Source organism: Acinetobacter sp. 22323 (genome assembly GCF_052044895.1).
In the GTDB taxonomy this organism is placed as follows: Bacteria; Pseudomonadota; Gammaproteobacteria; order Pseudomonadales; family Moraxellaceae; genus Acinetobacter; species Acinetobacter schindleri.
Genome location: NZ_JBQEOL010000001.1, coordinates 57,672 through 115,342 on the forward strand (window position 1 = coordinate 57,672; position 57,671 = coordinate 115,342).

The window sequence follows — 57,671 nt, forward strand, 5'->3', positions numbered from 1 at the left end:
ATCTAAACGCATTTCTCTGGAAGCCTTCCCGGCACCCGATATTAAGGGCAAGAAAATTGCTGTTCTAGTGCATGACAAGGTTAATCAGGCGAATGTGGATGCGGTATTGGCTTGGGCCAAGGAGGAAAGTGCCATTGCTGAGGTACTCGCTCCGACACCTGCACCTGTATTGAGCAGCAATGGTGCAGAAGTAATGGCAGATGGTATGCAACGAGGTGAGCCATCAGTACTTTATGATGCCGTTGTTATGGTCGATGGTGATAATTATGACCAGGTGTTGAAAGACGGCACGGCAAAACACTACATCATTGAAGCTTACGTACACTTAAAGCCAATTGTACTCTTGGGTGAAAAAGCTGATCTGATCAATACTTTAGGTTTGGTCGCTGATGAAGGCACGCTTTCACATCAAGATTTCAAATCCGTCGCTATGGAATTAAAGCAACTAATTATGAAACATCGTGTTTGGGCGCGTGAACCAGTATCAGAAATGATTCCAGGTTAAAACAGCCAAGTCAAAAAAACTCCCTCAATTGAGGGAGTTTTTTTAAGTGGTATAATTTAAATCAATCAGCTCGTATCTACATCTGTTTATCCATAAATGCATTCTGTTTAAAGACAATCCAAATGAGCGCCACAAAACCTATCCAGATGAGTAAAATCCTTATAAATTTTTAGGCTTGATAACTGGATTCATTATTTATTTCAGATGAACTGCTTTATTTTTCACTAAGTGGCCAGCGGCGGTTTACGGAGTTACCTGCATTATTATAATGAATCACTTTGGCATAATTTCCCACGGCTGTCGCATTTTCAGGAATGTTTTTAGTGACCACACTACCGGCACCGATCGTGGCATTGTTGCCAATTTTGACATCATCAATAATGCAAACATTCGGCCCAATATAGACATTATCGCCGATATAGGCTGCCTGTTTTCCGCCATTGGCACCAATGGTCGTAAATTGTGACAGATTCACATTGTTGCCAATAATTGTAGTGGGGTTTACCACTACAGGTCCACCATGGCCGATATATAATCCATAACCAATTTGCGTACTGCAATGAATGTCGATGCCGTATTTCTTTTTCTTATAATAAAAAATAGGATAGGCTAATTTCGCAATAAATAAGTTGGAAGAGGCCAGACGCAACCAGAAACTAAAATTAAAACCGCGGTTAAACAGATAGTTTTTAATCAGAGATTTTGCTGAAGTATTGCCGCAATAGCGATACAGATCACTAAGAATAAGTTGCCAGATCATGACTGAGCATCGGATAGAAAAGACAGCGTATTTTGCGCTGAAATGAAAAAATTCGGAAGTCTGCAAGACTAATGGAGTTTATAAAAATCACAATTGAAAAATTGTATGAATCTACTTTTAGAAATGTAATCAGGACTTGTGCCACCATGAAGTGCAGCCTATATTAAGCTTACGGTAGGTCAAAAAACCATGCGACGCTACCAATAAGTTGGACGGATCAATGACAGTTAGTTGAGCTCGAATTTCGATTCAGGCAATAAATCTAGCACTAGCCATCCAACACAGAGCCCGCAGCGATGCGGGCTTTTTAATGTCTGGTTTTTAGTTTTGCCTGTGCGATTAAAGCGAGTAGCAACAAACTATTCATTTGGTTTTGCAATTCATCTTATGCCGGAATAATATCCTGCTAAAAAATCTTACATATTCGTTTGAAAGCCTTTTAAATAAATATGTTATAAGAATTTAGAAGATGAGAATTAATAAATCCAAATTAAAAGGAGGGCACCGCAATGACAAAAGAGATGATTGATGTGCAAGTCAAAAACCAGTATGGAAAAATCCTTGATGTAAAAGCATTATTGCGCGCCGGTGCCCAGCATAGAGATCCTTCCCAACGTTTAGAACAGCAAGTTGAATACATTGTGGTGGACGATGAAATTATCCGGCCAACGATTGAATTGCTATTTGCCAGTGAGCAAACAGACTGTATTTATCGTGTTATGGAACCAAAATAGGAAACTATTTTTTAGTTAAGCCTGGCAATATAGAAGCTATAGCTCATCTAAGGATGGGCTATTTTTTTTAAATCCTATTGTTTCAGATTAACTGATTAAAAATAAATGCCAGCAGATGATAACGAACCAAGGGATGAGGATCGGATACTTCGCTACGGTTTATACGGATTTGTTGGCATACCTGTCCTAAGTCATGTTTCTGTGCAAGGAGATATTCTTGAGACAGAGGATCGGGTTGAAGCCTGAGCTGGTGACTTTGAGACTTCAAATTAAAAGCATTCAGGCATTCTTCTATATTTTGGTGAAGCTGAAATAGGACGAGGGCTTGAGTGTTATGTTGATGAGCATATCGCATAATTTAGATTCTATTCTTATCTATTATTATGCACTTAGCTTAACGCGATTTTTAACTCAATGCCTGAATAGTAGATAGTTCAAGCATTTAGTTAATAACTTGTCAACGAGCTTAAACTTAAAAACTTTTTAGAGTGACATTCACATCATAACGAGTAAATTCTTCCAGAATCTGCTGAAGCGTTTGTTGTCCCAATGCATCTGCAGCTGCAATTTGTACTTCCTGATTGGTCTTGCTGTCAAAGCATTCAATCGTCTGAATCAGCCATTGATGTTCATAGGCAGTTTTCTCAATCAGTATGCGACGTGGTTGCAACGCATCACTGATCTGGCGAGGCAAGACATACGTGATCGCCAACTGAATATGTTCTAGTTCATCGGCAGCACTGACAAAAGTAATGACCCAGTTTCCCACCTTGCTCAGTTGCATGGGATTATCAAAAGCATCGAATTCAAAATAGTTTTGCATAAGCGTGGGAAGAATAAAAAGTAATACATTCTATATGGCTTTAAATCCTTAATATAGCTATGCATCTATAGTCGAAAGTAAATGAATACAACTACTTTTGTACGAATTAAAATTATATTTTTCAATTAAATAGAAAAATTTTTTCGCCGGATTTATTCATCTTTAAACTTAAACTAGACTTAAAAAGACTGAATCTATGGAGAGTTTTAAGCCTGAGCACGCAGCATGGATAAAGCATGGCTAATTTGCTTGAACAGTTGGTTTAACTCTTGTGAAGGCATGCGGCTTTCCTGGAGAAGTGTCAACCATTGTACCTGACAGACTCTTAAGGCATTGATATCTGGTGCTTGAGCAATATTTTGAATGTGTTGTTTGGCCAATAAGCCACAGTATTTTTTTAAACTGTCCAGCATTAAGCTGCGTACCTGTTCTTGGTTGAGTGTTATATAGGGGATGTCAGCAGGTACGTCAGGCACGTGGGGCGTGGCAACTAATGTCGTGGTAATCGGCGCTTCAAGATCAGCAGATGGGGCAGGACGAGTGATTGAAGTCTGAATATTTGATTCAGGAAAGTGTGAAGTTGATGCTTTTGCTGAGTTACTAGCAGGGGCTGAAGTGTGTACTGACTCTGTACCGAATGCTGCATTTGAAGTCTCTAACTCTTGTATTTCAATTAATCCTATATCACATAATTGTTGCAGCAAATCATGTGGTGCAATACGCGCTTTAAACTGAGGTGTGAGTAAATCAAAATCTTCAGTGCCAATTAAAACCAAAAGACGTCTTTGACGTGCATTAAGCTCGACATTGCGATGTTGAAGAACATGTAGACCCTTTGCAGTTTTTGAATAGCGCATCATACCTGAATGCCTTATATACAGAGTTCAAGTAGATGCTAATATGAGAAAATTACACTAATATGAAGATGCTGTTAAATTTGCTTAAAATTAAAGTGTTGTAATTGCAGTATTTTCTAAAGCCTTACGCAGATAAGGATCGAGATCCTCCTGACGAAGCAGCCATTGCACATAGTCAGCAGGCAGTTCAGCAATCGCAGTGCCACGATGCTTACCAAAATTGATGGTACGTGGAATACGCGCATCTTCAGAAGCTTCATATAGTTCTTCAATACTGCTGATTTTCAGGTGATGCACAATATGCATCAGGATATTCGCAGTCAGAATAATATCCATATCAGCACGATGCGCTTTACGGATCATTTCACGGGCACGGTCACTGCCACGGGTGATCATATAAATCAGGGCAGAGATATTGTGGGCCTCAGCATCTGGCCATACGCGACGAGCCAAAGCGAGCGTACAAATCGCTTTAATATTAGATGAATTTACACCGCATTTTTCTAAGGCACGAATATCATAATCAATATTATGACCAATGATATAAGTAGTTTCCTGTGGAAGTTCGAAACTGCTGTAATGTGGCTGTCCTTCCAGATCTGATTCCAGAATATGATGCACAGCCATGGCTGCAAAAGAAATTGGTTCATCACAGCTATAGAGCTGATCAAACAGTCGGCTTTTATCCAGGCTGATTTTATGGTCCAGAATGTCCACAGGCGCATACGCAATTTCAATCGGCTGACCGTTTAGTGTATGGGTTTCAGTGTCGAGAATGATGGCCTGCATGACGAAAATTTGCCTGAAAAAGGTGAGGATTAAAATCTAACATTATTATTTCACTACTGACAATTGGAATGCCTGATTTTTACTTTTAATTGAAGGCTTTTTGACTGATACAGAATATTTTTAAACTGAACTAATAAATAAAGGTTTTTGTAGTTTCTGTAATTATTTCCAAAGCTTAAGTTTATTATGCCGAAATCAATCGAAACTTGGACTGTATTTGTTAGATAAATAACAAAATAATCTCTTGCCATTAAGACAATAACTTGGGAAATTAATCTCTAGTTTTATCATTTGATAAAACTATAAAAATCATAAGAGACAATAATTAAGACAAGGATAAGATCGATGAAACGTCATGTATTGACTGGTTCTCTACTCGCCCTAAGCGTAGCTTTAACTGCGTGTAATGATAGCGATGATGATGGTGATTATGAGTCCAAATCCGCTATTCCGGTAAATAATATTGCCAATCCGGTTGTAGCAACGCCTGTGGCTTATACCGAAACGGACCTGACTGCTGTTGCCGATGAAAGTGTGGTTATGACTTATAAGATGTTAGGTATCAATAATAACGAAACCCAGGCAACGGCACTGGTTTTTACTCCAAAAGGAACACCTCCTGCGAAAGGTTGGCCGATAGTTGCATGGGCACATGGTACGACCGGTGTGGCTGATCAGTGTGCACCAAGTCGCAATGAACTAAATCCTGATATCAAAGATATGATTGCCAGATTCCTTCAAGCTGGATACATGGTCGTTGCACCTGATTATGAAGGCTTAGGAGAGCCGAGTGGCACAGAACTTCATCCTTTCCTTAATCTTAAGAGTGAAGCCTATTCAATTACTGACGCAGTGGTAGCTGCAAAAAAATATTTAGGATTGGAAGCTTCTAATCAATGGATGGCTGTCGGACATTCTCAAGGTGGTCAAGCGGCTTTAGGTGCTGCTCAATATGCAGCACGTGCATCTCAAATGACTTATAAAGGTACGGTAGCTTTAGCACCTGCTTCTAATTTTAGTTTGATTTTGGCAGGTGGTGAGGCTCAAGCTGGACAGGAAACAAATCTGAATAAAAAAATTGAAACTTTAGCCTCTTTAGATACTTTTACTGCACTGATTGTAGCTGGATTGCGTAATCCGAACCCGAATCTGCAATATAGCCAAGTATTTCAAAATCCAACGGACGACATTGCTAAGAATGCTGAATCAGATTGTTATGAAGTATTGGGCGGAAAATTCGGTAATGAAATGGGAATTTATTTTAACGATAAAAAAACCTTAGAAGGATACCCGCGTACTCAAGCTAATTTTATGAGTATCCCAGTGGTCAAAACCTTCCTCGAAAAAGATTCTCAGCCTTTACAGGTAAAAGTGACTACACCAGTAATTATTTATCAGGGAGGGGCAGATAAGACTGTTCCAAAAGCTGCAACAGATGTTTTAGTTAGATCAGCAAATCAGAAACAAACCTCATTAGGATATATTACGAACAATTCATGGGATCACAGCAGTGTCTATACATCGAATATTCCTAATATTATTGAAGATGTAAAATCTCTAATGCCAATTCAATAACTTATTTTTATCTATATAGCTCATATTTTTTTAAGCATGAGCTATTTTTATTGCAAACTGAATAAAGTTCCTAGTCGAAAATAGCAAAGTTCATGCTACAATACGCGCCAATCTTAGCACGGCTTAAAAGCCCTAATTTAATAGGACCTCGCTAATGTTTGCCAATATCTCTATTGCTGAATTTGATCCAGAAATCGCTCAAGCAATCTCTAACGAAGATGCTCGCCAAGAAGCGCACATCGAGTTGATCGCTTCTGAAAACTATTGCTCACCAGCAGTAATGGAAGCTCAAGGATCAAAACTCACTAACAAATATGCAGAAGGCTACCCAGGCAAACGCTACTATGGCGGTTGTGAATATGTAGATGTCATTGAACAATTGGCAATTGACCGTGCTAAAGAATTATTTGGTGCTGATTACGCTAACGTTCAGCCACATGCTGGTTCTCAGGCAAACTCTGCAGTTTACCTAGCGCTTCTTAACCCAGGCGATACAGTATTGGGTATGAGCCTGGCTCACGGTGGTCACTTGACTCACGGTGCGAAAGTAAGCTTCTCTGGTAAAACTTATAACGCAATTCAATACGGTCTAAACCCGGAAACTGGTGAGATCGATTACGAAGAAGTTGAACGTCTGGCAGTTGAACATAAACCACGTATGATCGTGGCTGGTTTCTCTGCGTACAGCCAAATTGTAGATTGGCAACGGTTCCGTGAAATCGCGGACAAAGTAGGCGCTTACCTGTTTGTAGATATGGCTCACGTGGCTGGTCTGGTTGCTGCTGGCGTTTACCCAAGCCCAGTTCAAATTGCTGACGTAACAACGACAACGACTCACAAAACACTTCGTGGTCCACGTTCAGGTTTGATCCTTGCGAAAGCAAACGAAGAAATCGAGAAAAAACTTCAATCAGCTGTATTCCCAGGTAACCAAGGTGGTCCTCTGGTTCACGCGGTTGCTGCTAAAGCGATCTGCTTCAAAGAAGCAATGGCACCTGAATACAAAGCTTACCAGCAACAAGTTGTGAAGAATGCGCAAGCAATGGCTGAAGTTCTGATTGAACGCGGTTATGACGTTGTTTCTGGCGGTACAAAGAACCACCTGTTCTTGTTATCTCTAATCAAACAAGACATTACTGGTAAAGATGCTGATGCTTGGTTAGGTGCTGCTCACATCACTGTGAACAAAAACTCTGTACCAAACGATCCACGTTCTCCATTCGTCACTTCTGGTATCCGTATTGGTACACCTGCAGTAACCACTCGTGGTTTTGGCGAAGCTGAAGTACGTGAACTTGCTGGCTGGATCGCTGACATCCTGGACAGTAAAGGCGAAGAAGCTGTGATCGCTGCGGTTAAAGAAAAAGTTGCAGCTGTATGTGCAAAATTCCCTGTATATGCTAAATAATTGTACTTGAAGCAGAAAAAAGCTCCCGATCTGGGGGCTTTTTTTATTTTTTATTTCAATCAACTAAATAGCTTGTTTACTTAATAATCAATCGCGATCAACAAGCTCAAAAAATCTGCTTTTACAGCTTATGCTTTAAATTCGGAATACAGTAGAGTAATCGTATTGATCTATGGCTTGCGGATGTCGATAATTAAAAATAAAGCTCTGAATATCTGCACTGATACTGGTCTTCATTTCCATACTTGAAAAATGCTTCAAAACATAATCAATCGGAAATACGATCTGCCCATGAAGCTCCAAGCCATAGTAACATTGTGAATTGGCAAACTCGGTACCTGGTATTAACGCCACCATCTGGAGTTCTTCAAGGCTTAGCCAATGTTCAGTACAGTTCAATTCAGAACTGATAAAATAACCGATCTGGCTGGTGATCAAGAGCACAGTATTCAGCTTTTGAATGGTCTTGTTAAAGTCAGCTGTCAAAATTCCTAAATGTTTCTTAAATGCCTGAAAAAATTGATCAAGACGAAGCAGGCTTTCTGGACTATTATCAAAGTTAATGGTCTTTAATGCCTGACTGACATAAAAGGTACGTTCCGAATCCGGATGATGCAGCTGAGCACGCAGACCTTGCATGAAATCCGTGCTACTGTATGTTGAAGTAGATTGTGCAAATGCCATCTTATTCTTCTTTTTATTTCGTTATTTTAGTTTTAAATATATTGCAAATATTTTTTAAATCAAGAATTTAATTTTAATCTGTTTACGAAGATTCATTGAAATGCTCGATCAGGAGAGAGTGCATGCAAAAAACCAAGCTTATTTTGTCGGAACAGGATCTGAACCGTCTGGAGACTATGCTTGAAAATCAACCCAAGCTGACTCCAACCATGCAGCAGCTAGAGGATGAACTGGCACGGGCAGAGGTAGTTAAACCTCAAGATATTCCTGCCAATATCGTTACCATGCATGCACGCGCCTTGGTCACAATTGCTAACCAGACCAAAGAAATTACGCTGGTCTATCCGCATGAGTTCAAAGGTGAGCCGGGACAGCTGAATATTGTAGCGCCTGTCGGTGCCGCGATCCTTGGGCTGGCGGAGGGGGAAACAATTGAATGGCCGCAGCCAGACGGTGAAATGATGAAAGTCAAAATAGAAAAGGTACTGTATCAGCCAGAACGTGAAGGAGACTATTTATAAAGTCGTTCTGATCTCTTACATAATTGAACAGCCCCATATCAATGGGGCTTTTTTATTTAGTTTTGGTGTTTTGTAATTTTATTAAGATAACTAAAGCTTAAATTCAACAATATCTTTAACTTATATAAAAAATTCTATGCCTTAAAGGCTTTCCTTTGCAAAATGCTACATGTTATGTTGAAGGAAACCACGTACTATAAAAATCGGTTCAACTGAGTTTAAAGGGCTATGTCACAGATAGATGTTTTGATCCCGATCCAGGATGTTGCAGCAGATCCGAGTGAGATTTTAAGCATCAAGCGTAATGAGCTTGTCCCTTTACTCAGCGATCAGTACAGGTTGAATCATTATGCCGATCAGCTGATTCAAGCCCAGGCAGTCCTGTTAAATGGGGTTGATCCGCAACTGACCCAACAGCTCAGCCAGACCATTGAAAAAATTATTCAGGCGCTGGCAGATTCCAAAAAATATCTGAAACAGCGCAAGTTTAATGCCTTGCAAAAATGGCTAGGAATTGATCTGGATTATGGCTCCAGTCAGGTTGAGTATTATAAAAATCTGGATCGCTTGCTGGATCAGGCCAGTCATCTCAGCCGTAAACTACAGATTGAAATCCAGAAATCCCAGTCACGATTTCAACAGCTCACAGGTTTACGTGAACAGATGGCTAAACATATTCTGGCTGCAGAAGAATTTCTGCAGGAATATCCACAGTTTGTGAAAAACCAGCATCCGCTGGATAATTTTTCAGAACGTTTATCTAAGAAAATCCATACCTTAAAAACCCTGCAAGCCAGTAATGATATTGCCATTACCCAGATGCAGCTGTCCCAACAGCTTTCCTTTAGTCTGCTGGACCGGTTTAAGGAAGCACAGCAGGTATTGATTCCAGCCTGGCAATATCATGTCAAACAAAGCAACAGTAAACACTCGACAAGTGATCTGGAAAAACTTGATAATAGTCGGGAAAATCTAATTAAAACGTTAAGAAAATCGCTCGAGAAACCCTCGAAAATATAACAAGATAAGGTGAACTATGACCAATCCTGATACTGTGAATCTGCCTGTCAAAAAAGACAATGAAATTGCTGAACAGAAATTTCAGCAAATGGACCTGAAAGAACTGGGTTTACAGCCTGAGGATTTTCAGGAAGTGCTGGCAGTGCGCAAGGAATTGCAGGAAATGAGTCACAATGCTGTTGCAGAATACGGCAAGAATATTGCCAGCAAGACTGCGACCTATACTGATGAACTGCTCAATCTGGTTCAAAACCGGGATCTGGATACAACAGGTCAGAAACTGAATCAGGTGGTTCAGGTGGCACAGAAGCTGAATGCTTCCAGTATTCTGAGCAAAAATAAAACCTCAGGTTTCTTGGGTAATTTACTTAATAAATTCAAAGGTGCCAAACAGAATTTTGATACCCATTTTAATACCACCAAAGAACAGATTGATGTACTGGTCAAAGAAATTGAGACTTCACAATCTGGCTTGAAAGCACGTGTATCGACTTTAGATAAAATGTTCGATGGTGTGCAGGATGAATACAAGCAGCTGGGCATTCATATTGCTGCAGGGCGCATCCGTGAACATGAATTACAGCAGGATATTGCTGCATTGACAGCATTACCACAAGATCAGACCACTACCCAGAAAATTTATGACCTGAATCATCTGGCCAATAATCTGGAAAAACGTATCAGTGATTTGCAGGTATTGCAGCAATCCGCGATGCAGACCTTGCCCATGATTCGCATTATTCAATCTAATAATCTGATGCTGGTCGACAAGTTCTATGCGATTAAAAACATTACCTTACCGGCTTGGAAGAACCAGATCAGCCTGGCGATTTCCCTGCATGAACAAAAGAATAGTGTCCAGCTTGCCAATAGTATTGATGATGCGACCAATGAGCTGTTACGTCGCAATGCTGACCTGCTACATCAGAACTCTGTCGACACGGCTCGTGCCAACCAGCGTTCAGTCATTGACATAGAAACACTTGAACATGTCCAAAATACCCTTATTAATACAGTAAATGATGTGATTCAGATTCAGAAAGAAGGCATGCAGAAACGTACTGAAGCAACAGCACGTTTAAAAGCCTTGCAGGATAATCTGAATTATCTGGTCATTGAATCAAGTACGGACAGGTCGGAATAATATCGAGCACCTGTCCCCGGATTTATTAGAGGAGTCAGGTTTGCCACCATTAGATGAGTATGCTGTAAATCCTCGTGAGATTGAGCAGGGTGTCGTTGCACTGAAAAAGCGTCAGAATCGCCTGACCTTACTTAGTGTCACGACGGCCACCGTCGCTATTGCATCCTTAATTGGCCTGTTTCTGCATCAGGAACTGGTCTATGGGTTTTTCGGACTCAGTACCGAAGTGCAGCAATTGCATCTACCGGTTAGTGTCGATGCCAATTTAGCCAGTATTGGTGACAGCCCAGACTATTTCTTTAGTCTATTAAGCTGGTTTGGCTGGCTGATTCTGAAATTGTTTGCTTCTTTTATTGGTGCATTCTTTGTCGTGCACTTCCTGAAAAAAATCCGTTATTTTTATGTTCGCTTTCAGTCCTTTGTAATGAAATTTGTGGGCTGGTTGATTGCTTTTATCCTGATCTGGGGCGGACTGAGCTACTGGCAGCACGACCTGAATGGTGATCATGATGATACATATCAAAAGGCGGTATATTACGATAGCAATATCAATGACAGTGATATTGCCCATTATTTAGTGGATTCGGAAGATATTAAAGCACCGGTGAAGTCCTATTTGCTTGCCCAGACCGCTTTATTGCATGAACCAGCCGATTTATCAGCCGCCCGACCGCATGTACTGCGACTAATTGAGGCGGAGAAAAGCGACAATCAGTTTGATCAATATGGTTTTAAGGCAGAGCAGCTGTGGACCATGCAACAGCAGGTATACGGCAAGACCCTGACACCGGCAGCTGAATCGGTCAGTACCCAGGTACAACAAGCCAATCAGTTGGCCGATATTGTTCAGGTAGTTATCAGTATTATATTGGCCGTATCTGTAGTGATGAGTTTGATTTTCTTTGCATTGGCCAATGCCATTAAAAAACGTTCATTGCGGATTGAACAACGCTTGAACTAAACGAATAAAGCTCCAGTCATGGAGCTTTTCTTTTTATTGCTTTCTCTTTGTTGGGAGCAGACAAAATATGGTTGTTTAATGAAATAGCCATATGCCAATGTATTGAAATTATGATAAAAATTATTTAATAATCTGAAAAAACGATCATTTGTATAAAAACAAACTGTTTTACCTGTGTTTTGATTTATCCTATTATTCTTTCATCGAATAAATTATTACTCCTTTGGAGACGTTAGCAATGTTAGATCAAAATACAGCAGCCCAATTAAAAACCCTTTTAGAACGCCTTGAAGGACCAATCGAACTGGTAGCCACTTTAGATGCTTCGGATAAATCTGCAAAAATCAAAGAACTTGTAGAAGAAATCGCTGCACTGTCTGATTTAGTGACTGCCCGTTTTGATGGTACCAACAAACGTGCACCAAGCTTTGGTGTGGCTAAAGCCGGTGAACAGCCTCGCGTGTTCTTCGCAGGCCTGCCAATGGGTCATGAGTTCACCTCGCTGATTCTGGCATTGCTGCAAACTTCAGGTTATGCACCAAAAGTCTCTGATGAAGTTTTGGCGAATATTAAGAGCCTGGGTGTTCAATCGAATTTTGATGTATTTGTATCACTTAGCTGTCATAACTGTCCGGATGTGGTTCAGGCGCTCAACCTGATTGCTATCTATAATCCGGGTACAACAGCTACCATGATCGATGGGGCTTTCTTCCAGGAAGAAGTGGAAGAACGTAAAATCATGGCTGTACCTATGGTGTTCCAGGACAATGAACACATCGGTCAGGGTCGTATGACCTTGGAAGAAATCATTGCCAAACTGGATACCAATTCTGCTGCCAAAGATGCGGAAAAACTCAATGCCAAAGAAGCGTTTGATGTTCTTGTAATTGGTGGTGGTCCTGCGGGGAATACCTCTGCAATCTACGCAGCGCGTAAAGGCATTAAAACCGGTATCGTGGCTGAACGTATGGGCGGTCAGGTCATGGATACCATGGACATCGAAAACTTCACTTCAGTGCAAAAGACCCAAGGTCCAAAATTTGCTGCTGAGATGGAAGCACACGTACGTGAATATGGTGTCGACATCATGAACCTGCAACGTGTATCTGACATCAAGGGTGCAGATGAAACTGCCAATGGTCTGGTTGAAGTGACCCTAGAAAACGGTGCTAAACTGGAATCTAAAACTGTAATCCTGTCGACTGGTGCACGCTGGAGAGAGATGAATGTTCCGGGTGAGCAGGAATATAAAACCCGTGGAGTTGCCTACTGTCCACACTGTGATGGTCCATTGTTCAAAGGCAAACGTGTTGCGGTGATTGGTGGTGGTAACTCGGGTGTAGAAGCTGCAATCGACCTTGCTGGTATTGTTGAGCATGTCACCCTGGTTGAGTTTGATACCAAACTACGTGCGGATCAGGTACTTCAGGACAAGTTGAACAGCTTGCCGAACACCACGGTGATCAAGAATGCGCTTTCAACAGAAGTAGTGGGTGATGGTTCACAGGTAACTGCACTGAAATACAAAGACCGTGCCACAGATGAAGAACATACGGTTGAGCTTGCAGGGATCTTCGTTCAGATCGGTTTGTTACCGAATACGGATTTCCTGAAAGAAACCAAAGTTGAGTTAAGCAACCGCGGTGAGATTGTGATTAACGAGCGCAATGAAACCAATGTGAAAGGTGTATTTGCAGCGGGTGACTGTACCACAGTACCTTACAAGCAGATCATTATTGCCACAGGTGAAGGCGCGAAAGCATCACTGTCTGCATTTGATTACATCATCCGTTCAGGTCAGTAATAAAAGAAAGCACCTAGGTTCCCCAAAACCCAGGTGCTAGAACATCAATCGACTCTATTTCTTATTCCCTTTTTACAGGAACTCCGGACGCTAACACCAGAGTTCCTTTTTTTATACTTGCTTTCCTTCGTTTTAGATCAGTCAGAAGCATCCCCAATTGCTTCTGACTGTTCCTTTCCTCTGCACTGTTTTTGTTTTAATTTATTATTATGCCTTCCCCAAGGTGGTTCTTTAGATCAGCATAAAATATGCCATCTTTAAGATTTCATTAAGAGTTGAATAGATTCAGTCCCTTAAATTTCTCCATCAATTGTTCTTTGGTCTCCACATGCTCCGGATGGGGCATAATGCAGTCAATTGGACACACGGATACACAGGTTTGATAATCATAGAAACCGACGCATTCCGTACAGCGATTGACATCGATTTCATAGATTTTGTCACCTTCATAAATGGCATCATTCGGACACTCTGGCAGGCACATGTCGCAGTTGATGCATTTATCGGTAATCAAGAGTGCCATGCTTAGCCTGCCTGATAAGCGAGTGAAGATGCGGAAATATCTGCAGTCGATGTCGGCAGGTTGCGAATCAGCAGGGCATATTGCATATCAATATCTGCTGGAATCGGAATTTCGACGATATGCCCCGAACCTTTGGCATCTTCAATCAGATTGCCTTTACGGTCTTTGATTTCCGTCAAGGTGAAGGTAATGTTGCCTTTAGGCGTCATCAGCTCCAGTGAGTCACCCACTACAAAACGGTTTTTCACATCGATCTTGATGTAATCTCCATTTCGCTCTAGTACTTCACCACAGAAAATTTGATGATCAAAACTGGAAGAACCATGTTCATAGTTCTGATATTCACTATGTACATGGCGGCGCAGGAAGCCTTCGGTATAACCCCGATTTGCCAGACCTTCCAGTTGGGTCATCAGTGATGGATCAAATGGCTTGCCAGCTAAAGCATCATCAATGGCTTTGCGGTAAATCTGTGCAGTACGTGCACAGTAGAAATAGGATTTAGTCCGACCTTCGATTTTTAGCGAATGCACACCAACTTTGGTTAATCGTTCTACATGCTGGACTGCACGCAAATCTTTTGAGTTCATGAAGTAAGTGCCATGTTCATCTTCTTCGGCAGCAAACATATCTTCATCGTTACGCTGAAGTAGGACCGGCTCGTCAAATTGATGTTGAGCTACTTTATGAGCTTCATCCATATCTTGGGAGCAGCAGCCTGAATCCAGATTTTTCACCGGTATCACATCACCGGTCACATCTTCTTTGGCATCCAGAACTTTGTATTCCCAGCGGCAAGCATTGGTGCAGGCCCCTTGGTTGGCATCACGTTTATTCATGTAGCCAGACAACATGCAACGGCCTGAATAAGCCATGCACAGTGCGCCATGCACGAAGACTTCAATCTCCATATCTGGTACTTGCTGTTTGATTTCTGCAATTTCTTCAATGGATAGTTCACGTGACAGAATCACACGAGTAAGCCCCATATTTTTCCAGAACTTTACCGTTGCCCAGTTCACGGCATTGGCCTGTACAGACAGGTGAATGTCCATATGCGGGAAATGTTCACGCACCATCATAATCAGACCTGGATCGGACATGATCAGTGCATCCGGTTGCATCGCCACCACAGGTTCAAGGTCACGGATAAAGTTTTTCAACTTGGAGTTATGTGGCTGGATATTGACCACCACATAGAATTTTTTGCCAAGATCATGTGCTTCTTTAATGCCAATCGCTAAATTGTCATGATCAAATTCATTATTACGAACACGCAGGCTATAACGCGGCTGGCCAGCATAGACTGCATCTGCACCATAGGCAAAAGCATAGCGCATATTTTTCAGTGAGCCAGCAGGTGAGAGAAGTTCAGTAACAGGGATTATACTCATGACGAAATCGAAAGACATATAAAAAGTACGGCTTTTATTTTATTCATCTAAAAACAAGATTCAACCAAGTAAATCACTCGGAAATCATGGTTTTTGTTGATATTTTCAACATTATCAAATAAGTAAAACTGAAATAAATATACAGACTATTGATCTTCGATTTCAGACCGTTCCAGGGTTTTCAGGATTTGACAATGGTCAACCGTAGTCGGTGTATTACAGCTATTTCTTAGCTCGGTAAGCTGAGTTTTAAAAGCTGCTAATTCTTTCATTTTACTGGTGATATCCTGTAGATGCTGGTCAATAATATTGTTGACTGCTGTACAGTTCTGCTCGGGATTTTGTTCTAGTTCGATTAAGGTCTCGATTTCCTTTAAGGACATATCCAGATCACGACAACGCTTGATAAAAATCAGTCTTTTAAGCGCTTCATCATCAAAATAACGATATTGATTATTTGCTCGAAAATTCGGCGTGATGAATCCTTTTTTCTCATAAAAACGCACCGTGTCAGTACTTAAATGTGACTTTTTGGCGATTTCTGAAATCAGATACAAAGACATATACACCTCGGGCTTGACCTTGGAGTTACTCCATAGTTTCTAATCACTGTATCGTATTTCGTATAAAAATACATCGGAGAATAATATGGCCTGTAGCTGTAGTCATGAATCGGCACCCATCAAGCCAAACAGCAAGTTTAGAATGGCTTTATGGATTGCTTTATGGATTAATCTCAGTATGTTTCTGGTAGAGCTGGTCGGTGGAGCCTATGCTCATTCTTCAGCTTTATGGGCCGACTCGCTAGATTTCTTTGGGGATGCAGTGAATTATGGGATTTCACTAGCTGTATTAGGTGCAAGCCTGTACTGGCGAGCCACTGTAGCCTTAATTAAAGGCCTGACTATGGCAGCCTTTGGTCTGGTGGTGATGGCTAAAGTCATCTATGCCTATCTGCTCGGTATTCCTCCTGAAGCCATCACGATGGGTATCATCGGCGCAATCGCTTTACTGGCCAATGTGATCACGGCTGTGATTCTTTATGCTTTCCGTGATGGAGACTCAAACATGAAGTCTGTGTGGCTGTGTAGCCGAAATGATGCAATTGGCAACGTAGCAGTTATTTTTGCGGCCATTGGTGTATTTGGAACCGGTAGTCTATGGCCCGATATGATTGTGGCGGTGATTATGGCCAGTCTGGGACTAACTGCAGGATATCAGGTGGTGAAGCAGGCATTACAAGAACGTCGTACAACTGCATGATAAAAATTAATGCTAAATAAAAAAACCGGGCAATTTTGCCCGGTTTTTTAGATTCAAGGCATCTTATTTTTCAACGAATGCACGTTCAATTACATAATCGCCTAGAACACCCATACGTGGAGATTCTTTCAGACCGTGTTGGTCAAGAAGGGCAGCAACGTCATCAAGGAAGGCTGGGCTACCGCATAGCATTGCGCGGTCAGTTTCAGGGTTAAAACGTGGCAGACCGATTTTTTCAAACAGTTCACCAGTTTCAATTGCAGTCGTTACACGGCCTTGATTTGGATATTCTTCACGAGTTACCGTCGGGTAATATACCAATTTTTCTTTAGCGCCCAATTCTGAGAAGAACTCATGATTTGGAATTTCGTTCAGAATCAGATCTTGATAAGCCAGTTCTGAAATAAAACGTGTACCATGAACCACGATAATTTTCTCAAAACGTTCATAAGTTTCAGGATCGCGAATAGTCGACAGGAAAGGTGCAAGACCAGTACCTGAAGACAACAAGTACAGATTCTTACCAGGATTCAGGTCATCCAGAACCAGTGTACCTGTCGGTTTTTTAGAAACCAGGATTTCATCGCCAACTTTTACTTTTTGCAGAATAGAAGTCAGTGGACCATCTGGAACTTTAATCGAGAAGAATTCCAGTTCTTCTTCATAGTTTGCACTTGCAATTGAATATGCACGCATTAAAGGCTTACCATTGACCTCAAGGCCGATCATCACAAACTGACCGTTTTTAAAACGTAATGCAGTATCACGAGTCGTTTTAAAAGAGAATAATGTGTCATTCCAATGGTGGACGTGAGTAATCTTTTCGACGTTAAAAGCAGCCATTAAAGGTCTCAATAAGTTATCAAATTAGAACAGGTTGCTATTCTAAACCAAATTCATTCTCGATAAACTGAATATATTTAATTGAGCTTATCAAAAAAAGTGATTATGACTGAACTGACTATACCTGTAATCGGTATAATGAAATCTCCCTATAAAGAAAAATTTGGTATTCCACGTCAGCCTAATCTGGTGGAAGTGGAATCCTATATTGAAATGCAGGCGCCTTATAATGATCTGCTGGCTTTTGAGGGGATTGAGGAGTTTAGCCATTTATGGCTGCTCTGGCAGTTTCATGACAATAAAAATCAGGAAAACAGCAAGTTCCGTCCACAGGTACGCCCACCGCGTTTAGGTGGAAACCAGAAAATAGGGGTGTTCGCGACACGTAGTATGTATCGTCCTTCGCCGATTGGTTTATCCGTGGTCAAGCTGAAAGAAGTGAAAAAAGTTGGCAAAACAGTCCGTGTTTATGTGACGGGCAGTGATCTTTTAGAGGGCACGCCGATTGTCGATATTAAACCTTATATTCACTATTCCGACGCTGTGATGGAAGCGCAAAGCGGTTATGCTCAGGAGGAGCCGGTACGCAAATATGTGGTCTGGTCGGAACAGGCAGAGCTGGAAAGAGAGCAGTTAGTCCAAACGAAAGGCCTTTCGGAACAAGTCATTCGGGAACTGGCAGAGGTTTTATCCCTTGATCCACGTCCAGCCTATCAGGAGAATCCAGAGCGAATTTATGGTATGCGCTTTGCAGATTTCAATATCAAATTTATTGTAAATGAAACGTCTGTCCTGATTGTAGAGATTGAGTGATGGCTAAAGGGTTAGGGTACTTATACTTTCTGCTCAAATCATTCTAAAGTTTCAGCGTCCACCACAAAATTCCGATCAAAACTGCCATATGTAGAATCTGTACAGGTACAAAATACATCGCATATTTGAATCCGCCTGACAGGCCGGAATTTACAGATTTTGCTAAAGCATGGGCTGCAAGGCCTATGAGCAGGGCCTGAATTAGCCGTGTATTGCTCGGGTCACCCTGAATGACCACACTGGCCATGGCTGCATGAATCTCGAATAGTGAAGCCAGCAGGGTACCTGCCAGCAAGCCGGCATCGCCGAGTAAGAGTTCCAGCCCATAAATCGCAGCCTGAATCAGTGTCAAAGTGACTGCAATGATGACCGCTTCTTTCAAGCTAAACATCCGGCTATCTTCTTCTTTTTCACAATTTTCTGGCGGTTTGGCTTTACGCAGCAATAGAAATGCACAGGCAGCCAGAATGGCCATTGCCACTAAGGAAGGAAGCAAAATAATTTTAAGCCAGCTAAAAGATACGCCTCCGACCACAATGAACAGCAGTACTAAAGTCGAGATACAGGACATGAGTGCGGCACCCGCATTGGATCGAGCATCCATCTCACCTTTACGGACCTGTAGGCCCAGTTGGGCTACTGTGGCTGTGCTGGAAACAAAACCAGAGGCAATCGAAGAAAGCATCAGGGCATTTTTTGTAGAAAGTAAACGTTTGGCAATATGCGCTAGCGCCTGTACCACCAAAATTAAAGTTAAGAGTTTCAGAATCAGGTAGGGATTAAGCACCTTGCCCCATAGCGGTGTATCGGGTGTCAAAGGTAAACCAATCAAGACCAATGCCAGTAACAGTAAACCATCCCGGAATTCAGCTTCAGTAATCCATTTTCCAGCAATGTTATGCATGGAATGTTTGGCCATCAGAATGACGGTAATGAGTACTGCAAGTCCGGCAGCCAGCGGAATATTCCATAGACAGATTGCCCCAATAAAATAGGCCATCACAAAAGCAAGTTCGGTGGTAATTCCAGGATCATCCGGCTGATTTCGGATAGAGGAAATGACCATGCCACCAATAATTAGTGCGCCCACCAGGCCAGTGATTATTCCGAATAAAAAACAGATAGCTCCCAATAGGGCGCAGATAGCAAAAGAACGTAAGCCTGCAAAGCTTGGCTGTTGCTCCCGCTGTTTATGCCGTTCTCGTTCCAGGCCTATCAATAAGCCACAGCCCAATGCTGAAGTCAGGATAGTGAGCAGTTCCTGAAAGGAGCTGTCATTCATGGGCACTGCGCTAAAATCCATATCCGGCCTCAGCTATGAATAAGTAATTATTTTCAAAGGTATCTCTAAAATATAGGCCATAAGCTAGAGGATGAACAAGAGAGAAATGTGAGAGATAAGCTAGGGCGAAAAGATTGGTAGCGCTAAAGATTGGCATTAGCTAGCAGAAACAGCCAGAAGACACAGCAGGAGAATGCGAAAAATAGCAAAAACTTGTTATAGTGAAGGCAAGTTTAGGGACCTATAACAATGAAATTTGACTTTGAAATTGATACCGCGTGGTGTCTGGAGCAACTTTTTAAAGACGGTAAGATCAGTGATAGAGACCGTATGCTGGTACAGACGACGCATCGTCAGCGTGAACAGCTGAAATGGCATCCTTTACAGTGGATTGCCAATTTTAATCTGGTCGACCGTTCTCATCCCCAAAGTACACTTACCCTAAACCGTTTATGTCAGTGGTTGTCAGAAAAAACAAATCTGCCATTTTATATTATTGATCCTTTAAAAGCCGATGTTCAGGCACTTACCGCAGTAATGTCGCAGGAGTACGCACTCCGTAACCGTATTCTCGCTGTTGAAATACAGCCAGACAAAATTCTGATTGCTACAGATCAGCCTTATAAAATGGAATGGGTGTCGAATCTACAGCAGAATATCAGCCCGCGCCGTATTGAACGGGTGCTACTGAATCCGGAACAGTTGCAGCGATATATTGTCGAGTATTATCAGGTTAGTCGCGCTGTCAGTGGATCACAAAAATCCTCGGCTTATGACCGTGAAAATAAGGGGGTAGAAGCACTTTTACAGCTCGGTGATTCGCAAAATCCAGATGCCAATGACCAGCATATTGTTAAACTGGTGGACTGGGTATTACAGTTTGCCTTTGAACAGGGTGCCAGTGATATTCATATGGAACCACGCAAAGATACCGGGAAAATCCGTTTCCGTATTGATGGCGTGCTGCATACCATTTATAAAATGCCAGCCAATACGCTTACTGCAGTGATTTCACGTATTAAAATTCTGGGCCGGATGAATGTGGCAGAAAAGCGCAAGCCACAGGATGGCCGTCTAAAAACCCGTACGCCTAAAGGGCAGGAAACGGAACTGCGTTTATCGACCTTACCCACCGCTTTTGGTGAAAAACTGGTAATGCGTATTTTCGATCCGGAGGTATTAGTACGCAGCTTCCAGCAACTGGGTTTTGAAGGGTATTTGCTGAATGAATGGAATACACTGACCAGTCATAGTCATGGCATCATTCTGGTGACTGGACCTACAGGCTCGGGTAAAACGACTACGCTGTATTCAACTTTAAAGCAGCTGGCGACTGAAGAGGTCAATGTCTGTACCATTGAAGATCCAATCGAGATGCTAGAGCCAAGCTTTAACCAGATGCAGGTAAATACCGGGATTGATCTGGGTTTTGCCGATGGTGTACGGGCATTAATGCGTCAGGATCCAGATATCATCATGGTCGGTGAGATTCGTGATCAGGATACTGCCAATATGGCGATTCAGGCAGCATTGACCGGTCACCTGGTTTTATCCACATTACATACCAATGATGCACCGTCGAGTTTAACCCGTCTGCATGATCTGGGTGTACAACCATTCCTGACTGCTGCAACGATTCTGGGTGTGTTGGCTCAGCGTCTGGTGCGTAAATTGTGTCCACACTGCAAAGTAGAAGGCTTTATGGATGAGCAGGAATGGCAGCATTTAGCAGCAGATTATCCATTGGCCCGTCCAGAATTTGTGTTCCGTCCAGTAGGTTGTGAGGAATGTCGTCATACGGGTTATAAAGGGCGTATAGGGATCTATGAATTTATGCCACTGAGTTTGGTAACCAAACAGCTGATTGGTGCAGATGCCAACTTGAACCAGTTACGTGTTCAGGCGAAAAAAGAAGGTGTAGAACCACTTAGAATTGCGGGTGCACGAAAAGTCATTGAAGGTGTCACCACGCTAGAGGAAGTACTACGTGTAGTGCCACTGAATTAACTTTTAAAACCCATTTTTGAAAATGAAGTTTTCTTAAGATTCAATTCATCTTTAGCTGTTTTAATAGCTTCATCGAAACAAGACAGCTTAAAAGGTACTGAATATGAAAAATATGACCAAAGCATTTGTAGCAGTGGCACTTATTGGCTCAGCAACAACTGTGACTATGGCAGAAAGTACAGTAAACCAAGGCGCTTTTGCCAAAACTGTATCGGTAAAACAAGCACTCACCATGAAAGATGACAGCAAGGTACAAATCAAAGGTCATGTGGTGAAGTCAGTAGGCGACGAAAAATATCAATTCCGTGACAACACAGGCAGCATCAATGTCGAAATTGATGATGAGTTATGGCAAGGCAAACCGATTTCTGCCAAAACACCAGTAACCATTATTGGTGAAGTAGATATCGATTACAAACCAGCGAAACGTGTTGAAATCGATGTTGATGAAGTGCGTTTCAATTAAGGCATTGGCGATAGCTGAATGACCTGACTAGAGAAAACCACATGCAATATTACAAAAAGCATGTGGTTTTTTTTGTTTAAAATTCATGATTATATGTTGAAAATAAGGGAGAATTCAGCGTGCGTATTCTTTTGGCGGAAGATGATGCCTCACAGGCAGAAAGCATTCAGACCTGGCTGGAAATGGATGGCTATGTAATTGACTGGGTTGAGCGTGGGGACCATGCCATTCTGGCGCTTGAACAGCATCAGTATGACTGTGTGTTACTGGATCGTGGTTTACCGCGAGCCAGTGGAGATCAGATTCTGACGACGCTACGTAAACTGCAGAAAGATACGCCAGTTATTTTTATTACCGCTCGAGACAGTATTGATGACCGGGTAGAAGGACTTGATTTAGGTGCCAATGATTATCTGGTCAAACCTTTTAGCCTGGAAGAATTGTCTGCACGAATTCGTGCCCAGATCCGCTTGCAGCAAAAAAATCTGAGCCATGTGCTGACCTGGGAAGACCTGCAGCTGGATATACAGGCTAAAACTCTGACTAAAGCAGGTGAAGTGGTGAACTTAACGGCCAAAGAATTTCAGATTTTGCATAAATTGATGCAAAAGCCAGAGCATGTAGTGACCCGGGAACAGCTGGAAGAATCTCTCTATGCCTGGGGGGATGAAATTGAGAGTAATGCCATCGAGGTTTTTATTTATCAACTGCGCAAGAAAATTGGAAGTCAGATGATCAAGACCATACGTGGGCTGGGTTATCGTATGCATAAAGCTGAAGGGTAGATCAATCATGGCTCAGGTGATTTCACTGCAACACAAGCTGATCAAGAATGCTATGTATAGTTCCATTCTGGCGGGTTGTCTGGCCTGGTTGTTATTACTGGGCATTTCTGGCTATCAGTCTATGCAGATTCATGATGAACTGATGGAAGATATTGCGGAACTGTTACTTGGCGATGTGACTCAGTCCCAAGGTCACAATGTGGATGATATCAGTGAAGAGTTTGAGATCCAGTATCGACTTTGGCTGAATCAGGACCAGCTAACCACTTCCGAAAAGAACAATCTGTTGCAACATCAGTTACGTTATCAATCAGGCCTACATTTTTATTTTGAAGATGGACAGTTATTACGAACTTTGATAGCTGAAGATAATGGACTTAAAGTTCAGGTCATACAGCCAGTATCCATACGCTTTGAACAGATCTGGAATAGTATTCTGGGTTTTGGTTTAATCCTTCTAATATTGTGGCTGGTGAAATGGTTATTACTACATCTATTGATTAAGCGACAGTTAAAGCCGCTTAACCGGATTTCACAGGATATTGCCTCCAAATCCGCCCAGGATCTAAGTCCGGTTCAATCACCCGAACCGCAAATTGCTGAGCTACAACCCATTGTCAGTCAGTTAAACCGGATGCTGGCTCGGGTAGAGCAGTCCTTGAGTGCAGAACAGCGCTTTACTGCAGATGCTTCGCATGAACTACGCTCACCCTTATCAGCGATTCAAATGCGCCTGCAGGTGTTAAAACGCAAATATCAGACTCATGAGACATTGTCTCAGGATCTGGCGCAGATTCAGAAAGATGTCAGTCGCGGTACTCAGGTTCTGGAAAACCTCTTGTTACTAGCTCGACTGGACCCTGAACAAAATCATAACCTGCCACAACAAAAGTTGGATCTGCCTGAGCTTATTCAGGATGCTTTAAAAACACTCACGCCGTTTGTAGAAGAGAAACAGCTGGACCTAAAACTTGAGCTAAATCCTGCTGATATTTCAGGAAATGCCGAACTCATTTTCAGTTGCGTGCGAAACCTGATCGACAATGCCATCAAATATACGCCGTCTGCGGGTACAATTCTGATCCAGTGCCAGCATCAGGCGGATAAAACAGAAGTGGTGATTGAGAATTCAGGAGAGGGAATTTCTGAGGAAACTTTACAGCGACTGGGTGAGCGTTTTTATCGCGCTTTGGGCACTAAAACCCAAGGATCAGGTCTGGGATTATCCATCTGCCAGAAAATCATGCAATTGCATCATGGTGACATTCAATTTATGGCTTCTGATCTGGGCGGGTTAAAAGTCGTATTGCGTTTTTAGATCTAGAATCAAGAAACAGACCAAATAAGAAAAAAAGCAGTACGCGCTGATTCATACTGCTGATGACCACGTTTATTATTGTGTGAGTTATTTTATTTATTTAGTGAGAATGAGACGATTATTTCGGGTCAAGCGTAGGCGGTATTCTTCACCGGCATGCATGATGCGAATTTCGCGTCCGAGAGCAAACAGGTTATTTGAATGCAGCATTGGTAATGCATGATGAGCGTCATTGTTACGTGTAAACAGGCTAAAAGGTGCGTTCATTCCATCGACTCCGTGGTATGTGCTTGGATTGATTTAAATGATAATCATTATCGAATAGAGCTGTCAACGCCTAAATTTTTCAATTCCTAAAAAATCCGCTATCACTTACAATTTGTAATATTTCCAGCCAGTTTATCTTCGTATGTCCAAAGCAAATATTCATGTCGCGATTGCCTTGTTATTTCACCAAAATCAGGTTCTGGTTGGCTGGCGGGAAGCGAAACAGCATCAGGGAAATAAACATGAATTCCCTGGCGGCAAAGTAGAAGAAGGTGAAACACCGCTGCAAGCCTGCCGTCGTGAGATCCAGGAAGAAGTCGGTATTAATATCGAGCTTTGGCATCCTTTCGATTTTATTCGTCATGAATATGAAGATGTGATTGTGCATCTGCATTTATTCCATGCCAGTGTAGCTGAAGCACAGTTAGCCCAGATTCAGCAACCCTGGAAGTGGTATAGCCGCGAGCAGTTACAGCAGCTGAATTTTCCGAAAGCCAATGCAGTGATTTTAAAAAAACTGTTATGGCCACAGATGATTAAAATCAGCAGTGATCTGGCAGATCTGCATCAGCTCGACAAAGCGCAAATGCTGTATTGGCGAGTTGACGCCAACGCAGAACAGGCCGAGAAATTGGCAACCCTGCCGTTAGAAAAATTATCCCAATTGATTATTAATCATGACTTATATCTGCTGCTGGATGAACAACAGCAACAGAGTATTCAGACTTTACATCTTAAACAGGCACAGCTGAATCAACTAAGTACCAGTGATCTGGTTATAGGGAAACGCTATATTGCGGCGTGTCATGATCATGCGTCTACACAACGGGCAGAACAGCTGGGCTGTGAAGCAATTTTTCTGAGTCCTGTGCTTCCAACAGCGACTCATACAGAAGTAGAGCCACTGGGATGGATTACCTTTGAGAAGATTGCCAAACAGATTCAGATTCCTGTGTATGCACTTGGTGGAATCAACAAAGAAGATTTGAATCTGGCTCAATCCCATCATGCCTACGGGATCGCAGGCATTCGCGGGATATAAGTAAGTTAATTACTAAAAGTAATTATAGCTTAAAGAGCGCTCAATGCCTTCTGTGCTTTTTGAATGGTTTGTGGATTTTTCTGCAGCTGACCAGCTTTAAGAATTACCTGCCAGAGCTGCTTTTTCATAGCATTACTTTGGGCATAGCTAAGGCCGCGCTGCGCAAACGCTTGCGCATTGGCGGGTTTATTCTTGCGGTTCGCCAGCATCCCTAAATACAGATAGGTTTCAGGAGACTGTGGTGCCAGTCGCTGTGCCTGGGTAACATAGGTTTCAGCCTGATCAAACTTTTGTGCTTTATACGCTGTCTGAGTCTGCTGCATCAATGTCTTGAAAGCAGGTAACTGACGGCCATCATCAAACTGCTGTGGTTTAGGTTTCTGCTGCGGCACGACCACTTTTTGACGTTTGATTTCAGGATGATCATAAGGCGTAATCACTACACCATCAGATTTCTGCACCCGTGGTTTTTCAGGTGCAGGCTTGGCTGGAGCAGATGGTTCCTGCTGTATGGACTGACAACCGACTAAAGCAACTAAAATTGAACCAATCAGGATTTTTTGAAACATATATCTCACTCAATTAGGGTGAATAACTACCGCTTGAGATAATACGTGTATCTTGTAAAGAATCACGTTGGTTTTCCGTTTCAGTTTCTTCAATCCAGATCCCAATTTCATCGCTTGGATCGTCAAAACCTTGAGGTTCTTCTGAATCAATCGTATGTGGGGCAGGGGCATAATGCGATGCGCCACAAGCAGTAGCCTGATTTGGCATGCTGTGACGAGTCAACGGAATATACATGGCACCTTCACAGCCTTGAGCAGACAAATGACCTGTCGCGCGATCGACCCATTGCCATTGTACCTCACCTGGTTGATGCAGATTCACTGGCTTCTGGCGTAGCTGCTTCATGACACTGGTCCATACCGGTAGCGCACCAGATGATCCGGTCAAACCAGTAATCTTATTGTCATCCAGACCTAACCAGACCACAGCTAGGTAATTACCAGAATAGCCTGCGAACCATGAGTCACGGGTATCATTGGTGGTCCCTGATTTGCCAGCCAGACCAAGATTGCGTGGCAGGGTACTATAAGCAGATTGACCGGTACCGCTGCTCATGACCTGCTGTAAACCGTTGTTCAGGATATAGGCATAAGCCGGATCAATGGTTGGCTGAACCGTCAGGCCATAGCGATCGACCAGACGACCATTGGCATCCACCACGGAACGAATAGCTTTGACCGGATATTTAAAACCGCCAGTTGCAAAATTGCCATACAGACTCATCACTTCCATAGGTGACATATCTACCGCACCCAGATAAATGGAAGGGTAGGACGGAATATCAGAAGTCACACCAAATTTCTTTAGATGATTGATAAAGGTTGACATACCGAATTCCTGCGCCAAACGTACCGCGGACAGGTTATAGGAATTTGCCAGTGCCTGAGACATTGGAACCACACCATGTGGGCGGCCACTATAGTTCTTGGGGGTCCAGGTCTTGCCATCAGTTTTAATGCTCAGCTCGCTGTCTTCGATCGGGCTACCCCAATGGTAACGGTTCGATTCAATTGCGGTCAGGTAAATCACAGGTTTTAATAACGAACCCACCTGACGTTTGGCATCCAGGGCACGGTTAAAGCCGGTAAAGTCCTGGGTCGAACCAACTGCAGCAACCAGTTCACCATTTTCTGGATGAGTGACCAGCACCGCACCTTGCAAATCTTTTAAACGTTTCGGATTTGATCTGCTTAAGTTCGCCACTGTATTTTTGAAACTTTGCTGAATACGGGTCTGTGCCAATGGATCCAACGTGGTAAAGATGCGTAGGCCCTGATTGGTAATGTCACCTTCCTGATATTCGGTACGCAGCTGACGACGCACAATATCCAAGAAGTCAGGAAAACGTGCCGGACCCAGGGTTGGTTTTGTAATGACATTGAGAGGGCGTGCCTTCTCGGTTTCGTATTGCTCTTGGGTCAGATAACCCATGACCAGCATATTGTTCAGCACAATATCACGACGTCTTTTCGCCGTTTCAGGGTTACGCCATGGATTGTAGAGGGAAGGACCTTGTACCAGACCAACTAGAAATGCCTGTTGAGAAATATTTAATTCGCGCAACGGCAGACCAAAATAGAATTGGGACGCCAGACCGTAACCATTAATAGAATAATTGCCATTCTGGCCTAGATTCACTTCATTTAAATAGGCTTCAAGAATTTCATCCTTGTCATAATGCAATTCAATCAACATCGCCATAAAGGCTTCATTGACTTTACGTTTTAAGGTACGCTCTGGACTTAAATAGAAGTTTTTGACCAGCTGCTGGGTTAAAGTCGAGCCACCCTGACGTTTACCGCCGGTAATATTGCTGACCACTGCACGTGCAATCCCGCGTGGAGATACACCATGATGGTGGTAGAAATTACGGTCTTCGGTGACGATCAGTGCTTCAATCAAAGGTTTAGGTACTTTATTCAGCTTGATCAGTACCCGGTCTTCATTATGTTGGGGGTAAATTCCGCCAATTAATAAAGGTTCCAAACGGGCAATTCCGGACGTCGAAGGCTTGGTGGCACTTACGTCATTAATCTGTTCACCATTGAAGCTGACTTTTAAAATCTGCTCAGGCTCAACTCGGTCACCAAAGTCAAAACCACGGGTATGTACATATAAAGTATCACCAGAAGTCACATAACTTCCGGACTTGGTATAGCTTTCAGCACTCTTATATCCGAGCAGTTTAAGCTCTTCCTGAAGATCCTGTTGGCTGACAGGTGCATTGACATAAATTTCCATCGGACGTGCAAAGACTTTCGCAGGAATGTCCCAGCGCTGGCCTTCAAATTTGTCACGTACAATATTATCCAGACGAATCAGATAGATACTAAAGGCAACAAAGGCTGAAATGACCAAAACGGAAAAGATTAAGGCAATAAACCCCAAACCACGTTCATACTTCATAAATGATGATAAGCGTCTGTAAAATTCTGCTAATCATGCGAAGCTTTTAGGGAATTTGCAATATTTAAAGAGAAATTGGTTAAAAAATATCAATTAAAAAATACACTTAGTCTGCATAATATTATTTCTAACTTGCTCTACTTATACATAAAAACCAGGGAAAATTGTCAACGAGCCAGAGCTTAATGCTATTATAGGAGCGATTCGTAGCGGAGCGACGAGACTGGTGCTAATTTCACATAAGACATTCCGAAATATCGGGTTAGTAGGACGTCCTGATAAATCTTCAGTAGTTGAAACCTTATGTCTTATTCATGATCATTTGTTGAACGTGGGCCTGCATCCAGTGTTTGATGCAGATACCGCTGCGCTGGTACCTTATGAAAATACCCAGACAGTGAGCCGCGCCTTGCTGGGTGAGGTGGTCGATCTGGTCATTGTGGTTGGTGGTGATGGTTCATTGCTGCATGCTGCCCGGGCACTGGTCAAATATAATATTCCTGTCATCGGTGTGAACCGTGGCCGCTTGGGCTTCCTGACGGATATCAAGCCGACAGAAGTTATCTTCAAGCTGGATCAGGTTCTTAAAGGTGAATTCCAGCTTGAGCGACGTTTCCTGTTAGAACTGGAAATCCGGTCTAAAGGCGAAATTATCCATGATGCGATTGCTCTGAATGATGTCGTACTTCATTCTGGTAAATCCGTGCACATGATCGACTTTGAGCTGAATATTGATGGACAATATGTTTATCGTCAGCATAGTGATGGTCTGATCGTGTCGACACCAACAGGCTCAACTGCCTATGCACTTTCTGGTGGTGGACCAATTGTACATCCAAGTATGGATGCGATTGTGCTAGTACCCATGCATCCGCATACCCTGTCATCCCGACCGATTGTGGTTGGAGGACATAGTGAGATTAAGCTGGTGATCCGTAAAAATCGCGTGATGCCGATGGTCAGCGCAGATGGACAGCACAGCATTTCTTTGAATGTGGGAGATACGGTTCACATTCGTAAACACCCATTTAAACTGCAACTTTTACATCCACCGGGTTATGATTTCTATATGGCGTGTCGGACCAAGCTCGGCTGGAACCAAGACTTTGATTATCAGAATCGGGATTAAATCATGAATATTGAACAAATGCTCTCTATGCTCAATCCTGAGATTGTAGACCGACTGCGTACTGCGATTGAAATTGGTAAATGGCCGAACGGTGTGGCACTGACGGAAGAGCAGCGTCAGACGTGTATGCAAGCCGTATATGCCTGGGAAATTAAACATTTGCCTGAAACTGAACGTAGTGGTTATATCGACCGCGGTACCAAAGAAGAAGGTGAAGAATGTGATGATGATCATCACAAGAATGAACCGGAATTCAGGCCCATTCGTTTCGTTTAATTGAAACCAAAAAAGACCACAAGCGTGGTCTTTTTAATGTCTGAAATAAATGATTTTGTTCAAACCGAAAGACGGGTATTCCAGAGTTCTTTGGCTTTCTGCATTGCTGTTTCATAGCTCTCACATTTGCCCATGGTATATAGCGCAATACCGATGGTTTCAACCACTGCGGTTTCGCCATACTCATACGAACGGTGACCCTCCCAGACTTCTTTAAATACAGCCAGATTCAGCTCTTCTTCAATCGGACTGCGATTGTCCGTCAGTTTAGGCAGTTCGTGTTCATACAGTTCGCCATTCTTGATACCACAAATTAAGGTTTTGGCATCAGGGTTACGTTCAAACTCGCCACCTTCACCTTTAATAACAGCACTATTTTGATAACCGAGCTGAAAAGCAGCGCGCTGGTGTGAGCCACGATAAGCCGGATGGAAAATGGCCTGTAAAGTCGCTTTGGCATTGAATGGATTAATCAGGCGCGCCAATGTATGAATAGGAGAACGTAAACCCATAACATTCCGCAGTCCGATCAGCTCAGCCAGGATAGGTGAAATCACATCTAAAGGCAGATAAGCAAAATGTCTTTCTTGCAGCTGCTGTTCGACTTCAACCTCACTGTGGCAAATAGAATAGCCTAAGTATTCTAATACTTGCTCAGTATAAACCCGATTCAAAGTATGCCCAGCTGCACCATGCATGACAATATTATAGCCATGCTTGGCCAAGGTGAGAGCAGACAGGATAAACCATGGATAATGCTTGCGCTTGCCAGCATAAGATGACCAGTCCAAGTCTACATCCAGAGCTTTAAAATTAAGCTGATCCCGGGTTGCCTGAACAAAACCTGCCAGTTCTTCGACGGATTCTTCTTTTACGCGCAGTAGCATCAGGAAGGCACCTAGCTGCACATCCAGCACCTCATTTTTCAGGATCATACTAAAAGCTTGATAGGCTTCATCATAACTGAGCGAGCGTGCACCATTCTTTCCTTTACCAATAATACGAATAAACTGGGCAAAAGGATGTTCAGCATCTTTATAAATATTTCGCTTTGTGGTCATAGGGATAGATCAATCATGTTCATCAAGTATTGGCATATTTTACGCTGATATTGGTATTTCACCTTCTTATTTTGCAGAAGAATTATAGTTTTATAAGACTATAGTCTAAGGAATATTGTTTATTATTTAGACAAATTTAACATTTTGGGTTAAACAAAAGTCTAAAAAGCGGTTAAAATTTCTCTTGATTCTTTGTGTTTGCTTCATCTCCTGATCAATGCACTAACTTCTGCTGAAGAGCGGTGTTCCTGTAATTGTTAAAAGTACATACACAATCTATTTTCAGTATCAGATTAATTTCTTGATACGTAAGCACTTTTTTGTTTAAGGCAATCAAGTATTGGATGCTTATTTTCTTAAATAAGTGAAAACTGAATATTGCTTCTTGTTAGAAGTATATTGTGAACTAAGGTCATGGCTAAAAAACCTATTTATAAGTCACTTTATTTTCAAGTGATTGTTGCCATTATTGCCGGTATCCTTGTGGGTCACTTCTCACCAAGCGGTACGCAAATTATCAATGGTGCTGAACAATATGTTCCTGGTTTGGGCGAACAGCTGAAACCATTGGGTGATGGCTTTATCCGCCTGATCAAAATGATTATCGCACCAGTAATTTTCTGTACGGTAGTGAGTGGTATTGCAGGTATGGAAAGCATGAAATCTGTCGGCAAGACAGGTGGTATTGCTTTACTATACTTTGAAATCGTATCGACGATTGCCTTGGTGATCGGTCTGCTCGTGATCAATATTGCCAAACCTGGTGTTGGTATGAACGTTGATCCAGCAACTCTCGATACAGAAGGTATCTCGAAATATGTTGCATCAGGTGAGTCACAATCGACCATCGATTTCTTCATGAATATCATTCCAAATACGGTGGTGGGCGCATTTGCTGAAGGTGAAATCCTTCAGGTACTATTATTCGCTCTCCTGTTTGGTTTTGCCCTGCATCAGCTGGGAGATAATGGTAAGCCAGTACTGAAGTTCATTGACCAGATTTCACATGTATTCTTTAACATCGTGAACATGATCATGAAACTTGCACCTATCGGTGCGTTCGGTGCCATGGCATTTACGATCGGTAAATATGGTATCGGTACACTGGCGCAGCTGGGTCAATTGATTCTGTGCTTCTATATCACCTGTATCCTGTTTATTTTCATTATTCTTGGTTCGATTGCACGTTTCACCGGCTTCAGTATCATGAAAATGATCCGTCTGATCCGCGAAGAATTGCTGATTGTACTGGGTACTTCATCCTCTGAATCTGTATTGCCGCGTATGCTGAAAAAGCTGGAACTGGCAGGTGCAGAAAAATCAGTAGTCGGTCTGGTCATTCCAACAGGTTATTCTTTCAACTTGGACGGGACTTCTATTTACCTGACCATGGCGGCAGTCTTCATCGCTCAGGCAACCAATACCCAGCTAGATCTATCTCATCAGATTACCTTGCTTCTTGTGCTATTGATTTCATCTAAAGGTGCAGCAGGTGTAACAGGTTCTGGCTTTATCGTAATGGCTGCAACCCTGTCTGCAGTAGGTCATATCCCGGTAGCGGGCTTGGCACTGATTCTGGGTATCGACCGTTTCATGTCTGAAGCACGTGCTTTGACTAACCTGATTGGTAACTCATTGGCGACTCTGGTTGTTGCAAAATGGGTCGGTCAGCTGGACAAAGAAAAACTGGATTATGCATTAAACAATCCGGCAGAAATTGATGAATTAATGCAGCAAGAAGGCGTTAAATCTCACTGATTTCAGTCTGTTTAAAAAAAGGAAGCTTCGGCTTCCTTTTTTAAATTTTTATTAAAATAAATTGACTGTAAAGTTTGAAAAAAAATCGTATTAGCGCATGACACTGACCTTAAAAATCGCTAGCCTGTCTGTGGAAATATAATGATAAACACCACAAGGATAGAACAATGCTGGCATATGATGCAGACCTGGAATTATTCCGCGATAACTTTAAACGCTTTATGAGCGAACAGATTGCACCGCACTATGAGCAATGGGAACGTGAGGGCAAGATTCCACGTTCAGTATGGAATGCGCTGGGTGAAAATGGCTTTCTTTGTGTGGATGTTCCAGAAGAATATGGTGGCTATGGTGTGCCAACCCATTACTCCTTAATGTTACTCGAAGAGTCGGCACGTGCAGGGTTTAGTGCACTCTCTATTGGTTTGTCATGCCACTCGGATATTGCTGCACCCTATATCCTGCATATCGCCACTGAAGAACAGAAGAAATACTGGCTGCCTAAAATGGTGACTGGTGAGGTGGTCGGTGCCATCGGTATGACTGAACCAGGTGCCGGTTCTGACTTGCAGGCAATTCGAACCAGCGCCATTTTGCAGGACGACCACTATCTGTTAAATGGTTCCAAAACTTTTATTTCGAATGGTCAGCATGCCGATCTTGTGGTGCTGGCTGTAAAAACCGACCCACAGGCGCGTGCCAAAGGTGTTTCATTACTTTTGGTAGATACTCATCTGGAAGGTTTCAAGAAAGGCACCAATCTGGACAAGATTGGCCTGCACTCACAAGATACTTCTGAGCTGTTCTTTGATAATGTCAAAGTGCCAAAAGATCAGTTACTCGGTCAACTAGGCCAAGGCTTTGCATACCTGATGCAAGAACTGCCACGTGAGCGCACTGCGATTGCGGCTACGGCTTTGGGTGCGATTCGTGGTTCAATTGATATCACCACGACCTATGTCAAAGAGCGTCAAGCCTTTGGTCAGGCAGTGGGCCAATTCCAGAATACTCGCTTTGTATTGGCACAGGCCAAGATTGATGAACTGGCAACAGCGGCGTTTTATAACCAGAATGTTGAGTTGTATATGCAGGGCAAGCTGAATGTTGAAACGGCAGCAGCCTTAAAAAGTTTTTCAACTGACATGCAGATGAAAATTGCGGATAATTTGCTCCAGCTGTTTGGTGGCTATGGCTATATGACTGAATATCCGATTTCCCGTTTCTTTGTCGATGCGCGTATCCAAAGGATTTATGGTGGTACGAACGAGATCATGAAAGAAATCGTGGCACGTAGCCTATTAGGTCGCTAAAAGTATTTCATTCGCTATAAAGTAAAAGTGAGTCTATAAGGGCTCATTTTTATGTAAGGGAGCAAATTACATTTTTCATATTTTAAGATCTTAATACTTCTAGGCACTCATCAATAAACACAGATAAATCGTCTGGTGCACGTGAAGAGATCAACTGGTTATTATCATTGACTAGTTCTGCATCATAATAACGACCGCCTGCATCTTGCAGCCAGTGCGCATGGTCACGAATACTGGTAATAATCCGGTCCTTCAGCACGTCAGCTGCACCGAGTAATAATGAAGCATCGCAGATGCTAAAGATGGTTTTATTGGCTGCATTAAATTCCTGAATCAACTTTAGAACAACAGCATCTGAAGTGAAGGTCAGGGGAGATTCTCCACCTGGAATTAGTAATGCGTCAAAATCATCGACACAGATTTGGTCAATACTTTCATCTATAGTCACTGAAGCTGTATGTTTCTGACCATATATGACCTTTCCAGCTTCATGGTCAATATTGCAGATACTGTGACTGGCAGCACGAAAGGCTTCTACAGGTTCAAAATATTCCTGATCATCAAAGTTATGAGTGACGAGCACAGCTATTCTTTTTGGCATGTATTTGCTCCTGCCTAAGTTTTGAACAGACTAGCGGGATAAGGTTTAAAAATCGTCCCTGCTTTGTAAATAAATACATGTTAAATGTAAGAAACTCTGTTAAAACAAGTAAAAAAAGCATATGTGCAGGATGTTGAGCGGTAATTTTAAAATGAACTATTGATCATCTAGCAACATCCTTCCATTGCTGATTTTTGAGTCTTTGTATGATTTTTCTTATGGTTAAAATCGTTATATAGATTAAGAAATAATGATAATTCATCCATCCTAAAATCAGTTAAGATGCAAACGCAAACTTTACAATTTGATAATGTAACTTTTGCTGAATACGCTGTGGAAAATGTTACCAAACATTGCAGATGCGATGAGTGGTTAGGCAACGCATAAATAACTGACTTTTAAAAGACAAAGTCATATTGCGTAACATTTGAAAGCTTACTATTGTTATACTGAAACAGTTACGGTTTATGAAGGGCGACATAACAATGATCAACGACGATCAAAACACTACGACTTCTCTTGATTTGGCTAAGATTCGTGAAGATATCGATTCAGTTGATCAGCAAATTCAGCAATTGATTAATCGCCGTGCGCGTTTGGCAGAAGCTGTAGCAAAAGCAAAGTTTGCTTCAGAAGAGAATCCACTGTTTTACCGTCCTGAACGTGAAGCGCAGGTTTTGCGTAATGTTATGGAACGTAATGAGGGGCCACTGTCTGATACCACCATGGCACGTCTGTTCCGTGAAATCATGTCGGCCTGTCTGGCACTCGAAGCTCCGCAAAGCATTGCTTTCCTTGGACCAGTCGGGACTTATACCCATTCTGCGGTACTCAAGCACTTTGGTCATGATGCTGTGGTTCGTCCTTTACCGACCATTGATGAAGTTTTCCGTGACGTGGAAGCAGGCAGTGCCCATTATGGTCTGGTGCCGGTAGAAAATTCCTCTGAAGGCGTGGTCAACCATACTTTGGACTGTTTTAAAACATCGAACCTGAATGTGATTGGCGAAGTTGAATTACCGATTCACCATCAGTTCCTGATTTCTGAAAATACCCGTAAAGACAGCATCAAACAGATTTATGCGCATCAGCAGACTTTGGCACAATGCCGTAAGTGGCTGGATGCTCATTATCCAGGTGTGGAACGTGTCGCTTTAAGTTCCAATGCGGAAGCAGCACGCCGTATTCGTAATGAATGGCATTCTGCTGCAATTGCTTCTGAAATTGCCGCGAGTATCTATGACCTCGAAATCATGCATAGCAATATCGAGGACAATCCGGAAAATACCACACGCTTTCTGGTGATTGGCCGTGAAAAAGTGCCACAAAGCGGTAATGACAAGACTTCATTACTGATTTCAGCACATGATCGTGCCGGGGCTTTGCTGGAAATTCTGGCGCCATTTGCCAAGCATAATATCAGTCTGACCAGCATTGAAACCCGTCCTGCACTTCCTGAAAAATGGGCTTATGTGTTCTTCATTGATCTTGAAGGCCATATTGAGCAGGAACACGTGAAAGCAGCCATTGAAGAAATTCGTCCTTTGGTTAAAGAAGTTCGCGTGCTCGGTTCATATCCTGCAGCTGTACTTTAAGTCAGCCATTTGTAGTCAGTGCGAGGGTGCTGACCACTGTTTCACACGTAAATCGGAAGTATAAAATGTCGTTCGTGCCAGCCAATCAAGGCATCTCAAAGTTAAAGCCATACCAGCCAGGTAAGCCAATCAGTGAACTTGAGCGCGAGTTGGGTCTTACCGATATCGTCAAACTGGCTTCAAATGAAAATCCGTTGGGTTGTTCAGATAAAGTCAAAGAAGCGGTCGCTGCGGAAATTGCTGAAATTGGCCGTTATCCAGATGGTGGTGGTTTTATCCTGAAAGATCAGATCAAAACCCAGTTTGGTTTTAATCATGATCAGATTACTTTGGGGAATGGTTCAAACGACTTACTGGAAATGTTTGCCCGCGCATTCGTTTCAGAAAATGATTCTGTGGTGTATAGCCAGCATGCTTTTGCGGTTTATGCATTGGTAACTCAAGCCATTAATGCGCAAGCGATTGAAGTACCAGCTAAAGGCTTCTCGCATGACTTGGAAGCAATGGCGGCTGCCATTCAGGACAACACCAAACTCGTTTTCATTGCAAACCCGAATAATCCGACGGGAACCTGGTTCGAAGAAGCTGAATTTGAAGCTTTCATGCAAAAAGTTCCTGCTAATGTCATCGTGGTTCTGGATGAAGCCTATGTGGAATATTTCCCGGAAAACTTCAACAGCTTGAAATTCCTTGCGCAATATCCAAACCTGATCGTTAGCCGTACTTTGTCGAAGTGTTATGGTTTGGCTGCACTACGTGTTGGTTTTGCTCTGGCTTCAGTTGAAGTGACAGATTACCTGAACCGTATTCGTCAACCATTTAATGTCAACCATTTAGCGATGGTCGCTGCGGTGGCTGCACTGAAAGATGAAGACTTTATCGCGCGTTCTCGTGAAGTGAATAAAGCCGGTATGGCGCAACTTGAAGCTGGCTTTAAGGCTTTGGGTCTTAACTATGTGCCATCTCGTGCCAACTTCATCCTGGTCGATGTTCAAGCAGATCCTGCTGAAACCTTTAATGGTTTATTAAAGCAAGGTGTGATTGTGCGTCCAGTGGGTATTGCTAACCACTTGCGCGTATCGATTGGTACCGAAGCTGAAAATGCCAAATTCCTTGCTGCACTCGGCAAAGTACTTGGCTTAGAGGCAAAAGCTTAAGTTATGTCGCAGCCACTGTTTGAAAAAGTTGCCTTTATTGGACTTGGACTGATTGGTTCAAGTCTGGCACGTGTGATTAAGGCTGAACATTTAGCCAATGACATCGTGGCATCGACCCGTTCGCAAAAAACGCTGGAAGATGCCAAAGCCTTGGGATTAATTTCCGAAGGCTATGCAGATCCTGTAGAAGCTGTCAAAGGTGCAGACCTGATCGTCCTGGCGTTACCCGTACGTGCTACGCAAAAAGTATTGGAAACGATTCAGCCTTATCTGGCTGAATGTGCCATTATTACCGATGTGGGTAGCACAAAGGGCAATGTAGTTGAGGCGGCCAAAGCGGTTTTTGGTGATGCATTACCTGCAGGTTTTGTACCGGGTCATCCGATTGCCGGTGCAGAACATACGGGTGTGCATGCAGGCAAAGTTGATCTGTTTGCCAATCATAAAGTGATTTTGACGCCGTTGCCGACCAGTGCAGCGTGGGCAGTCGATAAACTGATTCAACTGTGGCAGGCGGCAAAAGCGGAAGTGATTTGCATGGATGTGGAAAAGCATGATGAAGTGCTGGCGCATACCAGTCATCTTCCGCATCTGATGGCCTTTAACCTGGTCGAACAACTGGCCAAGCGTGAAGACAATTTAGATATTTTTCGTTATGCTGCGGGCGGCTTTCGGGACTTTTCCCGAATTGCAGCCAGTGATCCACAAATGTGGCATGACATCTTTTTTGCCAACAAAAAAGCAATTCTGAATGCTGTAGATGGCTTTGAGGCTCAGCTGGAAATTATCCGCAAGCTGATTGAAGACGAAGATTCCCAAGCATTGATGGGCTTACTGGGACATGCGCAGGCAGCTCGCCAGCATTTCAACCATATGCTCGCCAAGAAACCTTTCATGGAGAAAAATCAAGTGACACAACAATTTACCATTCAGCCGGGTGCCAAGAAATTCCAGGGCAAATTTACCGTGCCAGGTGACAAATCTGTGTCACACCGTTCCATCATGTTTGGTGCTATCGCTGAAGGTACAACCCATGTGACCGGTTTCCTTGAAGGGGAAGATGCTTTAGCGACTCTGCAAGCTTTCCGTGATATGGGCGTGAGCATTGAGGGGCCTAAAAATGGTGAAGTGACGATTCATGGTGTGGGGATGCATGGTTTGAAAGCACCACAGTCTGCACTGTATATGGGCAACTCAGGTACATCAATGCGTTTGTTGTCCGGTATGCTGGCAGCGCAGAAATTTGATTCTGTGATGACCGGTGATGCTTCACTGTCTAAACGTCCAATGGAACGTATTGCCAAGCCTTTACGTGAAATGGGCGCGCAGATCCAGACTACGGGTGAGCGCGGTACGCCACCTGTATCCATCACCGGCAACCAAAACCTTAAAGGGATTCAGTACGATTTGCCAATGGCCTCTGCTCAGGTGAAATCAGGAATTCTACTTGCAGGCCTGTGGGCGGAGGGTGAAACTTCGGTAACTGAGCCTGAACCAACTCGTGACCATACTGAGCGTATGCTGCGTGCATTTGGTTATGAAGTGAAAACTGAAGGTAACCGGATTTCACTGCAAGGTGGTGGTAAGCTGGTCGGAACCAATATTCAGGTGCCTTCAGACATTTCTTCAGCAGCCTTCTTTATGGTGGGTGCTGCCATTACTGAAAATTCGGACGTCACCCTTGAAGCCGTCGGTATTAACCCCACCCGTACTGGTGTGATTGAAATCCTGAAACAGATGGGTGCAGATATTACAGTTGAAAATGAGCGTATTGCGGGCGGTGAACCGATTGCAGATATTCATATTCGTGGTACTCGTACCTTAAAAGGTATTCATATGCCAGAAGATCAGGTGCCATTAGCCATTGATGAATTCCCTGCATTGTTTATTGCAGCGGCATGTGCCGAAGGTCAGACGATTTTGACCGGTGCTGCAGAGCTTCGCGTGAAAGAGTCAGACCGTATTCAGGTCATGGCGGATGGTTTAAAAACCATGGGTATTGACTGTACCCCAACTGAAGATGGCATCATCATTGAAGGTAAAGGCAAGGCAGGTGACTGGTCACCAATCTTTACCGGTGGTGAAATTGAATCGCATCATGATCACCGTATCGCAATGAGTTTCTCGATTGCAGGTCTGCGTAACTCAGGTGAAATCAAGATTGTCGGGACTGAAACAGTCGCGACCAGCTTCCCAACCTTTACTGCACTGACATCTCAGGCTGGTCTGGCGATTGAAGTGACAGAATAATCCTTAAATTTATGTGAAACGGCCAAGCTTTTGCTTGGCTGTTTTGTTTATATTGGCTTATGCTAAACCCATACAAGAAAAAAGCCATTTGGATGTAGCGATGCGAAAATTAAAATTTATTGCCAATACTCAAAGCCAACAGCAATTACAGGATAGTCGTGAGACCCAAGAGTATGTCGCGCAATTTCTTGCTGATGAACTAGGAAAATATGGCTTTCAAACCCTGCCACAAAGTGGTGGACAGGTTGCTGTTGCAGTAGATGAACACGCATTGCCACTTTCGGTGAGTTGCGAAAGTCGTGACAGTGAAGGGCATTTTGTCTGTGAGATTGTATCTTATCCAGATGAAGAACAAGACTGGCTGGATCGGATTACCGAACAAAGCCTCCTTAATCAACTGGCACAGGCCGTAGAAGCTTCACTCAAAGAGCAAGAAAGCTTTAGTGAATTCGAATGGAAAAATTAAAAAAAGCGGCCATTGAGCCGCTTTTTTTAATTATGGAATTTTTTTACAGCATTAAAAAGCGCGTAATCGCAATACGTAACTGTTTGAGGTAACCAGTAAAGAAATGATTGGCACCTGGTAAAATGGTCAACAAATGACGCTGTGGTTTAGCCCATTCAATCAGATCCGACAACAGGGTTACATCATCGGCTTCACCATGCAGGAACAGAATGTCACCTTTAATATGCGGTGTTACATAGTGGCGTAAACCTGCTACGGTGGCGGTTGGCAAACCGCATAAAACCGTCTGTTTAGGCTGTAATTCTATAGGTAGCGTGGCATAGCTTTTGGCCATGACATGCGCACCGAAACTAAAGCCGCCTGCATAGAATGGCAAGCCAATATGTTGAGTACGAGCGAATTTAATCACTTCAAGTACATCATCAGTTTCACCATAGCCTTCGTCATGTATTCCATCACTTTGACCAGAACCACGGAAACTTGGACGATAGACAACACAACCACGCTCTAAAAACATTTGTGCCAGCAATACTGGAACTTTATGTTGTGGTGTACCGCCTTGTAATGGATGGGGGTGACAAACAACCGCGAATCCTTTCACTTCACCCTGAGGATAATCCACAAAAACTTCAATTTGTCCCACAGGACCCTGAAGGAAAATTTGCTCGGACATAGGAAAATCGATAAATGAGGGGAGAAAGGCGTATTTTAACGTTTGTATTAAGTAAAAACATGAATTGGAATTAAAATAACTCGACTGATATAGTTTGATTAATCACTTTTTAACCAGGTTGGCTATGCTCGCATTAATTTCCCCTGCAAAGACCCTCGACTACGAATCATCGTTACCAACAGATCAGCATACGCAAGCAAGATTGCTGGAACATTCCCAGGAATTGATAGAAGTTGCCAGCAAGTTATCAGCAACAGAAATTTCCAGTCTGATGTCAGTAAGTGAAAAAATTGCCAATCTTAATGTTGAGCGTTTCCGTGACTGGCAGCCAGAGTTTGATCTGTCAAATGCACGACAGGCGATTTTTGCCTTTAAGGGCGATGTTTATACAGGTCTGGATGCCTATAATCTAAAAGATCATGATATTAGCTATGCCCAGGAACATTTGCGTATGCTGTCCGGCTTATATGGTTTGTTACGTCCATTGGATCTGATGATGCCATATCGATTAGAGATGGGAACAAAACTTGCCAATTCTCGTGGTCATAACCTGTATGAATTCTGGGGACATACCATTACTGAGCTGATCAATTATGATCTCGCAGCGGCGAATTCAGAACTTTTGGTGAATATTGCTTCTGATGAATACTATAAATCTGTGAAGGAAAGTAAAATCCAGGCAGAAATCATCAAGCCTGTGTTTCTGGATCAGAAAAATGGCAAATATAAAGTGATTAGCTTTTATGCCAAGAAAGCACGTGGCCTGATGGCACGCTTTATTATTGAAAACCAGATCGATCGCGTAGAGGGACTGAAAGGTTTTAATACTGATGGGTACTACTTTGATTCAGAGAGTTCTCTTAAAGGTGAGCTGGTATTCAAGCGTGATGAACAACTCGCTGCTTAGGTAGTCTTATTTAATAAAAAAAGATCATCTGTGGGTGATCTTTTTTTATATATGAATAATTAAGCATTAAAAAGGCGCATAAAATAAGTTTTTTCTTTTTACAGATAAGAATTCTGCTACAAAAAGAAGCATTAATTTTAAAGGATAAAATTTATTCTATTTCAAAGTAGAACGGCAAATATGGGAGAGTTAGCAGTTAAAATATACAAGTTTTAATCGATGATTTTGACAATGGGTCAGAAAAATTGATTTAGAAAAATTTATAGATAAGGCTGTAAGAAACTCAATTTTCCCCATTCTTTATTTCAAAACAATTAAAGTTTATTTAAATTAAATATTCACTAGAAATAGATATTTATTTAAGATTTTCATAATTAATTTTAATTATAGGATTTTTTTATAAATCATTTTTGAATCCCTATAAAGGGAATTACCTCTCCTACAAGGAGGCTTGCGGAGCATGCTCCTCAGAGAGAGATTTTTTCTAATAAATCTCCTCACCCTGTTCGAAGTAATATTTCTCATCCCAAAGGGAGAAAGGGCTTTTAATATCTATAAATATGAATAAAACAATCATTTTTTGATTTATGAAAGAAATGTATTTTAATAAAAATATTTAAGAAGATTAATGCTTTGTATTAACAATAAAAGCATTATTTTTTTATTGTAGAATTCCTGATATTGATAAAGCTAAACTGAGTCAATTAGGTTACAAATTCATAATATTGATTACAATTCATATAGAATTTCACCTACTTTGTCACATGATTAGTTGATAATTTATTCATACAATTTTAAAAATGTAAAAGAATGCCTATAATTATGAAAAGTTATGTAATTCCAGTTTGCGCTTTATTGGTCGGGGTACTGGGATACTATGTGTATAAGCAAAGTGAAAACAGGCGCCAGCAGGAAATAAGCCGCATCATTACCGATGCCAAGATTTCTTTGCAGGCAATTGAGGGTAAGCACATTCGTCATTAAGAAGATATCTGCTTGAGTGAGCTATTAACTGCATAAAATCAATGAACTTTTCAAATGACTGAACAGTTGAAAATTGAATAGAGAATTAAAGTTAAATTTTAGAAACAATAAAAAATCAATGTGTTATAATTCTGAAAACAAAATATTGGATCAGATTTGAGTTATTGTAACCAATTGATTCAATTCATTTATTAATGAGCTGCATAAGGTTATGCAGCTTTTTTGTTTAGTTTTTTTGTGCTTAGTGCATAGTTACTGTTTTGCTGTGCTTTAAGATTACTTGACCCGTCGAATAGCGATGCTGGCATATTCGTTGCTAACTCATCCGCAAAATCCTTTACCTAATAAGTAGAGGGATTTTATGGAATGCTCAGGCATAAAGTTTACTCAATAGGGGCTAGGTCATGACGACTCCTAATCCATCTTCCGAAAACATGCTGGAACGTCTGTTCAAACTGAGTGAAAACAAAACCAGTTTCCGTACAGAAGTTCTTGCAGGTGTAACGACATTCTTAACCATGTGTTACATCATTATTGTCAATCCAATGATTTTATCCGAAACAGGGATGGATCATGGGGCTGTCTTCGTTGCAACCTGTCTTGCAGCCGCAATTGGCTGTCTAGTGATGGGTCTTGTAGCAAACTATCCAATTGCGCTTGCACCTGGCATGGGCTTGAACGCTTTCTTTACCTATTCTGTATGTCTGGGAATGGGTGTGCCATGGCAAACTGCATTGGGCGCCGTTTTTGTGTCAGGTCTGGTATTTATTGCCATCAGTATGTTCAAAATACGTGAGGCAATCGTCAATGCTATTCCAATGTCCTTAAAACTGGCGATTGGTGGTGGTATTGGTTTGTTCCTTGCGCTTATTGCGCTGAAAAATGCAGGAATTATTGTCGATAACCCAGCAACTTTAGTTGGTCTAGGCGACCTTAAACAGCCATCGGTATTGCTTGCATTGCTTGGTTTCTTAATGGTTGTTGTGATGCATCATTTTAAAGTTCGTGGTGCAATTATCATCAGTATTTTAGTACTGACGGGCATTTCGGCTGCCATGGGCCTGAGCGAATTTAAAGGTGTGGTCGGTGCTGTACCTTCAATTGCGCCAACTTTTATGCAAATGGACTTTGAGGGTTTGTTTACTGCAAGCTTGATCGGTGTCATCTTCGTATTCTTCTTGGTCGATTTATTCGACTCAACAGGTACTCTTGTTGGTGTTTCTCACCGCGCAGGTTTATTAAAAGATGGTAAATTACCTCGCTTGAAAAAAGCACTATTTGCTGACTCATCTGCAATTGTGGCAGGTGCAGCATTAGGTACGTCTTCAACTACACCATATATTGAGTCTTCAGCAGGTGTAGCTGCAGGTGGTCGTACAGGCTTAACCGCAGTGATTGTCGGTTTCTTGTTTATTGCCTGCTTATTCTTGGCACCTCTTGCTCAATCTGTACCAAGCTTTGCAACAGCACCAGCCCTTTTGTTTGTGGGTGTGTTGATGATTCAAGGCATCGTACATATTGATTGGGACGATATCACAGAAGCTGTTCCAGCATTCTTGACTATCGTGTTCATGCCATTCACGTATTCAATTGCTGATGGTATCGCGATGGGTTTTATCAGCTATGCTTTGATTAAATTACTCACAGGTAAGGCTTCAACTGTACCGTATATGGTGTGGATTGTTGCTGTGCTTTGGGCATTGAAATTCGCGCTATTCGGTGGCTGATTTTTGTCAAATTCAGAAAGGGTGTAAACTCAGTTTGCGCCCTTTTTTATTTTTCTCAGGTTTAATCAGGAGTAGTGATGAACCGTCTTGAATTAATACAGGCGATGCCAAAAGCAGAGCTGCACGTGCATATTGAAGGTACTTTTGAACCTGAGTTAATGTTTGCAATTGCACAACGTAATGAGATTGCCATTCCTTACCAGTCGGTTGAGGAAGTTAGGCAGGCCTATAATTTCCATAATCTGCAATCCTTTTTAGATATTTATTATGCTGGTGCCAATGTTCTGATTCATGAACAGGATTTTTACGATCTGGCCTGGGCATATTTTGAAAAATGTGCCGAAGACAATGTTGTACATACCGAAATGTTCTTCGATCCACAAACCCATACCGATCGTGGAATTGCTTTCGAAACGGTACTGAATGGTCTGCAACGTGCGTGTGATGATGCCGCAGAAAAACTCGGTATTACTTCACATCTGATCATGTGTTTTTTGCGTCATCTCAGTGAAGCAGCAGCATTTGAAACTCTAGAACAGGCTTTGCCATATAAAGATCAAATTATTGGGGTGGGGCTGGATTCAAGTGAAGTTGGACATCCGCCCTCTAAATTTGAACATGTCTTTGCTAAAGCGCGTGAAGCAGGTTTCCTGATTGTGGCACATGCGGGTGAAGAAGGTCCGGCAGAATATGTCTGGGAAGCTTTAGATCTGTTGAAAGTGAACCGTATTGATCATGGTGTACGTTCTGAGGAAGATCCGGCATTGATGCAGCGTTTGATTGCAGAAAAAATGCCGCTGACAGTATGCCCACTGTCAAACTTAAAGCTTTGTGTGGTAGATGATATGCAGCAACATAATATTCGTCGCCTGTTACAGCAGGGCGTGCATGTCACTGTGAATTCGGATGATCCATCTTATTTTGGTGGTTATATGAATGACAATTTCATTGCTATTGCTGAAGCTTTGGATCTAAGCAATGATGAGTTAAAACAGTTAGCGATCAATTCTTTTGAAGCCTCATTTATCAGTGAAGCAGACAAGGCCAACTGGATTAGCAAGATCAAAGTATTGGTCTAAGTAAACTATATATAAGAGGTGGAGTTCGCTCCGCCTTTTTTCTGTTGAATGAGTAAATTCATGAAAAAATATATTATCGCGATATCTGTGGCTGTTTTGGCTTTCTGGACACATAGTCATGCCGATATAAGTCTGACTCAAAAAGCTTTAAAGCCAGTGATTGTCTATCAATGTGGGCAAGAACTCAAAGACTCCAAAGTCTGGAAAGTTTCGACCTATCTGATGCAGGACACTAATAAAGCCAAACTGGAACACAATGTCTGTGATTGTGTGGGTGAACATGCTTTAAAAGATGTGCCGGCATCAACTTTGCTTAAAGCAACAGTAAATGAAGAAGCGAAAAACCAGTTGGCACGTCAAGCTGTAGCGAATAGTCTGAAAGGCTGTGTACAGGAATTAGTGAAATAGGTCAGGGTTTTCAATGGGCGTCGTTTAATTGCACAACTGACTCCATGGGCTGAAATAGTGATTTATTCACGCTTTAATTTTCGGCAAAATAGTGCATCTTTAATTCACAACATAGGATTTACAGTGAAAAAATTAGCAGCTGTACTTGCACCCATGGCTTTTGTTTTAACTGCTTGTGTTACCACTGATGGTACAATAGGTACAACAGGTTCAACTGCTGCAACTACAGCGAACGGCTTGGCAATGGCTGCAGTCAAAGTAGGCGTGCAAGCAAAATGCGTCACTGAAATCAACAATAATACCTACTGGAAAACAGCATCTAAGTTGATGACTGAAACTCAGCAGACTGAATTACAAAACGAAGTATGTTCATGTGTAGCTGAGAAAGCGACTACTAGCGTAACAGCAGCTGACCTGGTTATTGCTGCAATGGACAAAACTTCTCAAGCAACCTTGGTAACTAAAGTGGTAAGTAGCACATTGAATGCCTGTGTTGTAGAAACTTTGAAAAACTAAGCAAGATTTGCTTAAATGAGCGGCCACTTTGGCCGCTTTTATATTTGGGCTGAATAATTGAAGGAAATATGATGCGAATTGCAGGTGTAGATGAGGCAGGGCGTGGTCCATTGGTGGGTTCAGTGGTGGCGGCTGCAGTTATTCTTGATCCGAATAATCCGATTGAAGGCCTGAATGACTCGAAAAAACTCACTGAAAAGAAACGTGAGAAGTTATTTATTGAAATTCAGGAAAAAGCATTGGCTTGGGCAATTGCCGAAGCATCTGCAGCAGAAATTGATGAACATAATATTTTGCAGGCTTCATTGCTGGCGATGCGTCGTGCGATAGAAGCACTTGATATTCAACCAGATCATGTACTGGTTGATGGCAACAAGATTCCTCGAGGTTTGGCGATGAGTTGTGATGCTGTCATTGGTGGGGATGCACTGCATGCCGAGATTTCAGCAGCAAGTATTCTGGCTAAGGTAACTCGTGATCATCAGATGGTTGAAATGGATCATAAATTCCCACACTTTGGTTTTGCCAAGCACAAAGGTTATCCAACCAAAGCACATTTTGAAGCAATTGCCTTGCATGGGGTAATTGAAGAGCATCGACGCAGTTTTGGTCCTGTGCGTAAAGCCATTGCAGCTATGCAAGAACAGAGTGAACTGGAGCTATAAGACATTTATAGAATATTTTATAAATACATAGAATGTCTAAGTGAAGTGCGGTAAAAGTGTAGAAAAAAATAAAAGCGGCCTAGAGCCGCTTTATTATTTTTCGCAGAAATTAACGATTAAAGTTATTCTGAGAAGAGGTATCATCTTCAAATGAAGGCTGATAGTCCTGGTCAATATGTTGAAGATGCTCATGCATTGCACGTTCATGCTGAATACGCTGGTAAATTTCTTCACGGTGGACAGAAACTTCCTTTGGCGCATTCACCCCAATACGTACCTGGTTGCCCTTTACGCCAAGCACAGTCACGCTGACTTGGTCTCCAATCATCAAAGTTTCTCCGACACGGCGAGTCAGAATCAGCATGTTTATCTCCTTGCAAAACGCTAAACGTGCATTCAATTTAGAATGTATGTTGAAACACAACTTGAAATCACAAGAGAAAATCGAACAGATCACCACGCACCATCTTGGTTGGGATTATCATCTATTTAAATTTTCTATAAATCCTCGCCCTTAATATAACAGAGCCACTATAAAAAAAACTATAGTGGCTCTGATTTTTTATGAAGTTTTGCAAAATAATGTCAGACAACGACAATAAATTACAAATCAATCATTAAGCACGTGCGCTTGATTCGCCAGACTCACGATCTAGACCAAATGCAGTGTGAAGTGAACGTACCGCAAGTTCTAGGTAGTTTTCTTCAATGATCACTGAAATTTTAATTTCAGAAGTCGAGATCATCAGAATGTTAATGCCTTCGTCTGCAAGAGCAGTAAACATTTTGCTTGCTACGCCTGCATGTGAACGCATACCTACACCCACGATTGACACTTTTACGATGTCATCACGAGTCGCTACTTCACGTGCACCAATCGCTTGCGCTGTTTCTTCAAGGATTTTTTTCGCTTTTGCAAGCTCGCCACGGTTGACTGTGAACGTGAAGTCGGTGGTGCCATCTTCTTCAACGTTTTGGATGATCATATCGACTTCGATATTGGCATCACCAATTGGTTTTAAAATTTTAGAGGCAATACCTGGTTCGTCTGGAACACCCAGAATAGTCAGTTTAGCTTCGTCACGGTTAAACGCGATACCAGAGATAATTGGCTGTTCCATGTTGTCTTCCAATTCAGTAGTGATAAGGGTTCCGACGTTGTTTTTGAAGTCTTCATCAAACGCGCCATCGTTGTCGTTGTCGAAGCTTGAAAGTACACGTAATGGCACTTGGTATTTACCTGCAAACTCAACTGAACGAATCTGAAGGACTTTAGAACCAAGGGATGCCATTTCCAGCATTTCTTCAAACGAAATACGGTCAACTTTTTTCGCTTTTGGTGCAACACGCGGATCAGTTGTATAAACACCATCTACATCTGTGTAAATTTGGCATTCATCAGCTTTTAATGCAGCGGCAAGTGCAACACCAGAAGTATCTGAACCACCACGACCTAGAGTCGTTGTGTTGCCATTGGCATCAAAGCCTTGGAAACCTGCCACGACAATGACACGGCCAGCATCTAGGTTTTCAGTCAAAACATCGGTATCAATCGCTTCAATACGAGCCTTGGTGAAAGCGCTGTCGGTTTTAATCCCAACCTGGCGACCAGTCAAAGATTTAGCTTCAACACCGATCGAGTTCAATGCCATTGCTAACATCGAAATCGTTACCTGTTCACCGGTAGAAACCATTTGGTCAAGTTCGCGCGGGTCAGGGGTTTCGGTAATGGCTTTCGCTAAAGCAAGTAAGCGGTTGGTTTCACCACTCATAGCTGATACAACAACAACCACCTTGTGGCCGTGGTCATGCCAGCGCTTCACACGACGAGCAACATTTAAAATGCGCTCGGGAGTACCCATTGAGGTACCGCCATATTTTTGAACGATTAATGCCATAGTTGTTCCATTCAAACCATGACCCTGATGTTCCAATCAGGGTCAGTTACACAAAATGAAGTTTTTATTTTGCTTCAAGCCAAGCTGCTAGATCAGCCATCACTGTTGCAAACTTCTCGTTAAGTGGCGCGCCACCTTGTGCCAAGTCAGGTTTACCACCACCTTTACCACCAAGCTCAGTTGCCAAGTGTTTGATGATGTCACCCGCTTTAATAGAAGCAGTAAAATCTTTCGCCACAGATGCGATCAAGCTCACCTTGTCACCCTCTACACCTGCAAGAACAATCACTGCATTTTCTAATTTAGATTTCACACCATCGTGCAAGTTACGAAGTGCTTTTGCATCCATGCCTTGAACGGTTGTGATGAGTGTTTGACGACCTGCAATCGTTTGAACTTGGCTTAACAGTTCACCCGCTTGTAGGCTTGCCAATTTTTGATTCAGTTGTTCGATTTGTTTTTGCAAGCTTGATGCTGTGTCAACAATCGCTTCAACTTTCTCTAAAGTTTGGTCTTTTTGTGCTTTCAATAAGCCATTAATCGTGTTGATATCACGATCCACTTTTTGAGTAACTTCAATTGCTTTAGTGCCTGTCACCGCTTCAATACGACGCACACCTGCTGCAACACCACCTTCAGAGGTGATCTTGAACAGGCCGATGTCACCTGTACGTTTTACGTGAATACCACCACACAGTTCGATTGAGAAGTTTTTCTCTTCAATCACTGAACCCATAGACAGTACGCGAACTTCGTCACCGTATTTTTCACCAAACAACATCATCGCACCTTTTGCTTTCGCAGATTCGATATCAAGCAGTTCAGTGGTTACAGGGGTGTTGGCAATCACTTCAGCATTTACAAGACGTTCAATTTCTTGTAGCTGTTCAAATGTCACAGGTTGGTCGTTGGCAAAGTCGAAACGTAATACGTCAGATGCAACCAAAGAACCTTTTTGTTGTACGTGTTCACCAAGAATTTGACGCAGTGCAGCATGCAGAAGATGCGTTGCAGAGTGGTTACGTGCAGTCGCTGCACGGATGTCTGCTTTTACAGTTGCTTCTACGTTTTGAGTAACTTTGAGGTTACCCATGGTTACGATACCTTGGTGAACGAATGCACCACCAGATTTCTTGGTGTCTTGAACTTCGAAAATACCGGTATCGTTTTTGAAGATCCCTGTATCACCGATTTGACCACCGCTTTCTGCATAGAAAGGCGTTTGATTCAGTACGATCAGTGCTTCGTCGCCTTCAACCACTTCATCGACTTGCTCGCCATCTTTATAGATTGCGATGATTTGACCTTCGCCTGCAGTTGCATCGTAACCTTCAAACTGAGTTTCGCCTTCAACTTTAACCACGCTGTTATAGTCGATGGCAAATTTGCCTGCATCACGCGCACGTTGACGTTGTGCCGCCATTTCAGTTTCAAAACCAGCTTCATCGATCGTCAAATCACGTTCACGCGCGATGTCAGCTGTAAGGTCTGTTGGGAAGCCGTAAGTGTCGTAAAGTTTGAACACCACTTCACCTGGAATCACAGAACCTTTTAAGTTTGCAAGTTCGCCTTCAAGCAATTTCAAACCTTGCTCAAGTGTTTTTGCAAATTGCTCTTCTTCTTTCAGAAGTTGCGCTTCGATACGTGCTTGGTTCGCTGCAAGTTCAGGATACGCAGCACCCATCACTTCAATCAAAGGCTTCAACATTTTGTGGAAGAATGAACCTGTCGCACCCAATTTGTTACCGTGACGCACTGCACGGCGGATGATACGACGTAGCACATAACCACGACCTTCGTTCGATGGGTTTACGCCATCAGCGATGAGGAATGAACATGAACGTGCATGGTCAGCCACCACTTTAAGTGACGCAGGGTATTCAACCGGTTTGCCTTCAGCTTGTGCTTTTGCTTCAAGTTCAGCCGTATCTAAACCAATGATTTCAGCAGCTGCTTTTAACAAGTGCTGGAATAGGTCGATTTCGTAGTTTGAGTTCACATGTTGTAGAACTGCAGAAATACGCTCTAAGCCCATGCCTGTATCCACAGAAGGCGCTGGAAGAGGGTGGAGTACGCCATCTGCAGTACGGTTGAACTGCATGAATACGTTGTTCCAGATCTCAATGAAACGGTCGCCATCTTCTTCAGGTGTGCCCGGTAAACCGCCCCAGATGTGATCGCCATGGTCATAGAAAATTTCAGAACATGGACCACATGGACCTGTATCGCCCATTGCCCAGAAGTTATCTGATGCGTATTGACCGCCTTTGTTATCGCCAATACGGATAATGCGAGATGCATCTAGGCCAATTTCTTTGTTCCAGATCTCAAATGCTTCGTCGTCTGTATGGTAAACAGTGGCATAAAGTTTATCTTTTGGCAGACCTAGCCATTGCTCAGATGTTAAGAAATCCCAAGCAAATTTGATTGCATCACGTTTAAAGTAGTCACCAAACGAGAAGTTACCCAACATTTCAAAGAATGTGTGGTGACGCGCTGTGTAGCCAACGTTATCTAAGTCGTTGTGTTTACCGCCTGCGCGTACGCATTTTTGTGAAGATGTCGCACGGACATAATCGCGCTTTTCCAGACCTAAGAAGCAGTCTTTAAACTGGTTCATACCGGCGTTGGTAAACAATAATGTTGGGTCGTTGGCAGGAACCAGAGAACTCGACGCGACACGTGTATGCCCTTGCGATTCAAAGTAGCTTAAAAAAGCTTCGCGAATTTCAGCTGATGTCATAAAACGAGTACTCACAACCAAGTCACTCCATAATTTCTGATTGGGCAAAAGCAGTGCAGTCTGACAAGAAGGTTGGTTCTTTGCTGCAATGCGGGGCTTAAATTTTTAAAAACGCCAAATTATAACGGAAAATGCCTGTTCGACCAATGATTTTCATATTTATAGATCATAAAACTCTAAGGAATGAATATTGGTAAATTCTGCAAAATGACCTGTAAAATCAAAAGCTATTGTCAGAACAGCAATTTATTTAAAATCTGTCAGGATTAAAGAGAATATTCACGATTATAAAACATAAATTATTCGGTGAAATATTGGACATACTGTGTAAATTTTAAAGGATTTGGCTGAATAGTTATCAGTCAGCTGCATAATTCTATTAATATAGGGCACTCAAAGTTTTATGCTGCTTAAGGGAATGTCGATGCAACGTATCGCAATTAATGGTTTTGGGCGAATCGGACGCAATGTGTTACGTGCATGGTTTGAAAATCCGAAAGATTTTAATTTTGACATCTTTGCCATTAATGACATTGCCGATGTGGAAACTTTACTGCATCTGTTCAAATACGACACCACTCATGGCCGCTTTCCAGGGCAGGTCGACCTCAGCTATGAACAGGAACGTGTTTATCTGCATGTGTCTTATCAGGATGCCAGTTTAAAAGTCGAAGTCCTGCGTCAAGCCAGCCCAGCTCAGATGCCATGGCAGGAGCTGAATGTTGATGTGGTACTGGAATGTACCGGTCTGTTCCGTTCCCGTGAAGCAGCGACCCAGCATATTACTGCCGGTGCCAAACGTGTGATCATTGGTGCAGCGCCGTTTGACAGTGTAGATGCTGCGATTGTTTATGGCGTGAACCATCGTGATGTGAAAAACAGTGACCAGATCATTTCCAGCGTATCTTGTACCACGCAGGCATTAGTGCCGCTGGTTAAAATCATAGATGATGCTTTCGGTATTGATACCGCGCTAATGACTGAAATTCATGCGGTCACTGCGGATCAATCAGTCCTAGACCATGCACATCGCGACTTACGTCGTGCTCGAGCTTCAGGGCAAAATATTATTCCGACGACTTCTTCGGCTTTAGGTGCCTTAAAACGCGTAATGCCGAAAATGGAAAACCGGATTGATGGTTACTCGATTCGTGTACCGACCATTAATGTGGCAGCCATTGATTTAACTTTTGTGACTCAAGCCAATATTACCGATCATCAGCTGAATGACGTCCTAATCAAAGCAGCAGCTCACGACTATACTGAAATCATGTCGATCACGGATGAACCTTTAGTCTCTTCCGATTTTAATCATTCACCGTATTCATTGATTGTGGATATGACCCAGACCCTAGTCGTAGGCAAGCAGGCCAAAGTATTTGCCTGGTATGACAATGAATGGGGTTATGCCAACCGGTTACTAGATTTATGTCATTCCTTTAATGCATAAAGCGCTCTAATCTATGGCTTAAGTAAATTTTATTCTTAAGTATATTGATGTATAAAGAAAATTAATCTACTTTACCAGTCGATATCTGGTGCTGGCATTCCGATAAAATCGTTACAATATCGCCTGTTTTTTTGATTATGATAAAACTCAGGCGACCAACTAGAAGAGCAAAAGCAATGTTATTAATGTGGGGCTTTATTACACTCCTGACACTGGCGGTGATTTTCCTGATCTGGCTGCAGTTCAATCAGGTTGAAACTGGTCCTGAATTGGAGGGTGTTGCGGTCGAGCAAAAGGTCGCAAATCTGGAAGATAATCTAAAAAAGACCTTAGAGATTATGCAGGATCTGGCGAAGAAAATGCATGTACAGCAAGAAGTACTGGACCAGACCACGAACAAACTAAAACAGGTCGAATTACAGAATGCCGAGCTGGTGCATCTGCTGGCAAAAGTAGTTGAACCAAAACAATAATCTTCGAAAATGGTTTTCTGATTAAGCAGTCTAAAAGAGCAGGCTGCACAAAACTCCTGCCGAAATTACACTCATTATAATGGTAGGCAGCATGCTGAAACCTGATGTATTACATATAGATGTAGGCTAAATTTAATCTAATAACGAACTGTATTTTTATAAGAAGTGCAGGGTACTGTCCTATTAACTTCAAATTTGCCTGAATAGTGCTGTTTTCTTAGGTATTCAAATCCGTGCAGTTTGTATTTATGCGGGATTTTTTTAAACATTTAAAAATTAATTTTTCTGAAGTATTTGCTGGTTATTTTGGAAAGTATAGAGTTCAAGATAAAACCTTAAAGTTTTTTTTAAGGAATAAATTTTTTAAAATCATGTTGATAGTTTAGCTTTTGATATCTTTTTAATCGACTTGGCCCAAGTCTTCACCGCTGGATTTTCATTATCAATGTTAGTCATTTGATCAGTCAGAGAAAATTATAAAAATTGCGATGCACAGCCTAAATGATCGTGCTAGACTAGGAGAAATCGGGTGTGCTCCCGATTTTTTTATGCGGATTTGTTCCGCGCTGACAAGAATTTAGGTTTACAACATGCCCATTTCAGAGACATGGTTATTACCTGATGGTGTAGCTGATGTATTACCAGAACAAGCGCAAGTCATTGAGCATTTGCGTCGTAAATCACTGGATTTCCTCGCATCTCGAGGTTATCAGTTGGTGTACACGCCATTCATTGAATACATTGAATCTTTATCTTCTCTCTCAGAATCGAATCAGGATTTAGACTTAGCCACTTTTAAAGTGATCGACCAGCTTTCTGGTCGTTTGCTTGGTGTGCGTGCCGATATGACACCACAAGTGGCTCGTATCGATGCGCATGTACATCCAGTGGAAGGTGTAGCTCGTTACTGCTACGCAGGTACGGTTTTACATACCAAACCCCAGGGTTTTAACACCACGCGTGCACCGCTGCAGTTGGGTGCAGAATTATTCGGTTCAGACAGTATTGATGCCGATGTAGAAATGATTGACCTGATGGTGAGTCTGATTCAGGAATCTGGTCTGGCAGATGGTATTCACCTTGACTTGGGTCATGTCGGTCTGTTCCGTAGTCTTGTAGCTCAAGCGGGCTTAAGTAAGGCAGCTGAACGTCAATTGTCTGACCTATATCAGCGTAAAGCATTGCCAGAACTGCAAGAGTTTACTGCAACCCTGAACCAAGGCCATGATTTCTACGTATTGGGTCGCTATGCAAGTGATTTGAATGCATTACAAACACAATTGAGTACTGAAGTACTGGCAAATCCAGACTTTAAACAGGCACTGGATGCATTGATCAACACTCAACAGGAAATCCAGGCACGCTGGCCGAATCTGGAAATTGGTGTCGATGTGGTTGAATTGCGTTCTTACCATTACCACACTGGCCTGATGTATGCCGTGTATGCACCAAACCGTGCTGCACCACTGGCACAAGGTGGCCGTTATGACGGTATTGGTCAACACTTTGGTCGTGCCCGTCCTGCAACCGGTTTCTCTTGTGACTTGTATAGCTTAAGTGCAGGCAAATTTGAAACTGCACAGATTATTGTTGCACCTAAAGGCAATGATGCTGCTTTGCTTGATGCGATTCAGGCAACACGTGCACAAGGCTTAAGTGTAATTCAGTTATTAGGTAATGATGGTTTAAACTCGGTGCCGTATGCAACTCACCAGCTGGTGAATGTTGACGGTGAGTGGACAGTCAAAACAATTTAATGGTCAGGCTCAGTATTCATGTCGCTGGGCCAGGCTTTTCAACTTTAACAGCATGATGTAATGAGGCTATTATGGGCAAGAATGTTGTGGTACTTGGTACCCAATGGGGCGACGAAGGTAAAGGTAAAATCGTCGACCTGCTCACAGATCAAGCGGCAGCAGTTGTACGTTATCAAGGCGGTCACAACGCAGGCCATACTCTTGTAGTTGGTGGTAAAAAGACAGTTCTTCACCTCATTCCATCAGGTATTTTACGTGAAAACGTACTGTGCTTAATTGGTAACGGTGTGGTTCTTTCACCTGAAGCGCTCATCAAAGAGATGGATATTCTTGAAAAAGAAGGCGTGCCAGTTAAAGAACGTTTACGTATTTCGCCAAACTGTCCTTTGATTCTTCCAAACCATATTGCGCTTGATCAAGCACGTGAAATCAAACGTGGTAATGCAAAAATTGGTACGACTGGTCGTGGTATTGGCCCAGCTTACGAAGATAAAGTGGCTCGTCGTGCAATTCGTGTTGCTGATCTGGTACGTGGTGGTGAACATCTTAAAGCGCAGTTAACTGAGCTTCTTGAATACCATAACTTCCAGTTAACTCAATTCTACGGCGTAGAAGCAGTTAAGCTTGAAGAAGTACTTGCACTTTGCGACCAATGGCGTGAAGTGGTTGCGCCGCTTGTTATCGACGTAACAGGTGAGTTGCATAAATACCGTAAAAACGGTGACAACATCATGTTTGAAGGTGCGCAAGGTTCACTTCTTGACGTTGACCACGGTACATATCCGTACGTGACTTCTTCAAATACGACTGCGGGCGGCGTAAGCTCAGGTTCAGGTCTTGGTCCATTACACCTCGATTATGTATTGGGTATTACCAAAGCATACACAACACGTGTAGGTGCTGGTCCATTCCCAACTGAACTTGTGTACGATGCTGCAAATGATGTTGGCGATGCAATCGGCAAACACTTAGGTACTGTAGGTTCAGAATTTGGTGCGTCTACTGGTCGTCAACGTCGTTGTGGCTGGTTCGATGCTGAAATCCTGCGCCGTTCAGTAGAAGTAAACTCACTTTCTGGTATTTGCCTGACTAAACTTGACGTTCTTGACGGTTTAGAAGAAGTAAAAATCTGTGTAGGTTACGAAGCTGCTGATTCTGGCTGTGTAGGTTCTTCTGATGCACTTGCATTCGAAACTTTAAAACCGATCTACGAAACGATGCCAGGCTGGTCTGAGTCTACTTTCGGTGCCAAATCATTAGATCAATTGCCACAAGCTGCAATTAATTATGTGAAACGTCTTGAGCAATTGATTGAATGTCCAATCGACATCATTTCAACTGGTCCAGACCGTGAAGAAACAATTGTTCTTCGTCATCCGTTTGATGCTTAATCCTTTAAGCTGAAATGAGAAAAACCCTGTGAATTTCACAGGGTTTTTTTATAACGTATCGAGTAAGGAATACGGGCGCACGACTAAAGTTGCATCACAGAGTGATGTGTAATGCTGCTGTGCTTGTTAGAATAAATATTAAAGAAATTATAAGAGCTTGCAGGATGCAAAAAAATATCTCGGCAACCATGTTCTATTCGTTGCTGTTTGCCATGGGCGGGGCGCCCACCATTGCCATGCTGATTATTCGTGCTCAAACCAGTAATCCTGAAATTATCTATAATGCGCTGGTGGGCTTAAGTGTCATTATTGCCTGCATATTGGTGCCAATGATCCTGATCCAGAACGCTATCCTGTTTGCCAAGCGCAAAAGTGAAAGTCTGGAGTTGAAGATCCAACCTTTGAGCCAGTTTTATCTGGTTTTAAATGTACTTTGTCTAATTTATTGGCTTGGCATACAATTCATCACCTGAAATATTACATAAATGCTAAAAAGATGAAGTAATTACACGTTTCAGCTATAGCGATGTTTCAATTATAATTTTTAACAAGTATTGTGCCTTGAAACTGGGGTGGAGAATCTATAATGAAAAATAATTTTTTGTTCAGCATGTGTGCGGCCACAGTCGTCACTTTATCAGGTTGTACCACTGTCGCTGATATAGCGGGCGCGGATACATCAACCTTAAACGCTGTAGCGACACAAGGCTTTAACAAGACCGTTCAGGAAGCACGTGCTGCCAATACACTGGATACGTCTTCTGCTACCTATAAGCGTATCAACACCGTATTTAACAAATTGCGTCCTTATGCAGACCAACTAAACCAGACAG

General features: G+C 42.4%; 56 protein-coding genes (2 of these 56 cut by a window edge). 37 read left to right on the forward strand and 19 right to left on the reverse strand.

The window, feature by feature from the left end:
* Positions 1–505, forward strand: the 3' portion of a protein-coding gene (katE, locus tag ACTJIX_RS00240; RefSeq protein WP_005222714.1) for a catalase HPII. The gene continues 1,616 nt to the left of window position 1, outside the view; 505 of the gene's 2,121 nt are visible here — the last part of the coding sequence; the start codon falls outside the window, past its left edge; its stop codon occupies positions 503–505.
* A 214-nt stretch (positions 506–719) separates the two neighbouring features.
* Here katE and ACTJIX_RS00245 read toward each other — a convergent pair whose 3' ends face one another.
* A complete protein-coding gene (locus ACTJIX_RS00245; protein ID WP_005222713.1) occupies positions 720–1,265 on the reverse strand; it encodes a serine O-acetyltransferase in 546 nt (181 codons plus the stop codon).
* A 509-nt stretch (positions 1,266–1,774) separates the two neighbouring features.
* Between ACTJIX_RS00245 and ACTJIX_RS00250 the strand changes: the two genes are divergently transcribed.
* A complete protein-coding gene (locus ACTJIX_RS00250) occupies positions 1,775–1,999 on the forward strand; it encodes a hypothetical protein (protein WP_004815310.1) in 225 nt (74 codons plus the stop codon).
* 472 nt (positions 2,000–2,471) lie between these two features.
* Here the strand turns inward: ACTJIX_RS00250 and ACTJIX_RS00255 are convergent, their stop codons facing one another.
* The 3 genes from ACTJIX_RS00255 to ACTJIX_RS00265 form a co-directional block, all read right to left on the reverse strand.
* Positions 2,472–2,822, reverse strand: coding sequence for a hypothetical protein (locus ACTJIX_RS00255; RefSeq protein WP_005222708.1), 351 nt, complete (start codon positions 2,820–2,822; stop codon positions 2,472–2,474).
* Between the two features lie 206 nt (positions 2,823–3,028).
* Entirely contained in the window at positions 3,029–3,682 is a 654-nt protein-coding gene (locus tag ACTJIX_RS00260; protein WP_005222705.1) for a hypothetical protein, read from the reverse strand.
* Between the two features lie 87 nt (positions 3,683–3,769).
* On the reverse strand, positions 3,770–4,468 hold the full coding sequence (locus tag ACTJIX_RS00265) for a DUF3820 family protein (protein ID WP_004815320.1): 699 nt from the start codon (positions 4,466–4,468) through the stop codon (positions 3,770–3,772).
* Positions 4,469–4,813: 345 nt separating this feature from the next.
* Here ACTJIX_RS00265 and ACTJIX_RS00270 point away from each other — a divergent pair, with 345 nt between their 5' ends.
* Together ACTJIX_RS00270 and glyA are read left to right on the forward strand one after the other, a co-directional pair.
* Positions 4,814–6,043 carry an alpha/beta hydrolase gene (locus ACTJIX_RS00270; RefSeq protein WP_005222703.1) on the forward strand — a complete coding sequence of 410 codons (1,230 nt, stop codon included), beginning with the start codon at positions 4,814–4,816 and terminating at the stop codon, positions 6,041–6,043.
* A gap of 154 nt (positions 6,044–6,197) precedes the next feature.
* Positions 6,198–7,451 (forward strand): serine hydroxymethyltransferase, encoded by a 1,254-nt coding sequence (gene glyA / locus ACTJIX_RS00275; RefSeq protein ID WP_004815326.1) that lies wholly within the window; start codon positions 6,198–6,200, stop codon positions 7,449–7,451.
* A gap of 135 nt (positions 7,452–7,586) precedes the next feature.
* On the opposite strand, the gene ACTJIX_RS00280 is transcribed toward glyA, so the two are convergent.
* The gene (locus tag ACTJIX_RS00280) at positions 7,587–8,135 is read right to left on the reverse strand and encodes a hypothetical protein (RefSeq protein WP_103801010.1); all 549 of its coding nucleotides are present in this window, start codon (positions 8,133–8,135) and stop codon (positions 7,587–7,589) included.
* 122 nt (positions 8,136–8,257) lie between these two features.
* Between ACTJIX_RS00280 and rnk the strand changes: the two genes are divergently transcribed.
* The 5 genes from rnk to ahpF all read left to right on the forward strand — a co-directional run bounded on the left by rnk (position 8,258) and on the right by ahpF (position 13,585).
* Complete coding sequence (rnk, locus tag ACTJIX_RS00285; protein WP_004892459.1) at positions 8,258–8,656, forward strand: nucleoside diphosphate kinase regulator; 399 nt, start codon at positions 8,258–8,260, stop codon at positions 8,654–8,656.
* 228 nt (positions 8,657–8,884) lie between these two features.
* Positions 8,885–9,676 (forward strand): tellurium resistance protein, encoded by a 792-nt coding sequence (locus ACTJIX_RS00290; RefSeq protein WP_180185575.1) that lies wholly within the window; start codon positions 8,885–8,887, stop codon positions 9,674–9,676.
* 16 nt (positions 9,677–9,692) lie between these two features.
* Complete coding sequence (locus ACTJIX_RS00295; protein WP_180185576.1) at positions 9,693–10,820, forward strand: toxic anion resistance protein; 1,128 nt, start codon at positions 9,693–9,695, stop codon at positions 10,818–10,820.
* Positions 10,821–10,860: 40 nt separating this feature from the next.
* Positions 10,861–11,781: a hypothetical protein gene (locus ACTJIX_RS00300; protein ID WP_005222693.1), complete on the forward strand. Its 921-nt coding sequence runs from the start codon at positions 10,861–10,863 to the stop codon at positions 11,779–11,781.
* A 238-nt stretch (positions 11,782–12,019) separates the two neighbouring features.
* Positions 12,020–13,585: an alkyl hydroperoxide reductase subunit F gene (gene ahpF / locus ACTJIX_RS00305; protein ID WP_262467574.1), complete on the forward strand. Its 1,566-nt coding sequence runs from the start codon at positions 12,020–12,022 to the stop codon at positions 13,583–13,585.
* Between the two features lie 268 nt (positions 13,586–13,853).
* On the opposite strand, the gene ACTJIX_RS00310 is transcribed toward ahpF, so the two are convergent.
* The 3 genes from ACTJIX_RS00310 to ACTJIX_RS00320 all read right to left on the reverse strand — a co-directional run bounded on the left by ACTJIX_RS00310 (position 13,854) and on the right by ACTJIX_RS00320 (position 16,065).
* Entirely contained in the window at positions 13,854–14,108 is a 255-nt protein-coding gene (locus ACTJIX_RS00310; RefSeq protein WP_262467573.1) for a YfhL family 4Fe-4S dicluster ferredoxin, read from the reverse strand.
* 2 nt (positions 14,109–14,110) lie between these two features.
* Positions 14,111–15,520 (reverse strand): prephenate-dependent tRNA uridine(34) hydroxylase TrhP, encoded by a 1,410-nt coding sequence (gene trhP, locus ACTJIX_RS00315; RefSeq protein ID WP_262467572.1) that lies wholly within the window; start codon positions 15,518–15,520, stop codon positions 14,111–14,113.
* A 128-nt stretch (positions 15,521–15,648) separates the two neighbouring features.
* The gene (locus tag ACTJIX_RS00320; protein WP_163165597.1) at positions 15,649–16,065 is read right to left on the reverse strand and encodes a Cd(II)/Pb(II)-responsive transcriptional regulator; all 417 of its coding nucleotides are present in this window, start codon (positions 16,063–16,065) and stop codon (positions 15,649–15,651) included.
* An 85-nt stretch (positions 16,066–16,150) separates the two neighbouring features.
* Here ACTJIX_RS00320 and ACTJIX_RS00325 point away from each other — a divergent pair, with 85 nt between their 5' ends.
* On the forward strand, positions 16,151–16,765 hold the full coding sequence (locus tag ACTJIX_RS00325; RefSeq protein WP_163171122.1) for a cation transporter: 615 nt from the start codon (positions 16,151–16,153) through the stop codon (positions 16,763–16,765).
* Between the two features lie 63 nt (positions 16,766–16,828).
* Here ACTJIX_RS00325 and ACTJIX_RS00330 read toward each other — a convergent pair whose 3' ends face one another.
* Positions 16,829–17,608: a ferredoxin--NADP reductase gene (locus ACTJIX_RS00330; RefSeq protein WP_004815348.1), complete on the reverse strand. Its 780-nt coding sequence runs from the start codon at positions 17,606–17,608 to the stop codon at positions 16,829–16,831.
* Between the two features lie 105 nt (positions 17,609–17,713).
* Here ACTJIX_RS00330 and tsaA point away from each other — a divergent pair, with 105 nt between their 5' ends.
* Positions 17,714–18,421, forward strand: coding sequence for a tRNA (N6-threonylcarbamoyladenosine(37)-N6)-methyltransferase TrmO (gene tsaA, locus ACTJIX_RS00335; protein ID WP_262467571.1), 708 nt, complete (start codon positions 17,714–17,716; stop codon positions 18,419–18,421).
* A gap of 43 nt (positions 18,422–18,464) precedes the next feature.
* Here tsaA and ACTJIX_RS00340 read toward each other — a convergent pair whose 3' ends face one another.
* Complete coding sequence (locus tag ACTJIX_RS00340; RefSeq protein ID WP_253170774.1) at positions 18,465–19,724, reverse strand: MgtC/SapB family protein; 1,260 nt, start codon at positions 19,722–19,724, stop codon at positions 18,465–18,467.
* A 228-nt stretch (positions 19,725–19,952) separates the two neighbouring features.
* Here ACTJIX_RS00340 and ACTJIX_RS00345 point away from each other — a divergent pair, with 228 nt between their 5' ends.
* From ACTJIX_RS00345 to ACTJIX_RS00360, 4 genes are all read left to right on the forward strand, one after another.
* Positions 19,953–21,710, forward strand: coding sequence for a GspE/PulE family protein (locus ACTJIX_RS00345; RefSeq protein WP_005222686.1), 1,758 nt, complete (start codon positions 19,953–19,955; stop codon positions 21,708–21,710).
* A gap of 103 nt (positions 21,711–21,813) precedes the next feature.
* On the forward strand, positions 21,814–22,176 hold the full coding sequence (locus tag ACTJIX_RS00350) for a NirD/YgiW/YdeI family stress tolerance protein (RefSeq protein WP_005222685.1): 363 nt from the start codon (positions 21,814–21,816) through the stop codon (positions 22,174–22,176).
* 119 nt (positions 22,177–22,295) lie between these two features.
* Positions 22,296–22,961 (forward strand): response regulator transcription factor, encoded by a 666-nt coding sequence (locus ACTJIX_RS00355; RefSeq protein WP_004892490.1) that lies wholly within the window; start codon positions 22,296–22,298, stop codon positions 22,959–22,961.
* 7 nt (positions 22,962–22,968) lie between these two features.
* Positions 22,969–24,279, forward strand: a complete 1,311-nt coding sequence (locus ACTJIX_RS00360) for a sensor histidine kinase (protein WP_005222684.1) — start codon at positions 22,969–22,971, stop codon at positions 24,277–24,279.
* 96 nt (positions 24,280–24,375) lie between these two features.
* Here the strand turns inward: ACTJIX_RS00360 and hemP are convergent, their stop codons facing one another.
* Positions 24,376–24,546: a hemin uptake protein HemP gene (gene hemP / locus ACTJIX_RS00365; RefSeq protein WP_004815360.1), complete on the reverse strand. Its 171-nt coding sequence runs from the start codon at positions 24,544–24,546 to the stop codon at positions 24,376–24,378.
* Between the two features lie 142 nt (positions 24,547–24,688).
* Between hemP and ACTJIX_RS00370 the strand changes: the two genes are divergently transcribed.
* Positions 24,689–25,588 carry an NUDIX domain-containing protein gene (locus ACTJIX_RS00370; RefSeq protein ID WP_005222683.1) on the forward strand — a complete coding sequence of 300 codons (900 nt, stop codon included), beginning with the start codon at positions 24,689–24,691 and terminating at the stop codon, positions 25,586–25,588.
* A gap of 29 nt (positions 25,589–25,617) precedes the next feature.
* Here the strand turns inward: ACTJIX_RS00370 and ACTJIX_RS00375 are convergent, their stop codons facing one another.
* Both ACTJIX_RS00375 and mrcB read right to left on the reverse strand, forming a co-directional pair.
* Positions 25,618–26,157, reverse strand: a complete 540-nt coding sequence (locus ACTJIX_RS00375) for a tetratricopeptide repeat protein (RefSeq protein ID WP_005222681.1) — start codon at positions 26,155–26,157, stop codon at positions 25,618–25,620.
* Between the two features lie 13 nt (positions 26,158–26,170).
* A complete protein-coding gene (gene mrcB / locus ACTJIX_RS00380) occupies positions 26,171–28,564 on the reverse strand; it encodes a penicillin-binding protein 1B (protein WP_440611072.1) in 2,394 nt (797 codons plus the stop codon).
* Between the two features lie 226 nt (positions 28,565–28,790).
* Here mrcB and ACTJIX_RS00385 point away from each other — a divergent pair, with 226 nt between their 5' ends.
* Together ACTJIX_RS00385 and ACTJIX_RS00390 are read left to right on the forward strand one after the other, a co-directional pair.
* Positions 28,791–29,693 carry an NAD(+) kinase gene (locus tag ACTJIX_RS00385; protein WP_004815364.1) on the forward strand — a complete coding sequence of 301 codons (903 nt, stop codon included), beginning with the start codon at positions 28,791–28,793 and terminating at the stop codon, positions 29,691–29,693.
* A 3-nt stretch (positions 29,694–29,696) separates the two neighbouring features.
* On the forward strand, positions 29,697–29,969 hold the full coding sequence (locus tag ACTJIX_RS00390; RefSeq protein ID WP_004815365.1) for a YeaC family protein: 273 nt from the start codon (positions 29,697–29,699) through the stop codon (positions 29,967–29,969).
* 59 nt (positions 29,970–30,028) lie between these two features.
* Here the strand turns inward: ACTJIX_RS00390 and ACTJIX_RS00395 are convergent, their stop codons facing one another.
* A complete protein-coding gene (locus ACTJIX_RS00395) occupies positions 30,029–31,030 on the reverse strand; it encodes a glycosyl transferase family protein (RefSeq protein WP_262467568.1) in 1,002 nt (333 codons plus the stop codon).
* Between the two features lie 414 nt (positions 31,031–31,444).
* Here ACTJIX_RS00395 and ACTJIX_RS00400 point away from each other — a divergent pair, with 414 nt between their 5' ends.
* Together ACTJIX_RS00400 and ACTJIX_RS00405 are read left to right on the forward strand one after the other, a co-directional pair.
* On the forward strand, positions 31,445–32,788 hold the full coding sequence (locus ACTJIX_RS00400) for a dicarboxylate/amino acid:cation symporter (protein ID WP_004892515.1): 1,344 nt from the start codon (positions 31,445–31,447) through the stop codon (positions 32,786–32,788).
* A gap of 167 nt (positions 32,789–32,955) precedes the next feature.
* Entirely contained in the window at positions 32,956–34,098 is a 1,143-nt protein-coding gene (locus tag ACTJIX_RS00405) for an acyl-CoA dehydrogenase family protein (protein WP_005222669.1), read from the forward strand.
* Between the two features lie 82 nt (positions 34,099–34,180).
* Here the strand turns inward: ACTJIX_RS00405 and ACTJIX_RS00410 are convergent, their stop codons facing one another.
* Positions 34,181–34,699: a DJ-1/PfpI family protein gene (locus ACTJIX_RS00410; RefSeq protein WP_005222668.1), complete on the reverse strand. Its 519-nt coding sequence runs from the start codon at positions 34,697–34,699 to the stop codon at positions 34,181–34,183.
* 485 nt (positions 34,700–35,184) lie between these two features.
* Here ACTJIX_RS00410 and pheA point away from each other — a divergent pair, with 485 nt between their 5' ends.
* The 4 genes from pheA (at position 35,185) to ACTJIX_RS00430 (ending at position 40,167) form a co-directional block, all read left to right on the forward strand.
* Positions 35,185–36,294 (forward strand): prephenate dehydratase, encoded by a 1,110-nt coding sequence (gene pheA, locus ACTJIX_RS00415; RefSeq protein ID WP_004645570.1) that lies wholly within the window; start codon positions 35,185–35,187, stop codon positions 36,292–36,294.
* Positions 36,295–36,359: 65 nt separating this feature from the next.
* On the forward strand, positions 36,360–37,451 hold the full coding sequence (hisC, locus tag ACTJIX_RS00420) for a histidinol-phosphate transaminase (protein WP_262467567.1): 1,092 nt from the start codon (positions 36,360–36,362) through the stop codon (positions 37,449–37,451).
* Between the two features lie 3 nt (positions 37,452–37,454).
* Positions 37,455–39,701, forward strand: a complete 2,247-nt coding sequence (locus tag ACTJIX_RS00425; RefSeq protein ID WP_440611073.1) for a bifunctional prephenate dehydrogenase/3-phosphoshikimate 1-carboxyvinyltransferase — start codon at positions 37,455–37,457, stop codon at positions 39,699–39,701.
* Between the two features lie 100 nt (positions 39,702–39,801).
* Complete coding sequence (locus ACTJIX_RS00430; RefSeq protein WP_004892531.1) at positions 39,802–40,167, forward strand: hypothetical protein; 366 nt, start codon at positions 39,802–39,804, stop codon at positions 40,165–40,167.
* Between the two features lie 43 nt (positions 40,168–40,210).
* Here the strand turns inward: ACTJIX_RS00430 and ACTJIX_RS00435 are convergent, their stop codons facing one another.
* Positions 40,211–40,840, reverse strand: coding sequence for an alpha/beta hydrolase (locus ACTJIX_RS00435; protein WP_004892534.1), 630 nt, complete (start codon positions 40,838–40,840; stop codon positions 40,211–40,213).
* Between the two features lie 124 nt (positions 40,841–40,964).
* On the opposite strand from ACTJIX_RS00435, the gene yaaA reads away from it, so the two are divergent.
* The 7 genes from yaaA to rnhB all read left to right on the forward strand — a co-directional run bounded on the left by yaaA (position 40,965) and on the right by rnhB (position 47,126).
* A complete protein-coding gene (yaaA, locus tag ACTJIX_RS00440) occupies positions 40,965–41,747 on the forward strand; it encodes a peroxide stress protein YaaA (protein WP_004892538.1) in 783 nt (260 codons plus the stop codon).
* Positions 41,748–42,569: 822 nt separating this feature from the next.
* The gene (locus ACTJIX_RS00445) at positions 42,570–42,731 is read left to right on the forward strand and encodes a hypothetical protein (RefSeq protein WP_155756525.1); all 162 of its coding nucleotides are present in this window, start codon (positions 42,570–42,572) and stop codon (positions 42,729–42,731) included.
* Positions 42,732–43,135: 404 nt separating this feature from the next.
* Positions 43,136–44,458 (forward strand): NCS2 family permease, encoded by a 1,323-nt coding sequence (locus ACTJIX_RS00450; RefSeq protein ID WP_004892544.1) that lies wholly within the window; start codon positions 43,136–43,138, stop codon positions 44,456–44,458.
* 77 nt (positions 44,459–44,535) lie between these two features.
* Positions 44,536–45,537: an adenosine deaminase gene (locus tag ACTJIX_RS00455; protein WP_005222664.1), complete on the forward strand. Its 1,002-nt coding sequence runs from the start codon at positions 44,536–44,538 to the stop codon at positions 45,535–45,537.
* Positions 45,538–45,597: 60 nt separating this feature from the next.
* Entirely contained in the window at positions 45,598–45,945 is a 348-nt protein-coding gene (locus ACTJIX_RS00460; protein WP_008306691.1) for a hypothetical protein, read from the forward strand.
* Positions 45,946–46,098: 153 nt separating this feature from the next.
* Complete coding sequence (locus ACTJIX_RS00465; RefSeq protein ID WP_390882837.1) at positions 46,099–46,461, forward strand: hypothetical protein; 363 nt, start codon at positions 46,099–46,101, stop codon at positions 46,459–46,461.
* Between the two features lie 71 nt (positions 46,462–46,532).
* Entirely contained in the window at positions 46,533–47,126 is a 594-nt protein-coding gene (gene rnhB / locus ACTJIX_RS00470; RefSeq protein ID WP_004892558.1) for a ribonuclease HII, read from the forward strand.
* Between the two features lie 109 nt (positions 47,127–47,235).
* On the opposite strand, the gene csrA is transcribed toward rnhB, so the two are convergent.
* The 3 genes from csrA to alaS all read right to left on the reverse strand — a co-directional run bounded on the left by csrA (position 47,236) and on the right by alaS (position 51,782).
* On the reverse strand, positions 47,236–47,490 hold the full coding sequence (csrA, locus tag ACTJIX_RS00475; RefSeq protein WP_004892562.1) for a carbon storage regulator CsrA: 255 nt from the start codon (positions 47,488–47,490) through the stop codon (positions 47,236–47,238).
* A gap of 253 nt (positions 47,491–47,743) precedes the next feature.
* On the reverse strand, positions 47,744–49,024 hold the full coding sequence (locus tag ACTJIX_RS00480; protein ID WP_004892566.1) for an aspartate kinase: 1,281 nt from the start codon (positions 49,022–49,024) through the stop codon (positions 47,744–47,746).
* 64 nt (positions 49,025–49,088) lie between these two features.
* Positions 49,089–51,782, reverse strand: coding sequence for an alanine--tRNA ligase (gene alaS, locus ACTJIX_RS00485; RefSeq protein WP_171056675.1), 2,694 nt, complete (start codon positions 51,780–51,782; stop codon positions 49,089–49,091).
* A 409-nt stretch (positions 51,783–52,191) separates the two neighbouring features.
* On the opposite strand from alaS, the gene ACTJIX_RS00490 reads away from it, so the two are divergent.
* From ACTJIX_RS00490 to ACTJIX_RS00515, 6 genes are all read left to right on the forward strand, one after another.
* Positions 52,192–53,217, forward strand: a complete 1,026-nt coding sequence (locus ACTJIX_RS00490) for a type I glyceraldehyde-3-phosphate dehydrogenase (protein WP_005222660.1) — start codon at positions 52,192–52,194, stop codon at positions 53,215–53,217.
* A 176-nt stretch (positions 53,218–53,393) separates the two neighbouring features.
* Entirely contained in the window at positions 53,394–53,690 is a 297-nt protein-coding gene (locus tag ACTJIX_RS00495) for a hypothetical protein (protein ID WP_005222659.1), read from the forward strand.
* 590 nt (positions 53,691–54,280) lie between these two features.
* Entirely contained in the window at positions 54,281–55,447 is a 1,167-nt protein-coding gene (locus ACTJIX_RS00500; RefSeq protein WP_004892575.1) for an ATP phosphoribosyltransferase regulatory subunit, read from the forward strand.
* 71 nt (positions 55,448–55,518) lie between these two features.
* Complete coding sequence (locus ACTJIX_RS00505; protein WP_004892578.1) at positions 55,519–56,838, forward strand: adenylosuccinate synthase; 1,320 nt, start codon at positions 55,519–55,521, stop codon at positions 56,836–56,838.
* Between the two features lie 164 nt (positions 56,839–57,002).
* On the forward strand, positions 57,003–57,311 hold the full coding sequence (locus ACTJIX_RS00510; protein WP_004815415.1) for a hypothetical protein: 309 nt from the start codon (positions 57,003–57,005) through the stop codon (positions 57,309–57,311).
* A gap of 113 nt (positions 57,312–57,424) precedes the next feature.
* Positions 57,425–57,671 carry the 5' portion of a M48 family metallopeptidase gene (locus tag ACTJIX_RS00515; protein WP_008306696.1) on the forward strand. 524 nt of this gene lie beyond the right edge of the window, so only the first 247 of its 771 coding nucleotides appear in the window; it begins with the start codon at positions 57,425–57,427; its stop codon lies beyond the right edge, outside the window.

Coding starts and splice junctions, on each gene's coding strand:
- ACTJIX_RS00445 (WP_155756525.1), top strand. CDS start 42,570: ATGAAAAGTTATGTAATTCCAGTTTGCGCTTTATTGGTCGGGGTACTG.
- pheA (WP_004645570.1), top strand. CDS start 35,185: ATGATCAACGACGATCAAAACACTACGACTTCTCTTGATTTGGCTAAG.
- ACTJIX_RS00455 (WP_005222664.1), top strand. CDS start 44,536: ATGAACCGTCTTGAATTAATACAGGCGATGCCAAAAGCAGAGCTGCAC.
- ACTJIX_RS00370 (WP_005222683.1), top strand. CDS start 24,689: ATGTCCAAAGCAAATATTCATGTCGCGATTGCCTTGTTATTTCACCAA.
- ACTJIX_RS00495 (WP_005222659.1), top strand. CDS start 53,394: ATGTTATTAATGTGGGGCTTTATTACACTCCTGACACTGGCGGTGATT.
- ACTJIX_RS00265 (WP_004815320.1), bottom strand. CDS start 4,468: ATGCAGGCCATCATTCTCGACACTGAAACCCATACACTAAACGGTCAG.
- ACTJIX_RS00435 (WP_004892534.1), bottom strand. CDS start 40,840: ATGTCCGAGCAAATTTTCCTTCAGGGTCCTGTGGGACAAATTGAAGTT.
- ACTJIX_RS00280 (WP_103801010.1), bottom strand. CDS start 8,135: ATGGCATTTGCACAATCTACTTCAACATACAGTAGCACGGATTTCATG.
- ACTJIX_RS00425 (WP_440611073.1), top strand. CDS start 37,455: ATGTCGCAGCCACTGTTTGAAAAAGTTGCCTTTATTGGACTTGGACTG.
- ACTJIX_RS00390 (WP_004815365.1), top strand. CDS start 29,697: ATGAATATTGAACAAATGCTCTCTATGCTCAATCCTGAGATTGTAGAC.
- hemP (WP_004815360.1), bottom strand. CDS start 24,546: ATGAACGCACCTTTTAGCCTGTTTACACGTAACAATGACGCTCATCAT.
- ACTJIX_RS00510 (WP_004815415.1), top strand. CDS start 57,003: ATGCAAAAAAATATCTCGGCAACCATGTTCTATTCGTTGCTGTTTGCC.
- ACTJIX_RS00330 (WP_004815348.1), bottom strand. CDS start 17,608: ATGGCTGCTTTTAACGTCGAAAAGATTACTCACGTCCACCATTGGAAT.
- ACTJIX_RS00360 (WP_005222684.1), top strand. CDS start 22,969: ATGGCTCAGGTGATTTCACTGCAACACAAGCTGATCAAGAATGCTATG.
- ACTJIX_RS00465 (WP_390882837.1), top strand. CDS start 46,099: ATGGCTTTTGTTTTAACTGCTTGTGTTACCACTGATGGTACAATAGGT.
- rnhB (WP_004892558.1), top strand. CDS start 46,533: ATGCGAATTGCAGGTGTAGATGAGGCAGGGCGTGGTCCATTGGTGGGT.
- ACTJIX_RS00500 (WP_004892575.1), top strand. CDS start 54,281: ATGCCCATTTCAGAGACATGGTTATTACCTGATGGTGTAGCTGATGTA.
- csrA (WP_004892562.1), bottom strand. CDS start 47,490: ATGCTGATTCTGACTCGCCGTGTCGGAGAAACTTTGATGATTGGAGAC.
- ACTJIX_RS00400 (WP_004892515.1), top strand. CDS start 31,445: ATGGCTAAAAAACCTATTTATAAGTCACTTTATTTTCAAGTGATTGTT.
- ACTJIX_RS00250 (WP_004815310.1), top strand. CDS start 1,775: ATGACAAAAGAGATGATTGATGTGCAAGTCAAAAACCAGTATGGAAAA.
- ACTJIX_RS00505 (WP_004892578.1), top strand. CDS start 55,519: ATGGGCAAGAATGTTGTGGTACTTGGTACCCAATGGGGCGACGAAGGT.
- ACTJIX_RS00395 (WP_262467568.1), bottom strand. CDS start 31,030: ATGACCACAAAGCGAAATATTTATAAAGATGCTGAACATCCTTTTGCC.
- ACTJIX_RS00340 (WP_253170774.1), bottom strand. CDS start 19,724: ATGGATTTTAGCGCAGTGCCCATGAATGACAGCTCCTTTCAGGAACTG.
- ACTJIX_RS00350 (WP_005222685.1), top strand. CDS start 21,814: ATGAAAAATATGACCAAAGCATTTGTAGCAGTGGCACTTATTGGCTCA.
- trhP (WP_262467572.1), bottom strand. CDS start 15,520: ATGTCTTTCGATTTCGTCATGAGTATAATCCCTGTTACTGAACTTCTC.
- ACTJIX_RS00290 (WP_180185575.1), top strand. CDS start 8,885: ATGTCACAGATAGATGTTTTGATCCCGATCCAGGATGTTGCAGCAGAT.
- ahpF (WP_262467574.1), top strand. CDS start 12,020: ATGTTAGATCAAAATACAGCAGCCCAATTAAAAACCCTTTTAGAACGC.
- ACTJIX_RS00320 (WP_163165597.1), bottom strand. CDS start 16,065: ATGTCTTTGTATCTGATTTCAGAAATCGCCAAAAAGTCACATTTAAGT.
- ACTJIX_RS00490 (WP_005222660.1), top strand. CDS start 52,192: ATGCAACGTATCGCAATTAATGGTTTTGGGCGAATCGGACGCAATGTG.
- ACTJIX_RS00310 (WP_262467573.1), bottom strand. CDS start 14,108: ATGGCACTCTTGATTACCGATAAATGCATCAACTGCGACATGTGCCTG.
- ACTJIX_RS00375 (WP_005222681.1), bottom strand. CDS start 26,157: ATGTTTCAAAAAATCCTGATTGGTTCAATTTTAGTTGCTTTAGTCGGT.
- ACTJIX_RS00430 (WP_004892531.1), top strand. CDS start 39,802: ATGCGAAAATTAAAATTTATTGCCAATACTCAAAGCCAACAGCAATTA.
- hisC (WP_262467567.1), top strand. CDS start 36,360: ATGTCGTTCGTGCCAGCCAATCAAGGCATCTCAAAGTTAAAGCCATAC.
- tsaA (WP_262467571.1), top strand. CDS start 17,714: ATGACTGAACTGACTATACCTGTAATCGGTATAATGAAATCTCCCTAT.
- ACTJIX_RS00270 (WP_005222703.1), top strand. CDS start 4,814: ATGAAACGTCATGTATTGACTGGTTCTCTACTCGCCCTAAGCGTAGCT.
- ACTJIX_RS00295 (WP_180185576.1), top strand. CDS start 9,693: ATGACCAATCCTGATACTGTGAATCTGCCTGTCAAAAAAGACAATGAA.
- ACTJIX_RS00450 (WP_004892544.1), top strand. CDS start 43,136: ATGACGACTCCTAATCCATCTTCCGAAAACATGCTGGAACGTCTGTTC.
- mrcB (WP_440611072.1), bottom strand. CDS start 28,564: ATGAAGTATGAACGTGGTTTGGGGTTTATTGCCTTAATCTTTTCCGTT.
- ACTJIX_RS00480 (WP_004892566.1), bottom strand. CDS start 49,024: ATGGCATTAATCGTTCAAAAATATGGCGGTACCTCAATGGGTACTCCC.
- ACTJIX_RS00260 (WP_005222705.1), bottom strand. CDS start 3,682: ATGATGCGCTATTCAAAAACTGCAAAGGGTCTACATGTTCTTCAACAT.
- yaaA (WP_004892538.1), top strand. CDS start 40,965: ATGCTCGCATTAATTTCCCCTGCAAAGACCCTCGACTACGAATCATCG.
- ACTJIX_RS00245 (WP_005222713.1), bottom strand. CDS start 1,265: ATGATCTGGCAACTTATTCTTAGTGATCTGTATCGCTATTGCGGCAAT.
- rnk (WP_004892459.1), top strand. CDS start 8,258: ATGCAAAAAACCAAGCTTATTTTGTCGGAACAGGATCTGAACCGTCTG.
- ACTJIX_RS00255 (WP_005222708.1), bottom strand. CDS start 2,822: ATGCAAAACTATTTTGAATTCGATGCTTTTGATAATCCCATGCAACTG.
- ACTJIX_RS00405 (WP_005222669.1), top strand. CDS start 32,956: ATGCTGGCATATGATGCAGACCTGGAATTATTCCGCGATAACTTTAAA.
- glyA (WP_004815326.1), top strand. CDS start 6,198: ATGTTTGCCAATATCTCTATTGCTGAATTTGATCCAGAAATCGCTCAA.
- ACTJIX_RS00325 (WP_163171122.1), top strand. CDS start 16,151: ATGGCCTGTAGCTGTAGTCATGAATCGGCACCCATCAAGCCAAACAGC.
- ACTJIX_RS00345 (WP_005222686.1), top strand. CDS start 19,953: ATGAAATTTGACTTTGAAATTGATACCGCGTGGTGTCTGGAGCAACTT.
- ACTJIX_RS00410 (WP_005222668.1), bottom strand. CDS start 34,699: ATGCCAAAAAGAATAGCTGTGCTCGTCACTCATAACTTTGATGATCAG.
- ACTJIX_RS00460 (WP_008306691.1), top strand. CDS start 45,598: ATGAAAAAATATATTATCGCGATATCTGTGGCTGTTTTGGCTTTCTGG.